At 35.9% G+C, this 57671-nt stretch carries 64 protein-coding genes and 2 riboswitches (1 of these 66 cut by a window edge); of the genes, 19 read left to right on the forward strand and 45 right to left on the reverse strand.

Annotated features, from left to right (window positions below; translation table 11 throughout):
* Positions 1 to 14: 14 nt before the first annotated feature.
* Complete coding sequence (locus tag RCJ96_RS10670; protein WP_000388673.1) at positions 15 to 749, reverse strand: YwaF family protein; 735 nt, start codon at positions 747 to 749, stop codon at positions 15 to 17.
* A 211-nt stretch (positions 750 to 960) separates the two neighbouring features.
* Between RCJ96_RS10670 and RCJ96_RS10675 the strand changes: the two genes are divergently transcribed.
* The 4 genes from RCJ96_RS10675 (at position 961) to entC (ending at position 5734) form a co-directional block, all read left to right on the forward strand.
* Positions 961 to 2064: an efflux RND transporter periplasmic adaptor subunit gene (locus tag RCJ96_RS10675; protein ID WP_074608980.1), complete on the forward strand. Its 1104-nt coding sequence runs from the start codon at positions 961 to 963 to the stop codon at positions 2062 to 2064.
* Positions 2061 to 2735, forward strand: coding sequence for an ABC transporter ATP-binding protein (locus tag RCJ96_RS10680; RefSeq protein ID WP_000609099.1), 675 nt, complete (start codon positions 2061 to 2063; stop codon positions 2733 to 2735). Before RCJ96_RS10675 ends, RCJ96_RS10680 begins: the two co-directional genes overlap by 4 nt.
* A gap of 26 nt (positions 2736 to 2761) precedes the next feature.
* The gene (locus tag RCJ96_RS10685) at positions 2762 to 3913 is read left to right on the forward strand and encodes an ABC transporter permease (protein WP_416504303.1); all 1152 of its coding nucleotides are present in this window, start codon (positions 2762 to 2764) and stop codon (positions 3911 to 3913) included.
* A 447-nt stretch (positions 3914 to 4360) separates the two neighbouring features.
* Positions 4361 to 5734, forward strand: a complete 1374-nt coding sequence (entC, locus tag RCJ96_RS10690) for a cell wall-binding protein EntC (RefSeq protein ID WP_416504304.1) — start codon at positions 4361 to 4363, stop codon at positions 5732 to 5734.
* Positions 5735 to 5784: 50 nt separating this feature from the next.
* Here entC and RCJ96_RS10695 read toward each other — a convergent pair whose 3' ends face one another.
* The 8 genes from RCJ96_RS10695 to RCJ96_RS10730 form a co-directional block, all read right to left on the reverse strand.
* Positions 5785 to 6708 (reverse strand): HEAT repeat domain-containing protein, encoded by a 924-nt coding sequence (locus tag RCJ96_RS10695; protein WP_000393380.1) that lies wholly within the window; start codon positions 6706 to 6708, stop codon positions 5785 to 5787.
* 107 nt (positions 6709 to 6815) lie between these two features.
* Entirely contained in the window at positions 6816 to 7901 is a 1086-nt protein-coding gene (locus RCJ96_RS10700; RefSeq protein ID WP_074608977.1) for a DUF871 domain-containing protein, read from the reverse strand.
* A complete protein-coding gene (locus RCJ96_RS10705) occupies positions 7891 to 8169 on the reverse strand; it encodes a hypothetical protein (protein ID WP_000900037.1) in 279 nt (92 codons plus the stop codon). The genes RCJ96_RS10700 and RCJ96_RS10705 overlap by 11 nt, the downstream gene beginning before the upstream one ends.
* Positions 8145 to 9455, reverse strand: a complete 1311-nt coding sequence (locus tag RCJ96_RS10710) for a PTS sugar transporter subunit IIC (protein ID WP_074608976.1) — start codon at positions 9453 to 9455, stop codon at positions 8145 to 8147. The genes RCJ96_RS10705 and RCJ96_RS10710 overlap by 25 nt, the downstream gene beginning before the upstream one ends.
* 82 nt (positions 9456 to 9537) lie before the next feature.
* Positions 9538 to 9843: a PTS sugar transporter subunit IIB gene (locus tag RCJ96_RS10715; protein WP_000275647.1), complete on the reverse strand. Its 306-nt coding sequence runs from the start codon at positions 9841 to 9843 to the stop codon at positions 9538 to 9540.
* 1 nt (position 9844) lies between these two features.
* Entirely contained in the window at positions 9845 to 10165 is a 321-nt protein-coding gene (locus RCJ96_RS10720; protein WP_074608973.1) for a PTS lactose/cellobiose transporter subunit IIA, read from the reverse strand.
* Positions 10166 to 10276: 111 nt separating this feature from the next.
* Entirely contained in the window at positions 10277 to 12217 is a 1941-nt protein-coding gene (locus tag RCJ96_RS10725; protein ID WP_074608972.1) for a BglG family transcription antiterminator, read from the reverse strand.
* Between the two features lie 77 nt (positions 12218 to 12294).
* On the reverse strand, positions 12295 to 13383 hold the full coding sequence (locus RCJ96_RS10730) for a DUF871 domain-containing protein (RefSeq protein ID WP_001253343.1): 1089 nt from the start codon (positions 13381 to 13383) through the stop codon (positions 12295 to 12297).
* Positions 13384 to 13702: 319 nt separating this feature from the next.
* Here RCJ96_RS10730 and RCJ96_RS10735 point away from each other — a divergent pair, with 319 nt between their 5' ends.
* The gene (locus RCJ96_RS10735) at positions 13703 to 14905 is read left to right on the forward strand and encodes an MFS transporter (RefSeq protein WP_000503265.1); all 1203 of its coding nucleotides are present in this window, start codon (positions 13703 to 13705) and stop codon (positions 14903 to 14905) included.
* Positions 14906 to 15235: 330 nt separating this feature from the next.
* Positions 15236 to 16891, forward strand: a complete 1656-nt coding sequence (locus RCJ96_RS10740) for a Na/Pi cotransporter family protein (protein ID WP_000456258.1) — start codon at positions 15236 to 15238, stop codon at positions 16889 to 16891.
* A 34-nt stretch (positions 16892 to 16925) separates the two neighbouring features.
* Here the strand turns inward: RCJ96_RS10740 and RCJ96_RS10745 are convergent, their stop codons facing one another.
* Complete coding sequence (locus RCJ96_RS10745) at positions 16926 to 17924, reverse strand: YhdH/YhfP family quinone oxidoreductase (protein WP_416504286.1); 999 nt, start codon at positions 17922 to 17924, stop codon at positions 16926 to 16928.
* A gap of 314 nt (positions 17925 to 18238) precedes the next feature.
* On the opposite strand from RCJ96_RS10745, the gene RCJ96_RS10750 reads away from it, so the two are divergent.
* Both RCJ96_RS10750 and RCJ96_RS10755 read left to right on the forward strand, forming a co-directional pair.
* Positions 18239 to 19441: an LCP family protein gene (locus RCJ96_RS10750; protein ID WP_000437431.1), complete on the forward strand. Its 1203-nt coding sequence runs from the start codon at positions 18239 to 18241 to the stop codon at positions 19439 to 19441.
* 148 nt (positions 19442 to 19589) lie between these two features.
* Positions 19590 to 20030, forward strand: a complete 441-nt coding sequence (locus RCJ96_RS10755) for a hypothetical protein (RefSeq protein ID WP_000642359.1) — start codon at positions 19590 to 19592, stop codon at positions 20028 to 20030.
* A 33-nt stretch (positions 20031 to 20063) separates the two neighbouring features.
* Here RCJ96_RS10755 and RCJ96_RS10760 read toward each other — a convergent pair whose 3' ends face one another.
* The 12 genes from RCJ96_RS10760 to RCJ96_RS10815 all read right to left on the reverse strand — a co-directional run bounded on the left by RCJ96_RS10760 (position 20064) and on the right by RCJ96_RS10815 (position 29920).
* On the reverse strand, positions 20064 to 20828 hold the full coding sequence (locus tag RCJ96_RS10760) for a sulfite exporter TauE/SafE family protein (protein WP_446699785.1): 765 nt from the start codon (positions 20826 to 20828) through the stop codon (positions 20064 to 20066).
* Positions 20829 to 20861: 33 nt separating this feature from the next.
* Positions 20862 to 21341, reverse strand: coding sequence for a DsrE/DsrF/DrsH-like family protein (locus tag RCJ96_RS10765; RefSeq protein WP_000437722.1), 480 nt, complete (start codon positions 21339 to 21341; stop codon positions 20862 to 20864).
* 60 nt (positions 21342 to 21401) lie between these two features.
* On the reverse strand, positions 21402 to 21698 hold the full coding sequence (locus RCJ96_RS10770; RefSeq protein WP_074608969.1) for a rhodanese-like domain-containing protein: 297 nt from the start codon (positions 21696 to 21698) through the stop codon (positions 21402 to 21404).
* A gap of 14 nt (positions 21699 to 21712) precedes the next feature.
* On the reverse strand, positions 21713 to 22072 hold the full coding sequence (locus tag RCJ96_RS10775; RefSeq protein ID WP_001092321.1) for a rhodanese-like domain-containing protein: 360 nt from the start codon (positions 22070 to 22072) through the stop codon (positions 21713 to 21715).
* A 30-nt stretch (positions 22073 to 22102) separates the two neighbouring features.
* The gene (locus RCJ96_RS10780) at positions 22103 to 22333 is read right to left on the reverse strand and encodes a sulfurtransferase TusA family protein (RefSeq protein WP_002035794.1); all 231 of its coding nucleotides are present in this window, start codon (positions 22331 to 22333) and stop codon (positions 22103 to 22105) included.
* A gap of 31 nt (positions 22334 to 22364) precedes the next feature.
* Complete coding sequence (locus tag RCJ96_RS10785; RefSeq protein ID WP_416504287.1) at positions 22365 to 23495, reverse strand: MBL fold metallo-hydrolase; 1131 nt, start codon at positions 23493 to 23495, stop codon at positions 22365 to 22367.
* 38 nt (positions 23496 to 23533) lie between these two features.
* Positions 23534 to 24094 carry a sulfurtransferase TusA family protein gene (locus tag RCJ96_RS10790; RefSeq protein ID WP_416504288.1) on the reverse strand — a complete coding sequence of 187 codons (561 nt, stop codon included), beginning with the start codon at positions 24092 to 24094 and terminating at the stop codon, positions 23534 to 23536.
* Positions 24095 to 24182: 88 nt separating this feature from the next.
* Complete coding sequence (locus tag RCJ96_RS10795) at positions 24183 to 24446, reverse strand: metal-sensitive transcriptional regulator (protein WP_000456206.1); 264 nt, start codon at positions 24444 to 24446, stop codon at positions 24183 to 24185.
* 185 nt (positions 24447 to 24631) lie between these two features.
* Positions 24632 to 26296 carry a CoA-disulfide reductase gene (gene cdr / locus RCJ96_RS10800; protein WP_416504289.1) on the reverse strand — a complete coding sequence of 555 codons (1665 nt, stop codon included), beginning with the start codon at positions 26294 to 26296 and terminating at the stop codon, positions 24632 to 24634.
* A gap of 146 nt (positions 26297 to 26442) precedes the next feature.
* Positions 26443 to 27720: a neutral/alkaline non-lysosomal ceramidase N-terminal domain-containing protein gene (locus RCJ96_RS10805; protein ID WP_074608963.1), complete on the reverse strand. Its 1278-nt coding sequence runs from the start codon at positions 27718 to 27720 to the stop codon at positions 26443 to 26445.
* 106 nt (positions 27721 to 27826) lie between these two features.
* Positions 27827 to 29245, reverse strand: a complete 1419-nt coding sequence (spoVR, locus tag RCJ96_RS10810) for a stage V sporulation protein SpoVR (RefSeq protein WP_001202710.1) — start codon at positions 29243 to 29245, stop codon at positions 27827 to 27829.
* 114 nt (positions 29246 to 29359) lie between these two features.
* A complete protein-coding gene (locus RCJ96_RS10815; RefSeq protein WP_000214803.1) occupies positions 29360 to 29920 on the reverse strand; it encodes a nitroreductase family protein in 561 nt (186 codons plus the stop codon).
* A gap of 232 nt (positions 29921 to 30152) precedes the next feature.
* On the opposite strand from RCJ96_RS10815, the gene RCJ96_RS10820 reads away from it, so the two are divergent.
* The 9 genes from RCJ96_RS10820 to RCJ96_RS10860 all read left to right on the forward strand — a co-directional run bounded on the left by RCJ96_RS10820 (position 30153) and on the right by RCJ96_RS10860 (position 36823).
* Positions 30153 to 30749: a hypothetical protein gene (locus RCJ96_RS10820; protein WP_242304860.1), complete on the forward strand. Its 597-nt coding sequence runs from the start codon at positions 30153 to 30155 to the stop codon at positions 30747 to 30749.
* Between the two features lie 125 nt (positions 30750 to 30874).
* On the forward strand, positions 30875 to 32392 hold the full coding sequence (locus RCJ96_RS10825; RefSeq protein WP_416504291.1) for a spore germination protein: 1518 nt from the start codon (positions 30875 to 30877) through the stop codon (positions 32390 to 32392).
* Positions 32389 to 33471 carry a Ger(x)C family spore germination protein gene (locus RCJ96_RS10830; protein WP_000732620.1) on the forward strand — a complete coding sequence of 361 codons (1083 nt, stop codon included), beginning with the start codon at positions 32389 to 32391 and terminating at the stop codon, positions 33469 to 33471. The genes RCJ96_RS10825 and RCJ96_RS10830 overlap by 4 nt, the downstream gene beginning before the upstream one ends.
* Before the next feature lie 16 nt (positions 33472 to 33487).
* Positions 33488 to 34597 carry a GerAB/ArcD/ProY family transporter gene (locus RCJ96_RS10835; protein ID WP_074608957.1) on the forward strand — a complete coding sequence of 370 codons (1110 nt, stop codon included), beginning with the start codon at positions 33488 to 33490 and terminating at the stop codon, positions 34595 to 34597.
* 45 nt (positions 34598 to 34642) lie between these two features.
* Positions 34643 to 35152 (forward strand): PCYCGC domain-containing protein, encoded by a 510-nt coding sequence (locus tag RCJ96_RS10840; protein WP_000761019.1) that lies wholly within the window; start codon positions 34643 to 34645, stop codon positions 35150 to 35152.
* Positions 35153 to 35269: 117 nt separating this feature from the next.
* Complete coding sequence (locus RCJ96_RS10845; protein ID WP_001195458.1) at positions 35270 to 35518, forward strand: YhdB family protein; 249 nt, start codon at positions 35270 to 35272, stop codon at positions 35516 to 35518.
* Positions 35519 to 35683: 165 nt separating this feature from the next.
* On the forward strand, positions 35684 to 36103 hold the full coding sequence (locus tag RCJ96_RS10850) for a disulfide formation protein C (RefSeq protein ID WP_000532256.1): 420 nt from the start codon (positions 35684 to 35686) through the stop codon (positions 36101 to 36103).
* Positions 36104 to 36115: 12 nt separating this feature from the next.
* Positions 36116 to 36535 carry a thioredoxin family protein gene (locus RCJ96_RS10855; RefSeq protein ID WP_074608956.1) on the forward strand — a complete coding sequence of 140 codons (420 nt, stop codon included), beginning with the start codon at positions 36116 to 36118 and terminating at the stop codon, positions 36533 to 36535.
* A gap of 72 nt (positions 36536 to 36607) precedes the next feature.
* Positions 36608 to 36823: a DUF1540 domain-containing protein gene (locus tag RCJ96_RS10860; RefSeq protein ID WP_001115486.1), complete on the forward strand. Its 216-nt coding sequence runs from the start codon at positions 36608 to 36610 to the stop codon at positions 36821 to 36823.
* A gap of 33 nt (positions 36824 to 36856) precedes the next feature.
* On the opposite strand, the gene RCJ96_RS10865 is transcribed toward RCJ96_RS10860, so the two are convergent.
* The 3 genes from RCJ96_RS10865 to RCJ96_RS10875 all read right to left on the reverse strand — a co-directional run bounded on the left by RCJ96_RS10865 (position 36857) and on the right by RCJ96_RS10875 (position 38906).
* The gene (locus RCJ96_RS10865) at positions 36857 to 37108 is read right to left on the reverse strand and encodes a hypothetical protein (protein WP_000834195.1); all 252 of its coding nucleotides are present in this window, start codon (positions 37106 to 37108) and stop codon (positions 36857 to 36859) included.
* A gap of 104 nt (positions 37109 to 37212) precedes the next feature.
* Positions 37213 to 37974 (reverse strand): L,D-transpeptidase, encoded by a 762-nt coding sequence (locus RCJ96_RS10870; RefSeq protein ID WP_242304859.1) that lies wholly within the window; start codon positions 37972 to 37974, stop codon positions 37213 to 37215.
* Positions 37975 to 38039: 65 nt separating this feature from the next.
* Positions 38040 to 38906 (reverse strand): SDR family oxidoreductase, encoded by an 867-nt coding sequence (locus RCJ96_RS10875; protein WP_074608953.1) that lies wholly within the window; start codon positions 38904 to 38906, stop codon positions 38040 to 38042.
* A gap of 201 nt (positions 38907 to 39107) precedes the next feature.
* Between RCJ96_RS10875 and RCJ96_RS10880 the strand changes: the two genes are divergently transcribed.
* The gene (locus tag RCJ96_RS10880; protein ID WP_000482728.1) at positions 39108 to 40409 is read left to right on the forward strand and encodes an NCS2 family permease; all 1302 of its coding nucleotides are present in this window, start codon (positions 39108 to 39110) and stop codon (positions 40407 to 40409) included.
* A gap of 97 nt (positions 40410 to 40506) precedes the next feature.
* On the opposite strand, the gene RCJ96_RS10885 is transcribed toward RCJ96_RS10880, so the two are convergent.
* The 3 genes from RCJ96_RS10885 to RCJ96_RS10895 form a co-directional block, all read right to left on the reverse strand.
* On the reverse strand, positions 40507 to 40710 hold the full coding sequence (locus tag RCJ96_RS10885; RefSeq protein WP_071729194.1) for a hypothetical protein: 204 nt from the start codon (positions 40708 to 40710) through the stop codon (positions 40507 to 40509).
* A 128-nt stretch (positions 40711 to 40838) separates the two neighbouring features.
* The gene (locus RCJ96_RS10890; RefSeq protein ID WP_074608951.1) at positions 40839 to 41693 is read right to left on the reverse strand and encodes a patatin-like phospholipase family protein; all 855 of its coding nucleotides are present in this window, start codon (positions 41691 to 41693) and stop codon (positions 40839 to 40841) included.
* Positions 41694 to 41821: 128 nt separating this feature from the next.
* The gene (locus tag RCJ96_RS10895; RefSeq protein ID WP_074608950.1) at positions 41822 to 42283 is read right to left on the reverse strand and encodes a MarR family transcriptional regulator; all 462 of its coding nucleotides are present in this window, start codon (positions 42281 to 42283) and stop codon (positions 41822 to 41824) included.
* Positions 42284 to 42424: 141 nt separating this feature from the next.
* Between RCJ96_RS10895 and RCJ96_RS10900 the strand changes: the two genes are divergently transcribed.
* Entirely contained in the window at positions 42425 to 43606 is a 1182-nt protein-coding gene (locus RCJ96_RS10900; RefSeq protein ID WP_416504293.1) for an MFS transporter, read from the forward strand.
* Positions 43607 to 43630: 24 nt separating this feature from the next.
* Here RCJ96_RS10900 and kdpDN read toward each other — a convergent pair whose 3' ends face one another.
* From kdpDN to RCJ96_RS10985, 17 genes are all read right to left on the reverse strand, one after another.
* Complete coding sequence (kdpDN, locus tag RCJ96_RS10905; protein ID WP_074608946.1) at positions 43631 to 44785, reverse strand: KdpD-like non-kinase potassium sensor; 1155 nt, start codon at positions 44783 to 44785, stop codon at positions 43631 to 43633.
* Positions 44786 to 44841: 56 nt separating this feature from the next.
* Entirely contained in the window at positions 44842 to 45423 is a 582-nt protein-coding gene (kdpC, locus tag RCJ96_RS10910) for a K(+)-transporting ATPase subunit C (RefSeq protein ID WP_446699786.1), read from the reverse strand.
* 16 nt (positions 45424 to 45439) lie between these two features.
* Complete coding sequence (gene kdpB, locus RCJ96_RS10915) at positions 45440 to 47530, reverse strand: potassium-transporting ATPase subunit KdpB (RefSeq protein ID WP_416504295.1); 2091 nt, start codon at positions 47528 to 47530, stop codon at positions 45440 to 45442.
* Between the two features lie 13 nt (positions 47531 to 47543).
* A complete protein-coding gene (kdpA, locus tag RCJ96_RS10920; RefSeq protein WP_416504296.1) occupies positions 47544 to 49211 on the reverse strand; it encodes a potassium-transporting ATPase subunit KdpA in 1668 nt (555 codons plus the stop codon).
* A 19-nt stretch (positions 49212 to 49230) separates the two neighbouring features.
* Positions 49231 to 49311 (reverse strand): K(+)-transporting ATPase subunit F, encoded by an 81-nt coding sequence (kdpF, locus tag RCJ96_RS10925; RefSeq protein ID WP_000973728.1) that lies wholly within the window; start codon positions 49309 to 49311, stop codon positions 49231 to 49233.
* Positions 49308 to 49412: a hypothetical protein gene (locus tag RCJ96_RS10930; protein WP_000887891.1), complete on the reverse strand. Its 105-nt coding sequence runs from the start codon at positions 49410 to 49412 to the stop codon at positions 49308 to 49310. The genes kdpF and RCJ96_RS10930 overlap by 4 nt, the downstream gene beginning before the upstream one ends.
* A 99-nt stretch (positions 49413 to 49511) precedes the next feature.
* A riboswitch (cyclic di-AMP (ydaO/yuaA leader) is annotated at positions 49512 to 49657 on the reverse strand.
* A gap of 258 nt (positions 49658 to 49915) precedes the next feature.
* Entirely contained in the window at positions 49916 to 50146 is a 231-nt protein-coding gene (locus RCJ96_RS10935) for a hypothetical protein (RefSeq protein ID WP_000866303.1), read from the reverse strand.
* A 16-nt stretch (positions 50147 to 50162) separates the two neighbouring features.
* Positions 50163 to 50549 (reverse strand): hypothetical protein, encoded by a 387-nt coding sequence (locus RCJ96_RS10940; RefSeq protein ID WP_000424076.1) that lies wholly within the window; start codon positions 50547 to 50549, stop codon positions 50163 to 50165.
* Positions 50550 to 50642: 93 nt separating this feature from the next.
* Positions 50643 to 50790: riboswitch (cyclic di-AMP (ydaO/yuaA leader) on the reverse strand.
* A gap of 84 nt (positions 50791 to 50874) precedes the next feature.
* Positions 50875 to 51696, reverse strand: a complete 822-nt coding sequence (gene thiD, locus RCJ96_RS10945; RefSeq protein ID WP_139302831.1) for a bifunctional hydroxymethylpyrimidine kinase/phosphomethylpyrimidine kinase — start codon at positions 51694 to 51696, stop codon at positions 50875 to 50877.
* 6 nt (positions 51697 to 51702) lie between these two features.
* Complete coding sequence (thiF, locus tag RCJ96_RS10950; RefSeq protein ID WP_416504297.1) at positions 51703 to 52722, reverse strand: thiazole biosynthesis adenylyltransferase ThiF; 1020 nt, start codon at positions 52720 to 52722, stop codon at positions 51703 to 51705.
* Positions 52715 to 53485 carry a thiazole synthase gene (gene thiG, locus RCJ96_RS10955; protein WP_000931981.1) on the reverse strand — a complete coding sequence of 257 codons (771 nt, stop codon included), beginning with the start codon at positions 53483 to 53485 and terminating at the stop codon, positions 52715 to 52717. Before thiG ends, thiF begins: the two co-directional genes overlap by 8 nt.
* 2 nt (positions 53486 to 53487) lie before the next feature.
* The gene (gene thiS, locus RCJ96_RS10960; protein WP_001049505.1) at positions 53488 to 53691 is read right to left on the reverse strand and encodes a sulfur carrier protein ThiS; all 204 of its coding nucleotides are present in this window, start codon (positions 53689 to 53691) and stop codon (positions 53488 to 53490) included.
* Positions 53692 to 53706: 15 nt separating this feature from the next.
* Complete coding sequence (gene thiO / locus RCJ96_RS10965; protein WP_416504298.1) at positions 53707 to 54816, reverse strand: glycine oxidase ThiO; 1110 nt, start codon at positions 54814 to 54816, stop codon at positions 53707 to 53709.
* Complete coding sequence (gene tenI / locus RCJ96_RS10970) at positions 54809 to 55429, reverse strand: thiazole tautomerase TenI (protein WP_000787179.1); 621 nt, start codon at positions 55427 to 55429, stop codon at positions 54809 to 54811. Before tenI ends, thiO begins: the two co-directional genes overlap by 8 nt.
* 10 nt (positions 55430 to 55439) lie before the next feature.
* Entirely contained in the window at positions 55440 to 56441 is a 1002-nt protein-coding gene (locus tag RCJ96_RS10975; protein WP_416504299.1) for an ABC transporter substrate-binding protein, read from the reverse strand.
* Positions 56438 to 57190 carry an ABC transporter permease gene (locus RCJ96_RS10980; protein WP_416504305.1) on the reverse strand — a complete coding sequence of 251 codons (753 nt, stop codon included), beginning with the start codon at positions 57188 to 57190 and terminating at the stop codon, positions 56438 to 56440. Before RCJ96_RS10980 ends, RCJ96_RS10975 begins: the two co-directional genes overlap by 4 nt.
* On the reverse strand, positions 57190 to 57671 hold the 3' portion of the coding sequence (locus tag RCJ96_RS10985) for an ABC transporter ATP-binding protein (protein WP_242304850.1). Its footprint extends 268 nt past the window's final position; only the last 482 of its 750 coding nucleotides appear in the window; its start codon lies beyond the right edge, outside the window; it ends in the stop codon at positions 57190 to 57192. Before RCJ96_RS10985 ends, RCJ96_RS10980 begins: the two co-directional genes overlap by 1 nt.

Here is a 57671-nt window from a genome sequence, read left to right on the forward strand (position 1 = left end):
AAAAAATCGCTAGGTTATGACCCTAACGATTCTTTATGTAACTGTTTTTCTCTTTTCGCAAATGGCATATACAAAATAAAACATCCAATAAGCGCAGCTATTTCTAATGAAATAATATAGTAAGGATGCGGCCCTAACATATCGAGTAATGAAGCAGTTTCTGGCTTATGAGCTAAAAACATATAATTACCGCCTGTTTTGTAATTTACAAACGAAACAATTGGAATCAATATGTTTAAAAATATCATTGTGCGTTTAATAGATTGTACTGTCGGACGATATCCTTCCACCCAAGTCATAAAGAGTGGCGCCCAAATGAGCAATATATGCGCGATAAAATATTCAATGAACCGAAAATGCGGAAAAGCATACTGCAAGTTTGGCGTTAAAATGGCTTGTGATGCACCAATAATTCCTGTAAAAAATACAATCTCATATATACGGTAACTTTTCGTTATGATCATAATTGACGCTAACAACAAACTAATCGTACACAACTCGAATGGTAATGAAGTAGCTAGCTCAAAAATCCCTGCTTTCCACTCCCACATATGAAGTCCAATTTCACTCCCTATAAATAGAAATGCAATCGCATATCGAACCGTTATATTCCACTCATTTTGACGTAATACATCTTGGTATTGATATAAAAAAACGATTCCCACCAACAGAATAAATAATATAATGGCATGTTGCCTTGAGTAGGGAATAAACGGTTTTAATGGATGCGCACTAAAATAAGCTTCCATCTTCCTTCCTCCTCTCCTTCATACAATATTATTGTAAGAAAAAAAACAAGCGTCAATTCATTTGCTTAAACTAAGACAACCTCTACCTTACATTTACATATTCATACCTTACAAAACTGTAAGGTTATTGTAAGCTAAAACGATTTGTCAGATTCTTCACCTCTTCTATACTGAATGTAGATACTAAAACGAACGAAAAGGTGATAAATAGATGAAGAAGAAAAATAAAGTGTTAATTACTAGTGTAGTAGCAATCGGAATTGCAGCTGGATCATACTTTGCATTTGCTGGCGGCGGTTCAGAAGTAGCAATGGCATATAGCGGATATAAAGTAACAGAAAAACAGATTGAAAACGCGCAAAAATTTGGCGGTGAAGTTATTCCAAACGGCATCGAAACAATTTCATTTGATCCAACAAAAGGAACGTATGAATTAGCTGTAAAAAAAGGCGATGAAGTAAAAAAAGGGCAACTCCTTTTTAAATACAATGACCCTGCTGCTAAACAAGGTGTAACAGAAGCAGAAATGCAAAAGAAAATCGCACAAAAAGAAGTAACATTGTTCCAAAAACAAATTGATGCAGCGAAACAAAAATTACAAAAAGATAAAAATGCAGGTCTTCCTGCTGAAGCATTAAAAGCATCAGAAGTCGAAGTTGGACAATTAGAATCACAACTTGAAATGAAAAAGTTTGAAATAGAAAAAGCTGATGAAATGATTAAAACGGCAAAAGAGAGAGTAAGCAATCTTTCTGTAACAAGTCCTGCTGATGGCGTAATTGATGATATCGTAAAAACTGCTGATGAAAAAACAGGTATGAGCGGTATTACACTTCGTCACGCTGGCCCATTTAAAGTAAAAGGTCAACTTTCTGAATATGAACTTGCTAGTATGAAAGTTGGGCAAGAAGTAACTGTTTCTTCAAAAACGGTCGCTGGTAAGACTTGGACAGGAAAAGTAACAGAAATCGGTTCTACACCATTAAAGAGTATGGACGAAAACAAAACAGTTTCTAACTATCAATTCACTGTCACATTAGATAATAGTGAAGAATTACAAAACGGCTTCCACGTTTACGTAACGAGTAAATCTGGCGAAGCAACTGGCACAATTGTTCCGAAAAGCAGCATCGTGAAAAAAGGTGACAAAAATGTTGTCTTCGTCATAAAAGACGGTAAAGCGAAAGAACAAGCAGTTACTGTTGAATTCGAGACAGATAGCGAAGCAAAAGTTTCTGGAGTGAAAAAAGGAGAACAAATTATCTCTAAACCGGAAAAAGACTTAAAAGATGGTATGGAGGTTGTCGTTGAATGATTAACTTAAAAGGCATCACGAAATCCTTCCAAAATGGTGCAGAGTCCGTTCAAATATTACACGGAATTGACGTAACACTGAACCAAGGAGAATTCACTTCTATTATGGGACCATCTGGTTCTGGTAAATCAACATTAATGAACATTATCGGTTGTTTAGATAAACCAACGACAGGTACGTACGAACTAGCTGGGCAAAACATTTCAAACATGTCTGAAACAGAACTTGCACATGTTCGTAATAAAGAAATCGGATTCGTATTCCAAAACTTTATGTTATTACCGAGACTTTCAGCACTTCAAAATGTAGAGCTCCCTCTTATTTACGCTGGAGTCGATAAAAAAGAAAGGCGCGAGCGCTCATTAGCTGCTTTAACAAAAGTAGGTTTAGCTGATCGTGCTACTCACCTGCCGAACGAACTATCAGGTGGACAAAAACAGCGTGTCGCTGTTGCACGCGCAATCGTAAATAACCCGAAATTTATCTTAGCCGATGAACCGACGGGGGCACTTGATACGAAAACAAGTACACAAATTATGGACCTCTTTTACGAATTAAATAAACAAGGCTCAACAATTATTATGATTACCCATGACCGTGAAATCGGGGAAGCTGCAGCACGTCAAATTGTAATTCGTGACGGAAATATCGTCCAAGATTGGAGAGGTTAATTTTGAACACGAGTGAAAATATACGCATGGCCCTTTCCTCTATCTTTGCTCATAAAATGCGTTCTATTTTAACGATGTTAGGTATTATTATCGGTATTAGTGCCATCATTACTATCATTTCAATGGGTGATGGTACAAACGCAAAGTTTAAAAAAGAGTTAGGCCAAGGAAAAGATAACGAAGTAACGATTTACTACAACAATCCTGACTATGGAACAGATAATGCCAAAATTACAGCTGATATGCTAAACCGACTGCAAACTGTACCAGGCGTTAAAGATGTGTATCCAGATGTAAGTATGAAAGTAAAAGCATCTGCTGGTTCAAAAGATGTAAATCTTGATTTAAAAGGCGGAACAGGCGCCTTTATAACAGATTCGAAGATAAAATTAGTTCACGGTCGTGAATTAAACGACAGTGAGCTAAACCAAGCAATCCCTGCTGTTATATTAAATGAAGAAGCTTTCAATAAATTATTTAGTGGTTGGGAATCAAATCAATACACAGATATAAAAGGAAAGCCGTATAAAATAGTCGGTGTATACGAAACGAAAAACGACTTCGGAATGCCTATGCCTGAAGGTTATACATCACTTGAAAACGCGCCTGTCATTTCAGGAGTAACTGAGTATGACTCTGTCAGATTAACAATGACCTCTCCGGCCGAACGTAAAAGTGTAGAAAAACAAGCCGTTTCTGTTTTAAACGAAATGAAAGCTCCTAAATTTGAGCACAAATTCGAAGCACAAGATTTAGGTGAATTTACGAAGCAATTAGATGAATCAATCGGTATGATGAAAATGGTATTCGGTGGTATTGCCGCTATCTCCTTACTTGTTGGTGGTATCGGTGTAATGAACATTATGCTTGTATCTGTAACAGAGCGTACACGTGAGATCGGTATTCGTAAAGCTCTTGGTGCAACGCGTGGTAAAGTATTAACACAATTCTTAATTGAATCTTGTATTTTAACAGGACTCGGTGGTTTCATTGGTTTCATGCTCGGTATCTTCTTCGCTTGGATCGTCTCCATCTTTGCCGGATGGCCACTCGTTGTCTCAAAAGAACTTGGACTTCTTGCAGTAGGTATCTCCATGTTAATCGGTATTATATTCGGTCTACTACCAGCTAACAAAGCTGCAAAACTGGATCCAATTGAATGTTTACGATATGAATAAACAAAAACGTAGGAGTTTACACTCCTACGTTTTTTATTTATCTATTAAATCATGTTTCTTCTATTATATATGTTTCACGTTATAAACATCTTTCATTATTTTAATCTACTAAATCTATTATAGAATCCTATTATTGCAAAAATACTATGTGAAAGTCGAAAATCAAGGCGTAATTTTTTCCATACCTCGACTTATTTTGTAACAATTATAGCGATATTTTATTAAATTTCACCTCATTTTTATTTCTCCACAACTAAAATAGTTATTTTTACATAACTACTTTTCTGTTCCGACAGCAAAATACGTCATTTTTGTAATGATTACGAAATAATTACGTAATACTATAGAAATAATATTAACCTGTCAGAAATTGAAATACTACCTTTTTTATGCATCACATGCTCAAACCTCCCCTAAAAACTATAAGAAAGCGCTTTTAGGATATTACTGGAATTATTACAAAATATTAATGACCCGTTACGAAAGCTTTGTAATTTTATGTTTTTCGCAAATAAGAAAATAATGGTTGCTATAATGAGGTCAACGAAAACAAATGCAATGGAGGCTATTATGAAAAAATTTATGGGTATAGCAACAGCAGCGGTTTTTGGTCTTGGGATTTTCACAACATCTGCTAAAGCAGAAACGTTTGTAACGACTGATGTACTAAATGTACGAGAAAACCCAACTACTGAATCAAAAGTTGTAGGAAAATTATTAGATGGATATAAAGTTAACGTTTTACATACAGAAAACGGATGGTCAAAAGTAAAATTGAATAGCGGTAAAGAAGCTTTCATTAGCGCTGACTACACAAAAGACACTTACTACGTAACAGCTAACGTATTAAACGTACGTGCTGGTGCAAACACAGACTCAGAAATTCTTGGTAAATTGAAACAAGATGATGTAATTGAAACAACACACCAAGTTGAAAATGATTGGATCCAATTTGAATATAACGGAAAAACAGCTTACGTTCATGTTCCTTACTTAACAGGTAAAGCTCCAGTTAAAGTTCAACCAGCAGTAAAAGTTGAAAAAACAACGAAAGTTCAAGATACAGCTAAAACTGTAGCAGCAACTAAAACTCGTGAAGTAGCTGAAATGCAAGCAAAAGCTAAAGCTCAGGAAGCAACTAAAGCTCGTGAAGCAGCTGAAGCTCAAGCAGCGGCTAAAGCTCGTGAAGCAGCTAAGGCTCAAGAGGCAGCTAAAGCTCAGGCAGAAGCTAAAGCTCAAGAAGCAGCTGAAGCTCAAGCAGAAGCTAAGGCTCAAGAAGCAGCTAAAGCTCGTGAAGCAGCTAAAGCTCAAGAAGCAGCTGAAGCTCAAGCAGCGGCTAAAGCTCAAGAGGCAGCTAAAGCTCGTGAAGCAGCTAAAGCTCAAGAAGCAGCTAAAGCTCAAGAAGCAGCTGAGGCTCAAGAAGCAGCTAAAGCTCGTGAAGCGGCTAAAGCTCAAAAACCAGCTACACAACAACCTGTTGCAAAAGAAACTGAAACAAGTGCACCATCATCTTCTCGTGAGTTACGCGTTGTAGCAACAGCTTACACAGCAGATCCACTTGAAAATGGTTATAAAGCAGGCGACCAAGTAAAATCAGCTTTAGGTCACAACTTAACAGCTAATCCAAACATGAAACTAATCGCAGTTGATCCAAGTGTCATTCCATTAGGTTCAAAAGTATGGGTTGAAGGTTACGGAGTAGCAATCGCTGGTGATACTGGTGGAGCTATTAAAGGAAATAAAATCGACGTTTTAATGCCAGACAAAGGTACATCAAGTAACTGGGGACGTAAAACAGTTACAGTTAAAGTATTAAACTAGTTTGTAAAAAAAGAGTCAGTCTCATTGAGGCTGACTCTTTTTTATAATTCTTACATTCTCTCTTTCTCTTGAAAGTAAGTAATATTATCTCGAAGCCATTTCCTCTCCGACACAAACAAGTTTCCACGTTTTTTGTACACTTTATCAAATGTCTTTAGAACTTCTTCATGATTAGCAAACTTATGTAAGAAACGAAGAGCAATGAGGATTTCTGATTCATCAATAGACTCTACTTGATTTTTACGTCTTCTAGAAACAACTTTCGTTACACGTTCGCAAATTGGCTTAATCGCCATTTCATCTCCATATGCATAAATAGCTCGAATGGCCTCATATTTCACCATGACACTTCTATCAGATAAAGCATCAATATAAACTATTTGTAAGTCTGTTCTTCCGATTTCTGCCAAAGTCTCAATGGCTGCCGAACGAATATAAGCACTATCGCTGTGTAAAAGTTTCGTTAAAGATAAAATTGATCGCTTTGTTCCAATCTCATGTAAAGTAGCACATATATTTACAATATCATCTCGATTCTCTTCCACTGTAAGTAACTTCAATAAGGCATCTTCTGCTTCTAACGATTTACACAACTTTAAAGCAATGACAGCGGAATAACGAACTCCACTATTTTTATGATATATGTAAGGAATAATTTTATGTGCATTGCTCGCTTCAGATAATTTACTTAAATCTATAAGCATACTATCCAACACTACCCTGCTTTCTTCACTTTCTAACCGATTTATCAAATAATCTGCAATATACATCTCTCTAGTATTTATTGCAAGTTGTGTAATTAAAAAATAAAGGCTCGTTTTTATATATACTTTTCGTGCTTCCGTTACTTTCTCTTGGAAACAAGAAAAAAGCGATAAATCATTTAACTCCCTCGCTTCTTCATACGCACATTGCCGAATACCTGCTTCTTCATCATCCATCCGCCTTAATAAATCATCTATATACTCTTCCATCTCCTTCTCTCCCGTCCAAATTAAGTCTATCTCTTTGCATTCTATATACGATAGACTACCATTTCAACAGAAAAAAAGGATGCCACAGCATCCTCTCCTTCTCTCCCCTATTCCACACAAGTAAACTGCGTCCAAGCTCCTACATAATCTAGTAAGAATAACTCTTCTTCTGCAATTGTACCGACAATATTTTTCCGTTCATCTATCGGCATTTCTTTTAGAATGATTTGTAGTTCACCTTTATACTTACCAAATGAATTGTTTCCAATTACAACTTGCCCTCTTTCCTGTCGTACACTTTCGCGCACCGGGAAGTCATAGTCTTTGTATTTCTTACGTACTTCTGTAGAACGTACCATATATTCTGTTATGTCGCCGCGTCTTACGTGTAACTCTTGCAGTGTCGCCCTCTTCTCTACTTCAGTTACTTCGTCTACAAAGTTTACTTTCAGCTGTAACATGTAACGATTTAAGTTTCCTAGTTTCTCTAACTCTTCTTCACTCGCATAAGCATTTCCGATAATAACGTCATCAATAAGCCCTGTCGCCCATAAATGTTTCGCTTGTACCTCAATCGGTAAGTTACGATGCTCTTCTAATGTACATAATCCGTCGTTAATATCCCATGGGCCGATGTTAGCTGCATGCGACGTAATAAATGCTGCTGTGCGAATACCATACTTTTTAAAGCGTTCACTACAGCGAATGAAATAGTCATACGGAAGTCCAGTAAATTTTTGCGGATAGAAGTTATGACAACCGATTAAAGCTGACTTATTCGCTTGATGCGAAAGAATATTTTCTAAGTACGCAATATCGTTACTTACGTTTAGCTCAATTTTTAAGCCGTACGGATTATTCGTCATTTTCGCTTCAGTTAATCCGTCAAACCCTAAATCTAATCGAATACCGTCTGCACCTAACTCTGCGAAGAATGATAGATCACTATAACTAATACCGAGCTGATCAAAGACAGCTGGAGCTACATCTAAAATAACTTCCATATTGTTATCTTTCGCATGATGAATAATTTCTTTAAATTCAGCTACAATTTCTTCTTTCGGTCGATTCACAGACAATAGGCATGTGAATATTCTTGAAAAACCGTGGCGTGCCGCTGCCGAAATGTATGCCATATCTTTTTCTTTCGTTGAATGCTCTGGATAAAGTGAAATTCCTAATTTACGCTCCATGCTTTTGCATCTCCTTCACACGTTGTATTAATGCCATGCTCGTAAATCTATATTTTGCAGATAAACATGTTGCACATAAAATCGTTGGTACAATAATTACGTACGGTGATTGTAAGCTTAGCATTACATAGGCACCCATTGAACTACCGATAAATACAATTGATACTAGTAGTAAAACTAATAAAGATTTACTTTGTACCCATTTTGAATAATGTGCAATACACTGCCCCGCTACAAATGTAATTAAGATGATAATTGCTCCGAGCATTTTTCTTTCTCCTCTCCTGCTAATTGTTGTTTCTCATACATTTTGAAGAACGGATAGTAAATAACGAATGAGATAACAAAGTTAACAAGTACAAGTACACCAGCCATAATTGTCCAGTCCGTACTAATAATCGCTGCAATTGGTGCTAACATCGTAAATGGCAGTTTCGCCATCATCATCGGAATCATACCTGAAACAACTGCGAAATATGATACTGTCGTTGTCACTAACGGTGTAATAACGAACGGAATAATTAAGATTGGGTTCATTACAATTGGTGCCCCGAAAATAATTGGTTCGTTAATATTGAATAAGCCTGGCACGAATGATAATCTACCTAACTCTTTTAAGAACTTAGATTTAGAGAACATAAACATAATTACTAAAGCTAACGTTGAACCTGATCCACCAATCCATACGAACCATTGAATAAATTGCTCTGTAAATAAGTTTGGTAATTGATGTGCATTTCCTGTAGCTGTGAATACTTCCATATTTTCAAGAATTGCAGAATCCCACATTGGACGAATAATCGGTCCTAAAATCGCAGGGCCATGTATACCGAATGACCAGAAGAATACGATTAAGAATACTGTTAATAAACCGCCGAATAAATTATTTCCTACTAATACTGATTTTAGTGGTGCGATTAAATATGTGATTGTTGTATTTACATCAAATTTCAAACCGTAGCGAATACCCCAGAATAAAAGAATAACTGCTAACGTTGGAATTAATGCTGCAAACGAATTTGAAACTGCTGGTGGTACACTATCTGGTAATTTAATTGAGATATTATGCTTAATCATAAAGTGATAAATTTCTACTGCAATTAAAGCTGTAACAATTGCGCCGAATAAAGATGTTGCACTTAATGTTCCTACTGAAATATATCTACCTGCATCAATAACACCTGGTACGGCTTTCGTAATTTGAATTGGTTCAACTGATGCTAGTAAAAAGGCGAGTACAGATAATAACCCTGCACTTAACTGATTGAGCTGATAAAAGTTCGCGAGCGAAGCCCCTACCCCAAATGCTGCATATAATGCCATTAGTCCTACCGTAAATCGGAATGGAATATCTAAAATATGGCGAAACGGTGCAATCCACTCCATATATGCATCAATTGGTAAGTTTAAAAAGATAACGAAAAATGATCCGACAATCGTTAACGGTAATGTAGAAATAACCCCGTTTCGAATTGCTAATAAATGTCGCTGTCCGGCAATCTTTTGTGTTGTTGGCATAATCTTTTGTTCCATAAAACTCATAAAACCATTCATCAAAACCCCTCCTCTTTCTCTTTTCTATGAAAGAATGAAATAAAGTTATAACATTATAATGTTTATATTTAAAAAAATATAATTATGCTAAAACTAATTGTTCTGCTTGTTTCAATACTTTCAAACCATCACACATGCCATAATCTCGTTGGTCTATAATCGCAACTGGTATATTGTATGAATTTGCAAGAAACTCTACGGCTGGAAATAAATATTTCACTTGCGGACCAATTAAAACAACATCAGCATTTTTTATTTCCAGTTTCACAAGTTCTGAATCAACTGCTTTAATTTTATAATCCTTCCCTTGTTTCATTGCCTCTTCTTGCATTTTTCTTACAACCATACTCGTTGACATGCCTGCTGCACAACATAATAAAATGTACATCTTATACTGTCACTTTCTCTTCTATTCGTTTATGAAGAGTGATAAATTCTTCAGCAAGTTCTTTCACTGTAATTGCATTCATTAAATGATCTTGTGCATGCACTAACAGTAAACTGATTTCTGCATGATTTCCTCTTGCTTCTTCTTGAATTAAGTCTGTTTGAATACGATGAGCTGCTGAAATTTCTTCCCTAGCAAGTGTCATCTTTTCACTCGCACTCTCAAAATCTCCTTGTCTTGCAAAAGCAATTGCTTCAAGTGACGCGCTTCTCGCGTTGCCACCATGTAAAATTAACGCAAATGGAGTTTGCATATTAGTCATTTTAAATTCCCCCAAGCCATCTTTTTTCTATATTGTTATCTTATTATGAAAACGCATACAATTAAACATAAAAAACTTCCGTTGTGTAACGGAAGTTTTTATATACTTCTCTTATAACGATAATAATATCTCTTGAAAATCTTCAACCACTTCAGCCTGAGCTAATTTCTCTATCGTATTTTGATTAGACATAATATCATATAAAAAATCATAAAGCTTTTGTAAATCTTCATTATTATTGCGCTTTACACTAAATAAAATAATAACTTGTACTTTCTTATCTCCCCAGTCAACCGCTTTATTAAGTGTACAAAACATCAAAAATGTTTTCTCACTTAATAACTGCATCGGATGTGGAATCGCAACTAAATTCCCAACTGCTGTAGGGGATGTATTCTCTCTTTCCATAACAGAGTCATAAAAGTGTTCTGGTACATAGTTTTTCTCAGCGGCTTTCTCACATAAAAATTGGATAACCTCTTCCTTCGTAGAAGCAATATGATTTAAAAAGATTAAATCTTCCTTCATATATTGCTGTACACTATTATTCACATGCGTAAACAACTGCTGACCAATTGACTTAATCTCTTTATCATCAAATATTGAGTTTACTTTTATAACAGGCACAGGTAAACCACTTGGTATATGAATCGTACTAATAATACAATCTATCTTTTCTTTGTAGAGATCTTCTACTTTCAATTGATAATAGCCTGTAATCCCTACAATCTCTAATTTATCTCGGAACTGTGATAAAACTTTATATTTCAATAGCTGGGCGCTTCCTTGACCAGTCGCACAAACTAATAAACATCTCTTCTTTTGATTTTGTTCCTGTAAACGGCTCATCGCTCCGCCGAAGTGAATGGCAATATAACCAATTTCACTTTCCGGAATCGGCTCACCTGTATATTCACCAATTATATCCCCAACGAGAACCGCAATTTCAAAAGCATACGGATAATTCTTTTTCACTTCTGCCAAAAGAGGGTTTCTCGTATTTAACTTATACTTCAAACGGTTTAATAACGTTTTTAAATGAACACCAAACCCGAATAATAATTCTTCATCATAATAAAAAATAAGATTCCGTTCTTCCGCTACTTTAAAAAGAATATGTTGCATGAATGCATATAGATCTTTTCCTAATAGTTCTTCCACATTTTCATAACGATCTTTCGTTGTAACAGCAGTGCTTAATAAATGCATCGTCACATATAAAACTTCTTCTTCTGGGAATGAAAAATGCAACTCTTTCTCTAACTCTCCTAAAATCTCTTTCGCAATTGTATATTCTTTCTTTATTATAAATTCAGCTTGCTCTACATGTAGTCCTTTCATATAATGTTGATCTTCACAACGCTTTAATGCAATTGCAATATGAATGACTAAATTATCAATTTCTATATCTGATAAATATATCGCTCCTCCTTCGATATACTTTAATATAATCGAACGGATAAGCGGTATATGAGGTAACGATAAGTATGTATCACTCTGCTCAAATTGCTCATGAAACGGAGTATGGTCATAACGCGGTAAACCATATTGTGATAAACAAGAACGAATATGAAACTCCTCTCCAACAATACGTATACCATAATAAGGTCTCTTTTCAATTTGTAATTGATAGCGACCACATATATCTGTAACATCTTTCATAATTAAATTTACAGTCGATTTACTTACATAAATCTCCTCTGCTAACTGTGAAAGCTTCACATATCCCTCGGTGGTTAAAATACGTTGCAGAATGTACGCTATCCTTTCTTCATAAGAAGTTGGGATTTTTTCTGTCTGTTTTTGAAATAGACTCACGCAAAACTCTTCAAACTTCTTCGCTTGTATAATTTCTAGTTCATATCCAGTCCCTCTTTGCGATTCAATTTTCGCTCCATTTTCTTCCAATATATCATTTAATAATTTTATATCTTTTTGAATCGTCTTCGTTGATACATGTAAACGGTTCGCTAAAAAAGCTCGATTTAACATCGATTTCTCTTCTAAAAACTCCTCTAAAATAGAAACTAATCGCTGATGCACCTTTGTCATAGCTCTTCCTCTCGCAATTTATATATAAAAAGGAAAAAGCTGCTGAGATCAGTAGTTTTTTCCTTTTTTTAACTTATCTATTTCTTTAATGTAAATCCGAATTTATCCCATGCTTGCAAATAATCTAATAAGAAAATCTCTTCTTCTACAATTCGACCAACTACATTTGTTTTTCCTGTATTCACCATATCTTTTAATGCAATTTGCAATTCACCTTTATATTGGCCATATTGCTCATTATCAATTAGAAGATCGCCGCGCTTAATTTCACGTGTATGATGAGGTTTAAACTCTTCTTTTTTATATTTCACACGGCTTTGTGTAGAGCGAATCATATATTCAGATACATCCCCGCGATAAAAATGAGGTTCGTCTAATACGATAATTTTTTCTAGTTCTGTCGTTGTATCATATAACTCTATATCAAATGTTTGTTTCTCTTTATTTAATGCACCTAGTGCTTGTAATTCTACTTCTGATGCATAAGCATTCGCAATAATAACATCATCAATTAATTCTGTTGCAAATAAATGCTTCGCTTGTGTTGTCATTGGTAATTCACGATGCTGCTCTAACGTACATAATCCTTCTGTTACTGGCCAAGGTCCATATGTTGCATCAAATGATGAAATAAAAGCAGCCGTTCTCATACCGTAATCTTTAAATTGTTTCGAGCATTTCATAAAATGATCATATGATAATCCAGAATAACGATGCGGATAAAAATTATGGCAACCAATTAAATTTTCGCGATTTGGTCTATGACTCATAATGTTATCTACATACTTCGTACCGTTACTCATATTGATCTCAATTTTTAAGCCATACGGATTGTACGTCATAATTGATTCTTCTAATCCTGAGAAACCAACATCTAAACGAATACCGTACGCACCTAGTTCATGGAAAAACGATAAATCGTTATATGAAATACCTAATTGCTCAAAAACAGCTGGACTAATATCAACTAACACTTGGAATCCTAATGCATTTGCATGAGAAATCGTTTCTTTAAACTCTTCTATAATTTTCTCTTTTTCACCATCTACAGATAATAAACATGTAAATACACGAGTAAATCCGTATTTACTTGCTAATGTTAAATACTCTTTATCTTTCTCTACTGTTGAATGTTCTGGATAAATAGAAATACCTAATCGTCTCATATGTACACGCCTCTTTCTTCATCATATTGTAAACCTTTTCAAATATATGTAGCGAAAAAGTATATATCCCCTTCTCATTCACTACTTTTTGAATCCGCTTTCTTTAAAGAAAAAACAATTTCTATCATTCATAACAACTACCAGTCTATACATCTATACTTTACATCTTTTTTTCATAGTTGTGTAGTCTTTCCACAAATTTGTCAGTTTTTTACCTCGAAAATTGTTGTACGTTTTCAAGGCACCTTCCTTGACTGTTACATTGGCCAATACATATACTCGAAAGAAAAGAGAAATTTTTTATATAGGGGATGAATACATGGGAGAAGCAATACTCGTAAAACGAGAACCGTTATGGACGAAAGAATTTGTCGCGCTAATTCTAGCAAACTTATGTATGTTTTTAGGATTTCAAATGTTAATTCCGACTTTACCTGTTTATGTGAAAGAAATTGGAGGTACAAGTTCCAATATTGGATTTGTTGTCGGTATGTTTACTGTTGCGGCACTTTTTGTTAGACCGCTAACTGGAAATGCCTTGCAAAAATTCAGCAAAAAAATCATTTTAATGATCGGTACTGCTATTTGTTTACTCGCTATGGGTAGTTATCTTTTCGCTTCAACTGTTTTCCTATTGCTTGCCGTTCGAATTTTACACGGAGCTGGTTTTGGTATTACAACGACTACATATGGAACTGTCGTTTCCGATTTAATTCCGCAAGCTCGCCGCGGTGAAGGCATGGGATATTTCGGTCTTTCTGGAACGATTGCAATGGCGCTCGGTCCACTTATCGGACTTTGGCTTATGCAAACATATAACTTCACGATTCTTTTTTTATGTGCACTTTCCTGTACAATTGTTTCATTAATATTAACGAAACTACTTCAAATCAAAAAATCGCCGCAATCACCACAGCAAACATCTGGTACCTTCCTTGATGGATTTATTGAACGTAAAGCTTTACTTCCTTCATTATTAATATTATGTATTACATTAATGTACGGGGGAATCGGAAGCTTTATTACGTTATTTGCTACGGAAGTCGGCATTGCTGATATAAGCCTCTTCTTCTTATTTAATGCACTTGCAATCGCTGTTACTCGTCCATTTTCCGGAAAGTTATATGATGCGAAAGGTCATTCCTTCGTAATTATCCCAGGAGTTATTATTACGTTTACAGGGATTATTTTATTGTCGTATACAACTACCATTCCAAGCTTAATTATTGCAGCAGCATGCTACGGAAGTGGTTTCGGAGCGATTCAACCTGCACTACAAGCGTGGATGATTGACCGAGTAGCACCGCACCGACGAGGAGTCGCAACAGCTACATTCTTCTCAGCATTTGACCTTGGAATTGGTGCTGGCGCGATTATTTTTGGATTCATTGCACATTTTACAAACTACGCAACTGTATATCGTTATTCCTCTCTACTACTTATTGCTTTCCTGTTCATTTACATTACAAGTGTAAAAAAACAAAAGCATGGTGATAAAAATACGGAAAAAGCTGCTGGATAATTCCAGTGGCTTTTTTACGTATTTTTGATTTTATAAAACTACATGCATTTTCCTACATATTTTTTTACCTTTCATCAAAAAATATACGATGAACTCACAGACGATTTCCTTCATATACAAATGAAAAACACTATTCTAAAGAGTGTGATTTCTTTACAAAAATACGATTTACAAAAGATAAAAACCAATAAAATACAGCTGTTTCTTTAAAGAATTGTAAACTTTTTATCCCTTTGTAAATTTAGTGTAAATTTTACTGATAAATCGTTTACAGTGGCTCACGGTTTAGTTAATAATTACATCGTACATGAAATTTAAGGAGTGGAATGCGTGGAATACAATGTTCAAGATATGATCTTCCAGTTCATTGGTGGATTAGGTATTTTCTTATTCGGAATTAAATACATGGGCGATGGACTGCAACAAGCTGCCGGAGATCGTCTTCGTGATATTCTAGATCGCTTTACAACAAACCCACTGATGGGTGTACTAGCAGGTATGTTAGTTACCGTATTAATCCAATCAAGTTCAGGAACAACTGCTTTAACAGTCGGACTTGTAAGTGCTGGGTTTATGACATTAAGACAAGCAATCGGTGTTATTATGGGTGCGAACATCGGTACGACAGTTACTGCATTTATTATTGGAATTAAAATCGGAGAATATGCTCTTCCAATTATGGCAGTTGGAGCTATCTTACTATTCTTCTTTAAAAATAAAAAAGTACATTCTTTAGGTCAAGTTATATTCGGTTTTGGTATGTTATTCTTCGGTTTAGAACTAATGAGCACAGGTATGAAGCCTCTTCGCTCTTTAGAATCATTCCAAGAATTAACGGTTAGCATGAGTGATAATCCAATTTTAGGTATTGTTGTTGGTACAGTCTTCACTTTAATTGTACAAAGCTCAAGTGCAACAATCGGTATTTTACAAGAACTATTCGGTCAAGGTGCAATCGATTTACAAGCTGCCCTTCCTGTATTGTTTGGTGATAACATCGGTACAACAATTACAGCTGTATTAGCAGCAATCGGTACTTCAATTGCTGCAAGACGCGCAGCATTAGTTCACGTTATCTTTAATATTGTCGGTACAATCATCTTTACAATTTTATTAATACCTTTTACAAATTTAATTCAATACTTCCAAACGTCATTAAACTTAAATCCAGAGATGACAATTGCATTTGCACACGGAACATTTAACGTAACGAATACAATTATTCAGTTCCCATTCATCGCTGTATTAGCATGGATTGTAACGAAAATTATTCGCGGGGAAGATGCTGCTATTGATTTCAAACCGCAACATTTAAATCCAATCTTTATTGAACAATCTCCAGCTATTGCTTTAACTGAAGCACAAAAAGAGATTATTCGTATGGCTGAGTTTTCATTACATGGGTTAAAAGAAGCAAACCAATTTTTAAACACACAAGATAAAAAACACGCTGACATGGCTACTCAATTAGAAGGAGCTATTAACAACTTAGATAAAAAAATTACCGAGTATTTAGTTTTACTATCAGAAAAACCACTTTCACCGACAGACTCTGAGAAGCATTCAGTCCTAGCAGGTGTCGTTGGCGATATTGAACGTGTCGGTGATCATGTAGAAAACCTTGTAGAACTTGTTGATTTCCAAATTTCAAACCGTGTTTCCCTATCAAACGAAGCACTAGCTGAATTAAATGAAATGCTTGAGTTAACGATTTCAACATTACAAGACGCAGTTGAAGCTTTAACAAACTTCGATACTGAACTAGCTCAAACAGTTATTGCAAAAGAACGTAAAATCGATCAAATGGAACGTGTTCTTCGTAAACGTCACGTATTACGTCTGAATGAACGTAGCTGTTCAGGTGATGCAAGTATCATCTTCGTTGATATGGTAAGTAACTTAGAGCGCATTGGCGATCACGCTGTAAATATCGCTGATGGTGTTTTAGGTGAACAAGGTAAAGTCAATTTAAAACAATCATTATAATAGGAAAGAGACGCTTACGTTAGCGTCTCTTTTTTCATTTCATATTTACAACCGTTCTACCTTTTAACTTTCCTTGCAATATAAGTGTAAACTTCTCATCTAGCTCTTCTAATGTACATTCTTCTGTATAAGATTGTAACTCTTTATTTCCCCATTCATTTGCTAGGAGCGTCCATACATCCCTTCTCACATCGGCTGGACATTGCACAGAATCTACCCCTAACAGGCTTATGCCTCGCAAAATAAACGGATATACCGTTGTTTGTAATTCCTGTCCTGCCACATTACCGCATGTCGTTACGCACCCGCCATACTTTACCGTTTTTAAAGCCGTTTCTAACATATGTCCACCTACAGTATCGATAACCCCGGCGTATATTCCTTTAAGCATTGGTCTTCCTGATTCATCATTCAATTCTGCGCGATGAATCACCTTTTTCGCTCCTAGACGTAGTAGCATCTGTTCCTCTTCCATTTTTCCTGTCGCTCCTACTACGCTAAACCCTAACTTACTTAAAATACTAACAGCTACACTTCCTACGCCGCCTGTAGCACCCGTTACTAGTACATCTCCCATACTTGGCGTTATACCTGCTCTAATAAGCTTATATACTGATAAAGCAGCTGTAAAACCTGCTGTGCCGTACATCATACTTTCCTTTAATGACATTCCCTCTGGTAAAGGGACAATCCAAGATGCTGGCACGCGAATATATTCTCCGAAACCACCAGAAGTATTCATCCCTAAATCATATCCCGTTACAATGACTTGATCTCCTGCCTTAATGGTAGCATCTTTACTACTCACAACCACTCCTGCTGCATCAATTCCTGGCGTATGAGGATATGTTCTCGTAACACCTTTATTACCAGTGGCTGAAAGAGCGTCTTTATAATTTAGTGAAGAATAATGAACCTGTATGAATACGTCCCCTTCAGGTAAACTACTTACTTCTCTCTCGACAACGTTTCTTACAAACTGCTTATTTTCTGTTTCGTTCACAACGATTGCTCGGAATGATGTATGATTCATTATGTTCTCTCCTTTATCCGTCAAATTCTTCTTTATTATATAGAAGAAACAAGTAGACCTATTCATTTCTTCTTGGCTATATTTCAACAAATCTTACTTCTCTATTACTTTCTCACAATACATATTTTCATTTCTACTAAAAAACCTTATACTTATTCTACATCTGAAAAATAAAATATAGAATATCTGACTTTTTATAAATAAATTGAATTTTTACGAAATGTAAATGATTTGTAATGTTTTTTTTCGCTAAATTTCATTATAATAAGTGGATATGAGTGTCGTATTTCAATCCAAATGAAGGAGTACAGGAAATGGAGCAAAACCCATCTTTGCAAGAAAATACACGCAGTAACCCGAAAAAAAATAAGAAAAAAATAAAAGTTATTATAAGCGCTATACTATTCGTTTTATTAATAGGCGGCGGTTATACTTGGTTTTTAGTAAATAAAGCATCTTCTGCTGTTCGAAATGCCGCACATGATTTAGCGCGCGGTGATAAATCTGATTTACGTGATAGAGCTGTAAAACCTATTACAAACAATGTCTCTGTCTTAGTAATGGGTGTTGATGAAAGCGATGTCCGAGGAAAAGAATATGGTGAAGCTATTAGAACAGATGCGCTGTTGCTTGCAACGTTTAATAAAGATAGCAAAACTGTAAAACTATTAAGTATCCCACGTGACACATATACTTATATTCCAATAGAAAAGAAAAAAGATAAAATTACACACGCTCATGCATTCGGTTCTGCTAAAAATGGAAAAAATGGTGGACCACAAGCAAGCATTGATGCAGTTGAAAAATTAATGAATGTTCCTGTCGATTATTTTGTGAAATTTAACTTTAAATCATTTATAAAAATCGTCGATGACTTGGGCGGTATTGAAGTTGATGTACCAGTTGAATTTACTGAGCAAGATAGCAATGATAATGCAGAGGCAATTCACCTAGAAAAAGGTGTTCAAAAGTTAAATGGCGAAGAAGCTCTTGCTCTTGCTAGGACAAGACACATCGATAGTGATGCAATGCGTGGACAACGTCAACAACTCGTTATCGAGGCTATTTTAAAGAAACTAACAAGTGTTGGTTCTGTAACAAAAGTTGGCAACATCATTGATGATATTAACGGACAATTCGTTACAAACTTAACATTTGATGATATGCTTTCATTCTATAAGTACGGATCGGATTCAGAAATCGAGAAATTACAAATTCAAGGTGACGACTGCTATATGGAAAAAGGTGACGATACATGTAGCAAATCCGCTGGTGGCGGCCGAACGTATTACTACAATCCAGATAAAAAAGAATTAGCAAAAGTTACAAACGATCTTCGTACTCATCTTGGATTACCTGCATATACAAAAACAGACTCTGATTCGAAAAAAACAAGTACAGAGAAAACAAAAGAATCTAAGTCTGAAAATACAAGTGAACGCGAATCAAGTAACAATGAAATGAAAAATAAAAATAGCAATGAAGATACAGAAACATCGTCTAACGACAATGAATAATAAAGAAGCAGTTCTCTATGGAGGTAGAGTACTGCTTCTTTTTATTCCGTCACAATTAAAAATCAGAACTTTCTAACTATCTTTTTTAATATTTTTAAATTATAATAAATAGTAGCAATCTATTCCAATTATCAGGGGGCTCATACATATGAAAGCTGCAGTAAAACATAACATCTCAGATTTTAAAGACTACTTAAAATCCAACGATATATACATGGAAGAAAATATAGATGAAAATGATGGTTCTGTTCATTTTTCAGTAGGATTAGAGACAGAAGCTGGCGCAAAAATTCAACTTATCGCTGCTTTCCAAAACGAACATCCTACTGTAGATATATACTGCTTCAATGTTGCTCACGTACCTGATGCAACAGCAACAAATGATATTTTGCACGTTATTAATGAATTAAACACATCTTATCGATTTGCAAAATTCACATTAAACAAGCAAAATGCAATTGATATTTCAACATCTCTTGCATTCTCAGAACCAAACTTTAATCCAGCACTTGTCTTTGAACATACGAGAATGCTATATAAATTAGCAAATGACGAATACAAAAACTTAATGAAAGTGATTTGGGCATAAATAAAAGGATGGGCTGCAAGCAGCGCCATCCTTTTATTTCGATATCATATCAATCCACATTTTAACAGCAGTTCCTACAATCAAAATCGATAACATATATTGTAGTGCTTTTTGATTGATCCTTTTCCCAACTCGCGCTCCAATCGGCGCAGCAAAGATACTTGCAATCGCAATAATAAGAGCTGGCATTACAACTACTTGCCCAGTTATTACTTTTCCAGTTGTAATCCCTACTGAGGAAATAAACGTAATAGCTATAGATGTTGCTATTGTTGTACGTATTGGCAATTTTAAAATGACTAGCATAATCGGAACTAAAAGGAACGAACCTCCAGCACCTATAATACCTGATGCTCCGCCTACACTAAACGCTAACAAGCTTGCTAACCATTTATTATATTTCAGTTCATCACCATTATTTCGTTTCGGTACGAACATCATAATAGCAGCAATTGTTGCTAACGCTGCATAAACAACATTGACCGTATGTTCCTCTAATGCATTAGCACCAAAACTACCTATAAAACTTCCTATTAATATACTAGCTCCCATATACACAACGAGCGTTTTATCCATATCATTACTTTTCCGATAAGCCCATGCCCCTGCAAAAGTTGCAAAGAATACTTGCACCGCTGTAATACCACTCACTTCATGTGCAGTATAGCCAGTAAATCCTAGCAATACCGGAATGTATAAGATCATCGGATAATTAATAATCGCACCGCCAATTCCAACCATTCCTGATATAAACGATCCTATAAACGCAATTATAAAAAGTAATACGACTAAGCTCATCTTACATCCCCTCCCTTCTAGAAAGAAGATGAATTAAATGAATAAGTTCACATTCCCATCCGAAGCGTCTGCTAAATAAGCTCCTACTCCTGCAAACTCTACCCCTTCCATAATCTCTTCCTCTTTTAACCCTAATAAATCTACTGTCATTTGACAAGCTACAAGTTTAATCCCCTGTTCTTTCGCCAAATCAATTAAATCTGGTAACGGCATCGCATTATGTTTTTTCATAATACCTTTAATCATCTTTGGTCCCATACCTGCAAAATTCATTTTAGATAATCCCATCTTATCAGCGCCGCGTGGCATCATCTTTCCAAACACTTTTTCTATGAAAGTTTTCTTTACCTCTACATGTTCATCTTTCCTTAAAGCATTTAATCCCCAGAAAGTATGAAAAATAGTTACCTCTTGATCATACGCCGCTGCACCATTTGCAATAATATAAGCAGCCATCGCTTTATCATAATCTCCGCTAAATAAAACGATTGTTGTTTTCTTCTGTTGTTCCATGTTGTTCTCCCTCCAATTACCTATAGGGGTATTTTTATTTTTATAAAAAATTGCTTCGCCCTATTCTACTTGCCCTTCCCACGCTAACATACCACCTACCATATTGATTGCTTGAAAACCGTAGCTCTCTAAAAATTGAACAGCTCGTGCACTTCTTCCGCCAGAACGACAAACGATAATATACTCTTTCTTTTTATCCAACTCATGCATACGAAACTCCAATAGTCCTAGTGGAATGTTACACGCTTCTGGAATTTTCCCTTCAGCTACTTCTTCTACTTCACGTACGTCTACGATATTTACTGCTTCTTTACGTAACAATTTTTCTTCTAATTCTTTTGCTGTCATTTCTTTCATTTTACATTTCCTCCTCACAAACCATTCATACCGCCTGAAACATTGATAACGTGCTGAAATCCTAATTTTTTTAACATTTTCGCTGCTTGTTTACTTCTCATTCCACTCTGACAAATAACGATTACTTCCCTATTCTTATCTAATTGATTTGTCTTACTCGCTAAGTCATTTAGCGGGATATTTTGAAATCCTTTCATATGATTTCCTCTATATTCACCTACTGTACGAACATCGATAAAGTACTTTCCCTGTTTTCCTACTATACTTTTTAATTCTTTTCCGTTTATATTTTGAACACCTTTCACAGGTAAAAAACGTGAAATAACAAACCATGCAGCAAGTACAATGAAAAGCGTACTTAATATTGTGTTCATATAATCAACCTCTCTACATTTATAAAAATACTATGCCTTCTTAATCCAAAACTTCAGCACATCGCCTTCCTCTTCATGCTTTACGATATCATGGCCACTTTTATTTGCCCACGCTGGAATATCCTTAACTGACCCTTTATCAGTTACCTGTACTTCTAACACTTCTCCAGTTTGCAAAGTATCCATCGCTCTCTTCGTTCTTACAATCGGCATTGGACATGCTAAATCTTTCGCATCTAATACTTGTTTTACATTCATCATCTATTCCTCCATTTTTCATTCATTCGTTTATTTATTTGTGAACTGCACAACGATTTGGACCAATCTCCATTTCACGCTCTTCATCCATACTCGGGTGAATTTTACCCATATTCGTTTGACGGATTTCTTCATATGCATTTGGCTGAGGTGGTAAGTTTTCTGTTACAACTTTACGGAACTCTCCCTCATCCTCAATATTTAATCCTGCATTATGCTCAAATAAATCTTTTAATTTTGCACTAACAATACCACTTTCGTCCATTTCACTTATTTTTGAATAATGAGCCGGTAACACAATTAAATTTTGAGATAGTTCCTTATATCGGCTATATAAAGTATTACGTAAATCACTTACCCAATCTTCAGCCTTCCCAGCAAGATCTGGACGCCCGATGGAATCTACAAATAAAATATCGCCTGATAATAAATAGGAATCATCTACAATAAATGACGTACTTCCAATCGTATGCCCTGGTGAGTATAATGCGTCAATTTCAATTTTAGTACCCCCCACCGTAATAACAGATCCTTCAACAAGCGGTTCGTATGAGAAAACAACTTCCTCCGCATCTTTTGGCGGTAACCAATACGTACCACCTACTTTTTCCGCTAACTTACGTCCTCCAGAAATATGGTCTGCATGTAAATGTGTATCCATTACATTCGTAATCGTAACAGCATGCTCTTTCGCAAATTCTTCATACGCTTCAACTGTTCTTACTGCATCAATAACTGCTGCTTCACCGTTTGAAACGACCATATAAGATAAACAGCCTTTTCCAAGGCGGTTAAACTGGTACATACTTCCGCCATTTTTTAAATCTCCAACTTTTATAGGCTTTACATATTCACTCCAAGCCTTCATACCACCAGCTAAATAATAAATATTTTCTAATCCAGCCTCTGTTAACTGCTCTGCCACAAATATAGAAGACCCTTCTTTTGCACATACTACTAAAATATCTTTATCTTTAGGTAATTCACTTACAATTTGATCTACACCATCTAACAAATCAAAATACGGTTTATTTATAGATGAGATTTGTTTCCCTTCAATTTTCCAATCTTCATAATCCGTCTCATTACGAACATCTAAAATAAACAACTCTCCGAATAAAACTTTCTCTGCAACATCTTTTGCTTGTAATGATTTAACTTCCATCTTCTTACCCCCTGAGGTATATTTTTATTTAAAAAAATTTAATTCTCTATATTCCCTTGCCACTCTATCATACCGGGAATAACATTTTTCACATTTGTATAACCTTTCTCTTTCAACATTTGGCAAGCTACATCACTGCGGTTACCAGTTCGGCAAACAACATAAATTTGCTTCGTCTTATCTAAGACTAGACTTTCTAGTTCACCTAACGGCATCGAAGTAGCAGCTGGAATATGACCAAAAGCGAATTCCGCTGCTTCACGAACATCTAATACAGTACACTCTTCACCACTTACTAATATCTCTTCCAACTCTGTATTCGTAATTGTATGAGGAAATTTCACAACCTCATTCACTTCATGCTCATGTGCTTTTCTAACGTAATGCATCAAAATATCGCCCTCGTGTTTTGTACCGATATATTGATGCCCTACTTTATTCGCCCAACTTTTTATATCTACAGTAGACCCTTTATCTGTTGCCTTAACTTCAATCACTTGCCCTGATGCTAATCCTTCTATCGCCTTCTTCGTTTTCACAATCGGCATCGGACAAGCCAAACCTTTGCAATCTAAACTCATATCCACTTTTATACTCATAGTCGATTCCTCCACAACTTATATACATATACCTGTAGGGGTATAATAAAATGTTTTTGAAAATCTGTCAACACTTACGTTTGACAGATTATCGGCTTTTTACAAGTAATTGAACAGCTTCTTTAATTAATTCTTCATTTGAACCATTACCACTTTCAAACTGTTCACGTAAACATTGCTCTAAATTTGTTCCAACAACGAGGCCAATTGTACGATCAAGTGCAGAACGAGATGCCGTTAACTGTGTAATAACCTCTCGGCAATCTTTTCCTTCTTCCATCATACGAAGCACGCCACGAACTTGACCTTCAATACGTTTCAATCTATTTTTCATATCTTGATTATATTCCATTGTATAATCACCTCATTACCATTATGTCACTATTTATAACTTATGACAATATCTTATACCCTATAGGGTATTTTGTAAACCCCTATTTTAAAATTTTATTTTATACATTCACAAAACACAAAGCGAAACCTTCATCTATAGGCTTTCATCTTCCACCAAATTTTGAAGTGGAAGATGAAAAAATATCAATATACAATACGTTCTGGTAATACTGTCCCATACAATTTAAAACCACCATCTACATTCTTTACCTTATATCCTTTTTCCATTAACATGCGTGCTGCAACATACCCTCTCATACCGAGTTGACACGTAATATATATATCTTTATCTACTGGCACTTCCTCCAAACGATCACGTAATTCATCTAACGGAATGTTAATAGAGCCTTTAATCATTCCTTGCTTTAGTTCATTAGGCTCTCGAACATCAATAAGATATCCACCATTTTCAACAATACGATCTATCTCATGCCATTGTACTGTTTCCACAAAACCATCTACTATATTACTTGCTACATACCCTACCATGTTTACAGGGTCTTTTGCAGAAGAATATGGCGGGGCATATGATAATTCTAAATCTGGCAAATCAAGTACAGTTAAATTTGCTTTTATTGCCGTTGCGATAACATCGATACGCTTATCTACACCGTCACGTCCTAGAGCCTGTGCTCCGTAAATTTTCCCACTATCTTTATTAAAAATTAATTTTATTAGCACTGGCGTAGCATTCGGGTAGTATCCCGCATGCGAATTTGCCTGCACATGTACTACCTCATAGGGTATATTTAATCGTTTTAATATTTTCTCATTTACTCCAGTCAAAGCAACTGTTAGATCAAAAACTTTAGCTACAGAAGTTCCGAGCGTACCTTTATATAAAGAATCCGTATGACCATGAATAATATCTGCTAACATACGACCTTGACGATTAGCCGGCCACGCTAAAGGAATCATCGTTTCTGTTTCAGTAACAAAATCTTTTACTTCAATCGCATCACCAATTGCATATATATGTGGGTCAGACGTTTGAAATTTCTCATTTACCTTTATCGTTCCTCTAACTCCTAGTGCTAACCCTGCATCCTTCGCTAAACTACTCTCTGGTTGTACACCAATTGCTAAAATAAGCATATCTGTTTGTATAACTGAGCCACTTTTTAAACGTACAACAGCCCCGTTCTCTTCTAACGCATCTACACCATCTTCAAAAACGAGCTCAACATCGTGATTTTTCATATGCTCATGCACATATGCTGCCATTTCATAATCGATTGGTGGCATTACTTGATTCGCCATCTCTACAAGAGTAACCTCAATCCCGCGTTCTCTTAAGTTTTCAACCATTTCCACTCCAATAAATCCGCCACCAATAACCGTCGCATGACGTGGCTTCTTCTCATCAATATACGCTTTAATACGATCAGTATCCGGTACATTCCGTAACGTAAACAACGCCTTCGCTTCTTCAATACCTGGAATAGGTGGAACGATTGGTTTTGCCCCTGGTGAAAGAATTAAAATATCATATTGCTCGTTATATGTTTCATTTGTCGTTACATTCTTTATCGTAATTGTTTTCTCTTCTTTATTAATCTGTACTACTTCACTCAATACACGTATATCTAGATTAAAACGCTTCGACATTCTTTCAACAGTTTGTACTAATAATTTTTGTCTTTCTGTAATTACGCCGCCAATATAGTATGGTAACCCGCAATTTGCGAATGAAATATATTCACCGCGCTCCACCATAATAATTTCATCTTCTTCACTTAATCGACGAAGCCTTGCAGCTACTGATGCGCCGCCGGCAACTCCGCCTACTACAACTATTTTTCTGGACATATTTTAAACCTCCATATTATTTATTATTTAATTTTCTCATGTATCACATACGAAAAACCTATACCTGTATGGGTATATAATAAATTATAAAAAATTTAATTTCAATCCATATGTCTTTCTTTCACAAATTTGAAACAAAAAAGAACTTAGATCTCTCTAAGTTCTTTTACGTATAGTTCTATAGCTTTCTGTACGATTACATCTGCTGTATTTTCCTCCGGTGGCATCAATAAATTCGTAACCGGTCCATACACTACAGGGCTTAATTCCACTTCATATCCACCATATGCGAATTCTTCCTTCGTTGGTAAGTAACCAATATATCCGTTCGTATATCCACCAAAGAAAGCTAGTTCATTTTGAAGACTCTCTTTCATTACTAACGCAGTCTCTGAAAAAGGTTCCATCGGTATACCTGAGAATATACCCTCATTAATTTGAAACAGTTGCACTTCTAAATCAATACGTAACTGCCGAATACCTTGCTTATATTTCTCTAAAACGATAGTAAGCCATTCATCCGTATTCACACCCCACTGTTTCTCTGCTAATTGAGCCATGCTTCGTATCTCATTCATTTCAGGAATATCTTTCAACTTCATTTGCATCGTACTCGAAACTGTTCTTACATTTACAATTGGGCTGTATGTAACTGTTGGCAACATCGTTAATACATGTCCACTAAGTGTGTAAGCCATTTTCTTTAATGCTTCCCTTGAACCGCGATATTTCGCATTTACATTACCAGCAGCACCTTGCACAATCATAACAGGACAGTTTACAATTTTCTCGAGAATCTCTCTCGTCATTCCCGGATAATCTGCTGATAATACATCACTATCACCTTTTAAAACATTCGGATGTGCAGTACAAAATACTATAATTCCAGATAAACCCCTCGTTTCAGCATCCCTTATCGCTAACATCCCAATTCGTTTATCTACAACACCCCCTATATTTGTTCCCATCTTTGCTCTTCCATCAGATGTTCTCTCTCTTCGGTTTACTCCAATATCACCTGCCGTAACACCCCAGCCCACTTCACATTGCTTCAAGTTGTTATTCGCAGTAACCGCACCGTGCACTACATTATTTAGTAAAATCGTTTTATACGACTTTACTAAAGGTTGCTTACCAACCGTTTCCGGACCAGAGTGTGTATGTGTATAAACAACAGTTATTCGCTCAAATGGCACATGAAGCCTACTTGCTACTCGCTCACGAATCATATTCGTATCTTCTACTAACATTCCAATATTATCAATACTTATAAACACAGTTTTCATTTCATCTTTTTCAAATACAAAAACTGTCCCATAAATACGCTCTTCAATATTATTTATTCCTGTTTCTCGATGGTATCCGACAAAATCAATACCTATAGGCGGCGTAATATCCACCTTACATACCCCTACTTTGCTCATTTGAATCTCTCCATTTCTCTATGTAACTCCCTTTTTCAAGAATAGCATATTTAACCTTGTTCCAAATAAAAAGAACGAACATAGCATTCTATGTCCGTTCTTTCCTTCACACATACTTCCGATGCACCATCTTCCCATCATAAGAAAACACAACACCCTTACTCTCCACAATCGACTCCATATGCACTGTTCTTCCCCACAGCTGATGAAGATATGGTAATACCTTTTCTAAGTATTTTAAATCGAGCTCAATTCCTTCGTAACTATGTTTAATGTACAATTCTCCATTCTTTAAGTAGTCTCCATCTTCTACTACTAAGTACGGGAAACCGCCATTTGTACGCATATTTACGAGCTGATCACGTACATGTTCCCACTCTTTATCTATTACTTTATATTCTTTTCCTTGGCGCTGGAATAAGTACATATCTTCTCTCATTACGAGATCTTTATTTAAGTAGTTTCTTAAAAACGATACATCCCATTCGATTTCGCGTACTTCAAAGATTTTGTCTCGACCAGATCCTGGTTTGACACCTCGTCGCTTCATTTCTTCTGTCGGGTTGTTGTAACGTTCTTCAATATCTTCAAACATTTTAATACCGAGGTAGTATGGATTAATGCTCGTTTTTGATGGCTGTACAACGCCTGCATTTAATTTCGCAAATTCAATTGCTTCATCAGATGTTAAGTCCATTTCGCGAAGTATGCGTTGATGCCAGAAGGATGCCCAGCCTTCGTTCATGATCTTCGTTTCAAGCTGCGGCCAGAAATATAGCATTTCTTCACGCATCATCGTTAATATGTCTCGCTGCCAATCTTCTAGCTCACGACTATATTCTTCAATAAAGAGAAGTAAATCTTTTTCTGGTTGCGGTGGGATTTTCTTCTTTTTACGTACATTGGAGCGTTCCTGCTTTTTATTTCGATTATCTAAATTCCATAAATCATCGTATTGTGATGCCTTTTTCTTCTCTACTTCTTCCTCTTCTAAATCATCAATACTCCACGCCAGTTTCGGACGCATAAGCGACGGGTCAATATGCTCTTGAATAGCAAGTACGGCATCTAAAAATGTTTCTACCTCTTCTTTTCCGTATTTATGCTCATATGCTTTCACCCGTTCAGCTGTTGCTGACATACTTTCTACCATATCTCGCTTCGTATTTGAAAAACGAATATTATTTTTAAAGAAATCACAGTGCGCTAACACGTGTGCTACGATTAATTTATTTTGAATTAACGAGTTCGTATCTAATAAAAAGGCATAACATGGATCAGAGTTAATAACGAGTTCGTATATTTTGCTAAGACCTAAATCATATTGTAATTTCATTCTGAAAAACTGTTTTCCAAAACTCCAATGTGAAAACCGCGTCGGCATCCCATATGCACCAAATGTATAAATAATTTCCGCTGGACATATTTCATAACGCATCGGATAAAAATCAAGCCCAAATCCAGTCGCAATTTCCGTAATTTCCGCAATCGCATATTGCAGTGCTTTATCGTCACTTGCTCTCATTATTTTCCCTCCTTACACTTTCCCTTAAGAAAGTGTATGATTGAGAACAAGCTTTCATGAGGATTGATTGCATAATAAAAAGACACCCTCATAAAAACGAGAATGTCTCATCTATTAACCTTCAATAATCTCCATCTTCTCCGTAATCGGCGTACGAGCTTTTCCTTCTGGCGCTTTATCAAAATAGCCAAGGTGAAGAATTCCAACGATGCGTTGACCTCTAGTTAAACCGAGTCCTTCTATAAATAGTGGATTGTAGTTTAATCCGCCTGATTTCCAAACACAACCTAATCCACGTTCCCAAGCAAGAAGTTGGAAGTTTTGCATAAATGCACATGTTGCAGCGTAATCTTCATCACGTTGAATTTGACGTGGATCTTCATTTATATATACAACAATTTGTGCAGGTGTGCTTAAGAAACGATCCGATAAAATTTTACCGCGTTTTGCTCTTTCTTCTTCTGTGAAAGAATTTAATACTGCGTCTACTAATTTCTGACGGCCTTCTCCAATGTATAATTTACAATTCCATGGTTCACGGTGTTTATGATTCGGTGCCCATGTTGCGTCATTTAATAGTTCAATTAATAACTCTTTGTCTACTGCTTTATCTATAAATGTACGAACAGAACGTCTTTCTTTAATTACATTTGCGATGGAAGTATATGTAGTCATATTTTTCTCTCCCTTATTTTTATCTATATGTATACGTTTATTGTTGATATTGATTTTCAATTTCGATTATACCTTAGTTTTTTACTATTAATCAATGTTTTATGTTGGAAAACTCCCAAAAACTTCAGTTCATACTGTGAATAAAAAAACTTGATTTGTTCACAAGTATTTCACATTTTATGGAAATGATATGTGTACAGTTTTCCACATTATCTATCTAGGAGGAGTTTATATGTACAAAAAAATCGCAGTAAGTATGACTATGGCAGCATTATTATTCGGTGCAACCGTCTTCCCCACTTTCGCTGCTACGCCAAAAGAAGTAACATTGCATCATCATAAACCAATTTCAGAAGAAGAAATGCAATCGCTCGAAAAACTCGGCTATAACAAACATGAAATTTGGAAAGCTGCCCACATTGCAAAAATGAGTAATAAAGAAATAAAAGACGTTTTAGCTTACTATAAGCAAAATAATTCTTGGGAGAAAACAGCAGAGTATTTCGGGGTAGATCCAAGTAAGTTGAAAAAGCATCATATGAATAAAGAAACAAAAAAAGCACTACTGCAACAATTAGCAAATATGCAAAAATCTACACCAGACGGGCTAAAACAAAAAATGAAAGAATATAATATCGGATTACGTCAGCTCACGGTATTAACAATCATCTCTCAAAAAAGTAATATTCCCCTTGATGATGTGCTAAAAATGAAAAAAGACGGAATGGATATGAAACAAATTGCCGAAAAATTAAATGTAAAAAAAGAAGATATACGAGCTGAAATGATTAAATTAGTAAAGTCGATTAAAGAAAAGAAAACAAATTAATACAACAAAAGGAAGAGTTTTTTTATACTCTTCCTTTTGTTTATGAACTTTCAATTTTTAAGTATAAATTCCCGTCTTTCCCAAAAACTAACACAAGCAAATGATATATGTTAGGGGGTGGGAAAATGTTTCATTTATCATCTAAGAAATCAAAAAAGACTAATCAAAAAACACTTTGTTCTATTCCAGAATTTATACAAAGCATGACAGAATCTAGCGACTTTGTCTCTTATAACGTACTTGAAAATGAAACATTATGCTTGTTTTATTATAAATCTGTAGTGGAAGCACTTATTATTAAACAATTTATTTTAACTCCTCTAAAAAAGGAATCGGATCGAATCCAAAACATCTCTGATTTATGTAATATCGTCTCTATTGAAGATATTATTACCTCCCCTTCTATTGATGATATTCGTGAGAAATTATTAGGGGGATATATTTTATTACGCTTAAAAAACAATTCGAATCCCGATCAATATGCTTTAATTCGTGCCGAAAGTACTGTTTTAGGAATACGATTAAATAACGATACAGAAAATGAATATAGCGTAATCGGGCCTAAAATCGGTTTCGTTGAAAACCTTGATACAAACATACACTTATTACGCCGAAATATTGTCACAGAGCAACTCATATTTAAAGAAGTGACCGTCGGAACTATGTCAAAGACGAAAGTAGCAGTTGCTTATATAGAAGGAGTTACAAATGAACAATTTATCAACACCGCAATACAACGGCTAGAAGACATTGACTTTGATGTCCCATTTGACGCAACTATGATTGAGCAATTTATTAGTGATAATAGCAATTCACCTTTTCCTGTTCTATTACCTACAGAACGATTAGATCGGGCTGTATTTGCGTTAATTAACGGTGAAGTTTTAATTTTAACAGATGGCTCTCCGTATGCTTTATCAGGACCAACAACGTTACTAGATTTTTTCATTTCACCAGAAGATTATTATTTACCGTGGATGATTGGATCGTTCTTTCGCATTATTCGTTTTTTCGGAGCTATATTTTCTCTTTTTTCCTCCGCTATTTATACAGCGGCTTTAACATATCATTATCAAATGATTCCTGCCGATTTACTAGGCCCTATTATTTTCTCGAGAGCTAACGTACCTTTCCCTCCTATTCTAGAAGCGCTCTTTTTAGAAATTACAATTGAATTGCTTCGTGAAGCGGGAGCACGTTTACCGACAAAAGTTGGACAAACGATTGGAATTGTTGGTGGGATTGTAATTGGACAAGCATCGGTTGAAGCAGCTTTAACGAGTACAATTTTATTAATTGCAGTTGCTTTATCCGCCCTTGCATCTTTCACAACACCGACTGTAAAGATGTCTTCTACTATCCGGTTGTTACGCTTTCCACTTATTCTTTTAGCTGGCGCATTCGGAGGATTAGGCCTTATTGTCGGATTCGTATTTATTTTAGCTCATTTAATTAAATTAAAATCACTTGGATCACCTTATTTATTACCTTTATATCCATTTCGTGGTTTAGGTACAGCAGAAGGTTTTCTTCGATTACCATTTAGTCAAACGGCACAACGGCCTTCTTTCCTTAGACCGAAATCAAAATGGCGCTATAACCCAAACAAAGTGAAGCAAAAACGTGATGGTGATAATGAATGAAAAAACTTTTCTTGTTCCTTATTATACTCTTTTTTGTTCTACAGACTGGCTGTACACAAACGTATATAGTGGATACACAGCGTATTATTCATATTGCTGGATTTGATATTACAAAAAACAAACAATTCCAAGGAACTATCTTATTCCCAGAATACACGCATGGTGTAAAGTCTAAGCCTGAGACGCAATCAACATCTGCTCGTTCACTTGAAACAATCGCTTCACGATTGAATGCTAAATCTCCTCACAATGTTGTTGTAGGTCAAATGCGTGTCGTCTTATTTGGAAAGGCTCTAGGAGAACGTGGAATGGGAGAAATTATTACTAACTTACAACGTGATCCAAATATAGGACGTGATGTACAACTAGCAATTGTAGATGGATCAGCTGAAGAGCTTTTAAATTACGGAAAAAAAAATGGTTCTTTATATATTGCTGATTTACTCGAGCAAAATATAAGAAATGAGAACATTCCACAAACTGAATTAAACATTTTTTTATATAATTATTACTCTTCTGTATGTGATGCCTATGTTCCTTATATTAAAATGGACGATAATCATTCTGTCGCTGTCAAAGGACTTGCCTTTTTAAAAGGCGATAAAGTCGTCATGTATACGAATAAAAGACATTCTGTTTTAGCAAAATTACTTATTAATCCTACGAAAAATGGACGTTACGAAGCAGCAATAACAAAGGATAAACATAAAGGTATGGTCGTTATACAAAACTTAGCTGGGAAAAATAAATATGATATAGATCAAACTGGCGACATACCAAAAGTAAAAATCCATTTAAAATTAAACGGTTTAATTAAAAACTCTCCTAATTGGATTGATTTAAGAAAAGAAACAAATATCAACTATATAAAGAAACAAATTGAACGAAATGTTGAAAAAGACTGTGAAGATTTAATAAAACAATTTCAAAAAAAGGAAATTGATCCTTTAGGCATACGCGATGAAATTAGAAGTCATACGAGAAAATGGAATATAAAACAAATTCGAAATATGTATAAAAACGTCGCCGTAGATATAAATTTGGATCTTAATATTGTACAATCTGGAATCGGGGAATAGTGAGGTGAAATAAGCAATGAATACAATGAATAAATCAAAGACAGTCTCTCCATACTTTGCCTTTATTTTATTACATTCGCTTCAAATTGGAATAGGAGTTCTTGGGTATCAACGTGTAATTTTAAAAAACGCTGGTTATGATGCCTGGATTTCTCTTATTATTGCGGGGATTGCAACCCATATTGTGTTGTTTTGTATGTTAAAAATGTTAGAAAAAGATGGAGATTTAATTAGCATTCATACAACAAGTTTTGGAAAATGGTTTGGCTCTATATTTTCTGTCATTTTCACTCTTTATTGCTTATTATTTTGCCTTACTGTTCTTCGTACATATATGGAAGTGATACAAGTTTGGATCTTCCCTACCATTAAGTTATGGAAACTTACCCTTATGTTTTTATTAGTCACTTACTACATTATAAAAGGTGGCTTCCGTTCTGTGACAGGGATATGTTTTTGGGGTATTGTACTTCCTCTTTTCGTTGTATTCTTTTTAGTCTATCCAATGAAATACGCCCATTTCCGTAATATTTTACCTATTTTTACACATTCACCTTTTGATATACTTATATCTGCAAAACAATCTGCATTAGAGTTTCTCGGTTTTGAAACAATTCTTATCTTCTATCCATTTATTGAAAAAGGTAAATCTTTAAAAAGATGGGCTCATGCAGGAATTTTTTTTAGCATTTTGATTTATGTAGTTTTAGCTATTGTATCTTTTATGTATTATAGTGAAGGACAATTAAATCATACTATTTGGCCTACTTTAACGATGTTAAAAATAATTAAAGTTCCTTTTATTCAACGGTTTGAATATATTATTATTTTTGTTTGGTTTTTAATTATCTTGCCGAACCTTTGTTTAACCATTTGGTCATCATGCCAAACGATGAAGCGTTCATTTCATATTTCATTTAAATTTACATTACCGTTTTTTATTTTCATCGTTTTTACAGCTTCTTTATTTTTTAAAAACCGCGAAAGTATCAATACATTAAATACAGTCCTATCTCAAGCTGGCTTATATATTGTATACGCTTATATCCCGGTTTTATTTCTATTCCATTCACTACGATGGCATTTCAAAAATCGGTCAAAAAAATCTTCACCCGACACACCATAATCTCTGATACAATTTGATTAATACATTTGTAAAGGGGACAAGCGTATGAAGAAATATGTATTTTCTTTACTTGCAGTACTGAGTTTAATTCTTGCTGGATGCGGAGCTACTAGTACAAATGAAAAAAAATCATCTGAATCAAAAGAAGAGCACGACCATGCATCGCACACTCAGCAAGCTGACATTCAAGAGAAAACAAAAGGAGTCGACACACTTCCTACCTTCCTAGACAAGCTTGATCCACAAATGAAAGACATTTACACTGTCGCTGGACAAAATGCAGAGCTATTAGATTGGATTCCATGTTACTGTGGTTGCGGTGAAAGTGTAGGACATAAAAATAATAAAAATTGCTTTATTCGTGAAATTAAAAAAAATGGTGAAGTTGTTTGGGATTCCCATGCAACAACTTGCGTCAATTGCCTAGAAATTGCAGTTGAATCTGCTTCGATGAAACAAAAAGGAAAATCAACGCTTGAAATTCGTAACTATATCGACAATAAATACAAAGAAGGATACGGAAAACCAACACCTACGCCAATGCCAAAAGCTTAAAAAACGAGGAAACACCTCGTTTTTTTTCATTCACTTTTTTTCTTAACAAATTCTTTCAAGTGTATTTCTCCTTACTTATCACACACTATATATAACTCTCGGTAAGGAGGGTACACAGTGCAAACATATAACGACTATGATAAAGCTCTCTATTACACGTATTGCTGTAATTGGGATAAATTACTCGTTCTCATGGTTCAAACGAACGATCAATTATTTTCTAAGCGTATTGAGCATTTTTTACACGCTTATCAATACAGTAAAGAACTGCCAGAAGTTGATAAACAATTGCAGCTTCTATTTCAATATATTGACCACGCATCCCAAAAGTCACATATAGAAGAAGTAGAGCAAATTCAAATGTAAACTATAGCGCTATTCTCTTCTGGAGAATGGCGCTTTTTTAAAATGTTCATATCAATAAAAGTTTCTCCTTATAAAACTTTTATTGATAAACATATTTTTTCTTTCTTTTCTGTGCCACTTCATACTATAATTTAGTATGTAACTATTATAAGTGAGGTATAAAATATGGGACGAGAAAAAAAGCAAGAATATGCTTTATTTACCGCATGGGGAGCTTCTTTTATTGCAACACTAGGAAGTTTATACTTTTCCGAAATCATGAAATTTGAGCCTTGTGTCCTTTGTTGGTATCAACGCATTTTCATGTATCCATTCGTTTTATGGCTCGGTATCGCTGTAGTAAAAAAAGATTATCGCATCGCAAGTTATTCTTTACCGATCGCAAGTATTGGTGCTTGTATTTCTTTATATCACTATGCAATTCAAAAAATCGCAGCATTTTCAGCTGCAGGGGCAGCTTGCGGCCGCGTACCATGTACGGGAGAATACATAAACTGGTTCGGCTTTGTGACAATCCCGTTTTTAGCACTTATCGGCTTTATTACAATCGCTGTTTGTAGCTTTATTGTCATCAAAAACAAATAAGGAGATGAAAGAATGAAAAAAATGCTTATATTTGGCGGTATTATTATCGTCTTATTTGCGGCAATCTTTGCTGTAACACAAATGGAAAAGAAAAGCGCATCGACAGATGAAAAAGGTTACTACTCAAATAAAATTTCTCTTGAAGATCTCAATAAAAATATAGAAGATAAAAAAGAACAAACGATTTACTTTTATCAAACCTCTTGCGTTCATTGTCAAAAGGTCTCTCCTATTGTTGTACCTTTAGCGAAAGATTTAAATGTTGATATGAAAGTAATTGATATTGAAAATTTAAACGAGCCTTGGGATAAGTACGATATTAAAGGAACGCCAACGATTATTCATTTTAAAGATGGTAAAGAAGTAAGCCGTATTAGCGGAGAACAATCAAAAGAAAAGTTTAAAGAATGGTTTGAACAAACGAAAAAATAACGAGAAAAGGAAACTCCTTCTACACATGAAATGGACGTAAAATTCCAAACTAATGTATAAGGAGGGGGTTTTATGCCAGAAGTAAGATGCTCTGTTTCCAATTGTTCATTTTGGGGACAAGGTAACTTTTGTCAAGCAAGTGCGATTATCGTTCAGCCAGATGCGGATGAAACTGGTCAAACTGAAAATGAATCGTATACAAGTGCAGTTTTAACGAACGAGACGCTAGAAAGTTCTGTAGCAACAAGTGTAGAGACTTGTTGTCATACATTTAAGCCAAAATATTAAACATAAAAAGCATACGACTAATCGTATGCTTTTTTACATTCCCCTCCAAAAATCATGCATAATAAAAAAGTACAAAATAACGAGAACGGCTGTCCCGCATAACGTAATACGCCGATATATACTTTTCTCCCCTTCCCTTGCCTTAACAAACGCCCAAATAAATCCGAAGAACAATATTAAATCAACGTATGGAACATAAAACGAAAAGACGAGAAACGCATACAAATACACGATAAATAAACAGGTCGTTACTAAGAAAACTTTAAACGCAAATTCACTTTTCATAATGTAACCGCCCCCTATCTGTACTGTATTATATTCAGCAAAGTACAATAGTTGCAGTTAAACTCAAAGTAGAAATAAGCTACCGTCTATAATACGGTAGCCTATTACGGAACATTATATTTTCGTTTATATATATTACTTAAAGCTGAAGAAGGAATTTGCTCATAACGAATTTTTTCTCCTGTTTCATCCACTATATACAAATTGTTTCCTATATAATATATTCCATCTTTTCGTTTTGAGTACACTGCATACCTTTCGTTTGGCAATACCATTTTCACTTTCGTTAGCTGTCCATTCGGTTCTTGCCAATATATATCGGCGCGATCTACTAACGTAAGCATACCAATTTGCTCTTCTTCTACTTTACGACCATTCCAGCTCACAACACGATAACCAAGCTTATTCGCTTCATATTCGGGGCTCGTATGAAAACGAGAAATGATTACTTTTGTTTGTAAATGGACTCGATCATATAACCACTGTATATCCCTGTCATGCATGCGAATACACCCATTTGATTCCCTACTTCCAATCGTCCATTCCCGATTTGTCCCATGAATCGCATATTCATTCTTATCTAGCCCAAGCCATCTCGTACCAAGGGGGTTATTTGGTGCACCCCCAGCTATTTTTTTTCGATGGTATTCTTTATTTTTATATTTAGTTATAATACAAAAATTACCTTCAGGCGTAGGTGTACGATCTCTTCCAGTTGTTACAGGGAATGTTTTTGTATAATTTCCATTTTCAAAAAAAGACAACTGGTTTGTCGTAAGATTCACTAATATTAAATGATCTGTATTAGCAAAAGCACTAACCGGTAGGATGAAAAATAATAGTATGATGAAACATAACTTTTTCATTTATATCCCCCTAGCGCTCACTATAATAAGTGGAATTAACTTTACTTTGCTCTTATAAATGAAAACTATCCATTTACAATAACGCCCCCATTTACATGTATCATTTGCCCGGTAACATAGGATGAATCACTAGACGCTAAATATACATATGCTGGCGCTAATTCATATGGTTGACCAGGTCTTTGCATCGGAACATTGCTCCCAAACTGTGATACTTTTTTCTCATCAAAACTTGATGGAATAAGTGGTGTCCAAATTGGTCCTGGCGCAACACCATTTACACGAATCCCTTTTTGCACTAACGATTGAGAAAGCGATCGTGTGAAAGCAACGATAGCTCCTTTCGTTGCGGAATAATCAATTAACATTTCATTTCCTTCATATGCAACGATAGATGCCGTATTTATAATGACATCCCCTTGCTTTAAATGAGAAAGTGCTGCTTTCGTAACATGAAAATAAGAAAAAATATTAATACGAAAAGTCTTTTCTAACTGTTCTGCTGTAATATACTCTAATCCTTGCTGCGGATATTGCTGCGCGACATTATTTACTAAAACATTTAAACTACCTAGCTGCCGGACAGTCTCTTGTACAATATCTTTACAATGCTGTTCATCACTTAAATCACCTGGCAACAATACACACTTTACGCCTTCTTTCTCAATATATCGTTTCGTCTCATTTGCATCCCCCTCCTCATCTAAATACGCAATCGCAATATTTGCTCCCTCTTTCGCAAAAGCGATAGAAACAGCTCGTCCAATTCCGCTATCTCCACCTGTAATTAATACACTCTTTCCTTTTAACTTTTCGCTTCCTTTATAATTTGGATCTTCAAACTGCGGTAGAGGATTCATTAATGATTCAATGCCAGGCTGTTTATTTTGATGTTGCGCCGGCATTGTTACAAAGTTTTTCTGCTGCGGCATAGTTTCTTTCAACTCCTTTTTCTTATAATGTGCATAATAAAAACTGAAATTCGCACATCATATTACGATTAATATTCGAATTTAAGACACAAAATATGAATTGTTGTAAACTTTTTATGCAAAACTATTGCAAAATAGTTAAAAAACGAATATTATATATAACTGTTGTGAAAATTATTCGTAAACAGAAAGGATGTTTATATGTTTAACCTTTCAAAACATAAAACTTCTATTAAAACTGAAATTATGGCAGGTATTATTACCTTCTTAACAATGGCATATATCATTGTCGTAAACCCTGTCATCCTTGGGGATGCAGGAGTTCCATTCGAACAAGCATTTACAGCAACCATTATCGCTGCTGTTGTCGGAACATTATTTATGGCGATCTTTACAAACTTACCAATCGCAATTGCACCAGGTATGGGATTAAATGCTTACTTCTCTTACTCTGTTGTAAAAGCTCATGAAGGCATGACTTTCGCAATTGCATTCTCTGCTGTATTCGTAGCAGGTATGATTTTAATTTTGTTATCATTCACATCTTTCCGTACAAAATTAATGGAAGCAATTCCTGAAAACTTAAAACATGCAATTACTGCTGGTATCGGGCTTTTCATCGCCTTTATCGGTTTACGTTTAACAGGTATCGTTACAAAAAATGAAGCAAACTTAGTTGGACTTGGTGATCTTCACTCTGCTCCAGTACTACTAGCATTAGCTGGACTTGGAATTACGATTGTTCTTATGTCTTTAAATGTAAATGGCGCACTATTTATCGGTATGCTATTAACTGGTATTATTGCTTTCTTCACAGGACAATTAACATTCTCAAACGGCGTTACATCAATGCCTGGATTACCAGAAGGAATTATCGTTTCAAATCCAATTACTGCTGTATCTGACGTAATTAACTATGGATTATACGGCGTTGTATTCTCATTCTTCCTTGTTACATTATTCGATACAACAGGTACATTACTTGGCGTTGCTCAACAAGGTGGATTTATGAAAGATGGAAAGCTTCCAAAAGCTGGACGAGCTCTTCTATCTGACTCATTCTCAGCAACAATCGGTTCTATGTTCGGAACAACACCATCAACAGCTTACATTGAATCTTCTGCTGGCGTTGCAGCTGGTGGTCGTACTGGTTTAACAACTGTTACAGTAGCTGTTCTATTCGCTCTAGCAGCATTCTTCGGACCTTTAGTAAGTGCCGTTTCTGGTGTATCAGCTATTACTGCACCATCATTAATTATCGTTGGTAGCCTTATGATGGGTTCAGTTCGCCACATCGATTGGGACGCATTTGATGAAGCATTCCCAGCATTCTTAGTAATCTTAAGCATGCCACTTACATCAAGTATCGCAACAGGTATTGCACTTGGATTTATTTCATATCCACTTATGAAAGTGGCAAAAGGTAAATTCCGTGCTGTTCACCCACTTGTATATGTATTTGGAATTTTGTTTGCTTATCAATTGATTTTCTTACCACATTAAAAAAGTAGAGCATCGGATTTCGATGCTCTACTTTTCTTTTATAACAATCATTCAAACTATAACGGTCCCTCCAAAATATGAAGGAGCTTATAATCTTTTAATATTTCTCTTCTACCTGTAATTCTTTACTATACTTCTGAATGAAAACTGAAGAAATAACCATTACCATCCCTACGCTACACCCAATAAGCTGATCCAGTAGCATTTCATCATGAATGAACCAGCGCAGTAAAAATACACCACCAAAAATAAGCATCATGGTAAATCCAGTATGTCTAAGACCTTTATATACATTTTCCATATGTATCACCTCTCCACATACCTTTTATCCATATTATACCACAACCTAAAAACGTGTATAACCAACATTCAGTATTGAAACCAATAATAAAAAAGACTGCAGAGAACTCCATCTCCACAGCCTAATACTTATTTTTGCAAGAACGCTTTTAAATCTGCAAACTGTCTCTTTGCATCTTCATAGCCTTGCTCATATAGATTTTGTAGTTTTGCTGTATCTTTTTCCATACGATCTACTTGAAGCGGTACTTCTGGACGAATAACAAATAAATTACCCGCTTGTTCTTCTTTTTCAATGTAGTGAAGTGTTTCATTATACACTTCATAGCGATTTAGCATCGTGTTAACAAGATTCGGATATTTTTTATAAGCTTTCGCAGCAATCCACCCAAATCTTGATTTTTTCTTTGCGTAACCGTGATTTCTTGTTAAAATTACGACTGATTTTTCAAATCCATCTTCCTGTGCTTTACGAACTGGAATTGGATCTGAAATCCCGCCATCTAATAATTGCTTACCACGATAATTTACTACTGGTGCAATGAAAGGTAATGAACTAGAAGCTTGTAATAAATTTAGTGCATCGTCATTCGTTCCCTCTTTTTCAAAATAAACAGACTGTCCTGTTTCACAATCCGTCGTTCCTACAAGGAAACGCTCTGGGCTATTAAAGTATGTTTCAAAATCAAACGGCACATGCTTTTCTGGAATTTCATGAAAAATAAAATCCATATCAAATAGCTGACGTTTTCTCCATAAGTTTTTATACGATAAATATTTCGGATGTGATGCATAATCAATATTTACTGTTTTATTTCTATTTCTTTGTCTGGAAAGATACGACGCTGCATGACAAGCACCAGCTGATACACCGATTACATATGGAAAATATAAATCTTGTTCCATAAAATATTCTAATATCCCGCCCGTATATACACCACGCATACCGCCGCCTTCTAATACTAACCCTGTATTTTCAAGCATGTTACTCTCTCCTCTATATATATTGACTCTTTAATTATTCACCATGTTAAGTATCTGTTTCTATTATATATGAGTTCTTTCAGAAATTATATTTAAAAGACTTGAGAAAACGGAATTTTTTCTTCCAATTATATTTCCAAATGATCAGAGACATCCTTTATAAACCTCTGAATAAAATCTTGTTCTTCTTTCGTATATCTATCTAAGAGTAACAGCCACTTTTCTTCAGCTTGTTTATGCAATTTATCATGAGCTTTATATATTTCATTTCCGCTTTCCGTTAAGCGAAAGAAAATTTCTTTTTGATTGTCTAACATTTGCATCTTCTCAACGAATTTCTTTTGGAACAACTTTGTACAAACTTTAGAGATTGCACCCTTCGTCATTCCCATTTCTATCGTAATTGCCGTTACATTCATCAGACCATTTTTCCCGATACACTCGATTACATGTAACTCAGATAAAGACATACTACTTACACCTGTCTCACGAAGAAACTTCTCATTTTGTCCTTTCAAATGTTCTTCTCTTTTATGCAAAAGTGTACGAATGTCCGAAAGTATTTCCATTTGTTTCGTTGCACGCTTCAATCCGTTCGCCTCCTAAGTTTCCAAAGAAACAATTTAACTATATACCATTTTAAAACCATTTTTTCATCTTTACAAGTGAGAAAATCATGTTAAAATAAATTTAGTTTCTAAGGAAACAAAAAACACAAGGAGGTTAACAAGATGAAAAAATCTAAACTAACTTTCATTTTATATGTTGTCTGTATGAATGCCTTACTTGGTTCCTTCGCTCAAAATATTTACACACCTATCTTGCCCATGATTCAAGGTTCTTTTCATACTTCTCTTTATCTTGTAAATGTAACAGTTTCACTTTTCACGTTCATTCTTGCGATTATGCAGCTCGTATATGGACCTTTCATTGATACAAAAGGGAGAAAATCTGTCCTTATCCCTAGTTTAGTCATTAGTACAATTGGTTCAATCGGATGTGCTTTTTCGGCAAACATTTATTTATTTCTCTTTTTTAGAGCTGTTCAAGCTATAGGAATAGCGGCTATACCTGTAGTTTCAGCAACGATTATCGGCGATTTATTTGAAGGAAAAGAACGCGGAGAAGCGATGAGCCTATACCAAATGTTACTTGCCCTCGCACCTGCGATTGGTCCTCTCATTGGTGGTTATCTCGGCAGTATAAATGGCCACTTATCCGTATTTCTATTTTTATCTATACTTGGCATTCTCTTATTAATGATAAACATTTCACTACTTCCAGAAACAAAACCTACTGTAATTAAGCAACCGCAAGCAAAAAAGAATTACTGGTTTATCTTAAAAAATAAAACTGGATTTTCTATTACTCTTATTGGCTTCATTCAATTTTGTATTTACTTTTGCTTTCTCGTTTTTTTACCGAGTATTTTAACAAATTCATTTCATTTAACTGTAAAGGAAATTGGTCTTATGTTTGTACCAATGTCTCTTTCTATCATGCTGGGAAGTTTTTGCTACAAGTTTTTGCAAAAACGCCTCACAACAAAGCAAACTTTATTTATTACGAGTTTCTTCAATATTATATGTGTCGTTTTATTCTCTTTCACATATAGCATTAATATCTCATTCATCATTATCGTTACATCTTTGTACGGTTTTAGTATGGGACTTTCTATGCCAACTCACACTACTTTGTTAACGGAAGAATTCGTACAAGAACGCGCAACTGCTATCGGTATGTACAACTTCATCCGCTATCTTGGTATGGGCACAGGGCCACTTATAGGTGGATTTCTTTTATTTAATCAAAATTACTTTTGGATTTTCTTCATAGGTGCAATTACATTTCTACTTATCATTTTATATGCAATGAAAATGATACATTTTCATGCTTTACTAAAAGCAAAATAGAGCCCCCGAAAGGTCGGCTCTATTTTAAACTCGTTGATCCGCAACAATATGAATATCAATATGCTTCGTCTGTCTCATAATTTCATTCACAATCGAACCTTTTCGAATTTCTTCCCACCGCGTTCTCGCTGATTGCCCAAGTAAAATTTGCGTTACTTGTAATCTTTTCGCGACTTCAATAATAACGTCTGCTGGCTTTCTCCCTTTCGACTCTTCTAACACAAACCTTGCATCAAATTGATTCGTGAGCGCCTTCCACTCTTCAATCGTTTGCTTTTTACTAGCTGAAAGAGAATCTATATTTTCTCTTTCAACATTTAATACATACAATTCAGCGTATAACCGATCAGCCATGCGCCATCCCCGTCTTATTAATTTCTCTGCCGTTGAACTGTACTGTACGCAAACGAGAATTTTTTCTTTCACTCCAATCGGTTCTATCACTGTTTGACTAATCTTTTCGTCCATATCGTCAGCGACTTCACGAAGTGATAATTCTCTTAGTGCTCCTAAATTATTAAGCGTAAAGAAATTTTGTAAGCTTTGCTGAATTTTTTCTTCTTTATATATCTTTCCGTCTATTAACCTCTTCCGAAGTACTTCCGGCGTTGCATCAACGAGCTGAATTTCATTCGCCTTTTGCAAAATAAAATCTGGAATACGTTCTCTTACTTTCACATTTGTAATTTGAGCTACAATGTCATGAACGCTTTCTAAATGTTGGATGTTAAACGCTGATAATACGGATATACCGGCATCTATCAATTCCTGTACATCCATATAGCGTTTCTTATTTTTAGATCCAGGAACATTACTATGCGCAAGTTCATCCACCACAACAACTTGCGGTGCACGTTTTATAATGCCTTCCACATCAAGCTCATAAAATACTTTTCCTTTATACTGTATTTCTTTCAAAGGAACTTTTTCTAAATCAGCAATTGCTTCTTCCGTCTCTTTTCTCCCGTGCGTTTCAATTAAACCAATTACAATATCCATACCGTCCTTTTTCATCTCTCTAGCATCATAGAGCATTTTATAACTTTTCCCTACTCCTGGAGCAGCCCCTACATATAGCTTTAACTTCCCACGATTTTGCTGACGAATATATTCTAAATATTCCTCTGGCGTTCGCCTTTGAAACGTCGGTTTATAGTCATCCGCATACAAAACACACACAACCTTTCTTTCGAAACAACACTACCTCAATCCGTTAGATTGAGGTAGCACTGTTACTATTTCAGTAGTTTCTGTAATTCTAAATTTAACTTTAAGACGTTTACGCGGGTCTCTCCAAATAAACCAAGTGCCGCACCTTCTGTTTGATCTTTAATCAATTGCTCTAGTGTTTCTTTCGGAATTTTCGTTATTTTTGAGATACGCTCTACCTGTACGGAAGCTGCCTTCGGACTAATGTCAGGATCAAGCCCTGAACCTGAATTTGTCACTAAATCAATTGGCACTTCTGTAACTGGTACGGTGGGATTTTGTTTCTTCCACTCTTCAATACTTTTCTCTACTCGTTTCTCTAAATCTGGATTAGACGATGCATAGTTATTTGAACCAGATGCCTCTGCTTTATATTCAATACTAGAAACACGCCCATGAAAATAACGTGGATTTGTGAAATTTTGACCGATTAATGTAGAACCAATCACTTCATTTTTATCATTATATATTAGACTTCCATCCGCATTATCCTTCATTACCGCTTGTGCAATACCAGTAACAATAAGCGGGTATACAAGTCCGCACAACACTAAAAATGTAAAAGTAATGCGGATAATCGGTGACAGTATATTTTGTTTCTTCGCCATCTCTTTCCCCTCTTCCTTATATGAACAAGCCGACAATCATATCAATTACTTTAATTCCAATGAACGGTACAATCACTCCGCCAAGCCCATAAATAAGTAGGTTTCGGCCAAGTAGTGCATTCGAACTCATCGGTTTATATGCGATACCTTTCATCGCCAATGGAATGAGTAATGGAATAATAACTGCATTAAATAGTAATGCTGATAAAATCGCTGACAGTGGTGATGTTAGTTTCATAATGTTCAATGCTTCCATTTGCGGAATCGCAAGTGTAAACATTGCTGGAATGATTGCAAAATATTTCGCTATATCATTTGCAATACTAAACGTCGTTAACGCACCACGTGTCATTAACAATTGCTTACCGATTCCTACAACCTCAATAATTTTTGTCGGGTTCGAATCTAAATCAATCATATTGGCTGCTTCTTTCGCAGCTGTTGTACCACTATTCATGGCTAATCCAACGTCAGCCTGCGCTAATGCCGGCGCATCATTTGTACCATCACCTGTCATCGCTACAAGTTTCCCTTTATCTTGCTCTGCTTTAATAACTGCAATTTTATCTTCTGGTTTGCACTCAGCAACAAACTCATCTACTCCTGCTTCTTTTGCAATGGTTGCTGCTGTTAATGGGTTATCCCCTGTACACATAACCGTTTTAATCCCCATTTGACGTAACTGTTCAAAACGTTCACGCATACCAGGTTTTACTGTATCTTTTAAATAGATTAAACCGTAAATAAGATTATTCACTGCAACTACAAGTGGTGTTCCGCCCTCTTTTGAAATGAAATCTGCTTTTTGATTTACATCTTTCGGAATTGTTCCACCTTGTGACTGAACCCATTCAATCACGCTACCGACAGCACCTTTTCTCACTTTCGTTCCGTCCTGTAAATCAACACCACTCATTCTCGTTTCTGCTTTAAATGGAACAAACTCACCTTGTTCTGCAAGTTCTCTATTATATGATATAGATTTCGCTTGCACATACTCGATAACAGATCGACCTTCTGGTGTTTCATCTAAGACTGAGCTAATAGCAGCCCACTTTCCAACTTGCTCAATCGTTTCATTTCCTACAGGTAATAATGTATGAGCCATTCGGTTCCCGAAAGTAATCGTACCCGTTTTATCTAAAATAATTGTATTAATATCACCCGCAGCTTCTACTGCTTTGCCCGACATCGCTAACACATTAAACTTTGTCACCCGGTCCATCCCGGCAATACCAATTGCTGATAATAATCCACCAATTGTCGTTGGAATTAAACAAACTAACAACGCGACAAGTACAGCTGTATCAATTTGAAATCCTAAATAATTTGTAAAAATCGGTAACGTCACAACAACGATTAAGAAAATAAGCGTTAAGCTCGTTAATACTGTATTTAAAGCAATTTCATTCGGTGTTTTTTGACGAGCAGCTCCTTCTACTAAAGAGATCATTTTATCAATAAAGGATTCACCAGGATTACTCGTAATGACAATCGTAATCTCATCACTTACAACCATCGTACCGCCTGTTACGGAACAAAAATCACCGCCCGCTTCTTTTATTACAGCTGCTGATTCCCCTGTAATTGCAGATTCATCAACAGACGCTAATCCTTTAATGACTTCACCATCACTTGGAATCATCTCACCTTGCTTTACAATAACAACGTCACCTTTTCTAAGATCAGTTGCTGAAACTTGAACGATGTCTCCATTTTCTTTTACAACATTTGCAAACACATCTTTCTTCGACTGCTTTAAAGAATCAGCTTGCGCTTTCCCCCGTCCCTCCGCTAATGCTTCTGCAAAATTAGCAAATAAAACTGTAAATAAGAGAATGAAAGAAACTGTTATATTAAACCATCCTGGTACACTACTAGAATGACTTGGAAGAAACGATAAAATGAACGTAATGATAAATCCAATTTCTACAACGAACATAATCGGATTCTTTATCATGACTTTTGGATTCAATTTCGCAAAGGATTGTTTCATCGCATGTGTTACGATATCACGATCCATCGTTTTCGCTTGTCTAACTTCATCTTCTACAACATGTATTTGTGACTCATTTACTCTTTTTTCTTTTACTACTACCGGTCTCATCATTTACCCTCCATTACTTCAATGTAAGAAATTCTGCAATTGGTCCGAGTACTAACATCGGGAAGAATGTTAATGCACCAACAATTACAATTGTTCCGATGAAAATGCCGCCAAATAAACTATTATCTGTACGGAACGTTCCGACTGTTGCTGGCACAACCGTCTTTTCTTTCAAAGAAGCTGCAACAGCTAGCATCGTAATTAAACTGAAATAGCGCCCTAAAAACATAACTAAACCAGTTGTAATATTCCAAAACGGTGTATTATCCGCTAATCCTTCAAATCCAGACCCATTATTCGCAGCTGACGAGGTGTATTCGTATACCACTTGCGTTAAACCGTGGAAACCGGAATGAGAAATAGCATCCGTCCCTAAACTTGTTGAAAGAGCTAATGCCGAAAATCCTAAAATGAGCAATGGATGAAATAATATCGTTACCGCAATTAATTTCATTTCCTTACCTTCAATTTTCTTACCTAAAAACTCTGGTGTCCGTCCGACCATCAATCCAGATATAAAGACTGCGATAATCGCATACATAATAATGTTCACAAAGCCTGCTCCAACGCCGCCGTATACTGTATTTAACATCATATTTACGAGCGGTACTAACCCGCCAATTGGTGTTAACGTATCATGCATCGTATTCACGGCTCCGGTTTCAGCAGCTGTCGTTACTGTTGCGTATAGTGAAGAAAATACTGTTCCGAACCTTACTTCTTTTCCTTCTGTACTTCCTTGTACATGTTCAATACCCATTGCATTTAATGCCGGATTCCCATTTAGTTCAGATGTCGTAATTGTTATAAATCCTAGTAAAAACACCATGAATAGTGATACAAAAAGGATGCGACCTTGTTTTTTATTTCCTACCATTCTTCCGTACGTAAATGGAAGTGCTGTTGGCAATAACATCATAAGCATCATTTGCAAAATATTACTCATTTGCCCTGGATTTTCAAAAGGATGTGTAGAATTAGCTCCGAAAAATCCACCGCCGTTATTTCCAAGTTCCTTAATGGAAACGAATGATGCAACTGGACCGCGTAAAATACTTTGCTTCGCGCCATCAATCGTTTGCGCCGTAACTGCCCCGTCTAGCGTTTGTGGTACACCAAATGCGACAAAGACTAGTGCCGCCATAAATGCGATAGGAAGAAACACTCTCGTTAATGCTCTCGTAAAATCAACGAAAAAGTTACCGAGTTCTTTTCCAGCAAGCGCTCTTATAAATGCCATAACGAGCGCTAACGTCGTTGCCGGTGCTGCAAACATTAAGAATGTAATTCCGATTAATTGTGATAAATAAGATAAACCATTTTCACCGCTATAATGCTGTAAGTTTGTATCAGCCATAAAACTAATTGCTGTATTAAAAGCGAGCGTAGGCTCCATTCCTTCAATGTGTGCTGGATTTAATGGCAATACTCCTTGTAGTCTGAAAATGAAATATACGACAACAATCATAAATCCGTTTAATAAAACTAATGATAATGCGTACTGTTTCCACGTTTGATTGTATTCTTTTACACCTGTAATTTTAAAAATAAGTTTTTCAAAAGGCCCGAATACTTTATCTAGCTTTTTACTACCTTGAAAGGCTTTCTCTAAATAAATTCCCGTTGGCTTTGCCACAAGAATAAACAATAGCATTGTAATAACGACTGCAACCCAGATCATAATGAATGACTCCCCCTAATTAAAACTTTTCCGGATTTAATAATGCATACACTAAGTACACCGTAATTGCTGCAACAATAACTGATAAAACAATCATCATGATTGCTTCCCTTCTTTCACAACTTTATCTGACCAACTTGCAAGACTTATCATCGATGCAACTAACACAACAAAAATCCCGATCATTACAACATCTAACATGGCTATTCCTCATTTCTAATTGTTAAAATTTACCATTAAAATATTAAAAAAGAACACTGAGCTCTACTCAGTGTTCAAAAAATGAACAACAAAAAGTAAACCTCCTCTCTAAACGCTTACGAGGTTAGCTGTCGGATTCGGGCCTAAAGAGTAGCCCTACTTTCAAAACTGAAAGATTCACCCCAAGTGACGATGCACAAAATTGGTTCCCCCGCTCCATTTCTGGAACTCAGCGATTTTAGGTTTTTTTGGAAATTTTATGAATGATTTATGAGAGTAAATATACTCCTCTATATTTCACTTGTAAAGAGCTAAATTACTGAAAATAAGAAAATATCCATCTATTTAAACGCTTACATTAAGTATTATTAATATTATCCCATCTATTTTCTCGTCTTTTCTTGCTTTTTCATAGAAATGATCTTTTAAATACGAAATAAAAAGAGCGAATGACATGAAGTGCATCGCTTGTTGCACTTAACATTCGCTCTTTTTTTCACTATTTATTCTCCTCGTAAAAAAGTACGTAAATTTCTCCCGCGAATATAAACTTGTGACAATTCTGCATGTAGTTGCTCATATTCGATAACATCTGTTTTTAAATATAAAGCGTCTTTTGATGGCAGTATGATATAGGGCTTTGGAAAAATGGGGTCGAGCATCACCAATTCTTGAACTCGCTCTATCGATACCGCCCAACGATTCGCTATATCTCCTAGTAACAACACCTTCATCTTCTTTTCACCCACCCTATTCAAAAAATAAAAAAGATATATTATCACAATTCGTAAACACGACAAATGCAGCTCCAATTGTTTCATAGAGCCTCGCTGGATATCGTTTATTCCTTGTAACAACAGTAATAGGTGCTTGAAAAGAAAAGCGAATGTGTTCTGTGAAGAAGCTAACGATTGGGAGCTCATCCCCTAGTAAAATTACCTTCTTAATACACTCACAAATACTAGTAAAATCTTGCTCCTTACTACAACTATACGTCCAATCAAATCCACAATTCCTCACTTCGGCCGCTATCTCTTCATTTGCTGTGAAAATAATTAACTCATGTTGATATGCTACTAAATCTATTAAACTATTTACCTTGCTTTCCTCCCCAACACAAATAAGTGTTAGTTCCATGTACCTCATCCTCCTTAGCATAAAAGAACTCAAACGTAGATTAATATTCCCTTATACTAATCGGACCGATGAAGTGATGTATCCATCGTGGCACCGTCCTCTCTCAAGACGCTTACGAAGTTAGCTGTCGGATTCGGGCTTTGAGAGTAGCCCTACTTTCAAATTTGAAAGATTCACCCCGAGTGACACTGCACAAATTGGTTCCTCCGCTCCATATCATTGGACTCAGCGTATTACAAAAAATATATTCTGGCTGATATATTACTCCTGTATTTTGAAAAAGTAAACAGAAAAAAAGCCAGTTATAAAACTGACTTTTTTTTCTTTACACTTGTTCTTTATTCATTTTGTATGCAAAATGATTCGTCGGTCCATGACCACTTCCAATATGCAACGGCTCTTCAATTGCTATACTAATAAATCGTTTTGCCTCTTGAACTGCCTCTTCCATCGAGTAGCCTTTCGCAAGCCCTGCTGTAACCGCTGAAGCAAATGTACAGCCGCTTCCGTGTGTTTGCTTTGAAGGAATTCGTTCACTTCTAAATTCAATAAACTCTTCTCCATCAAAGAGTAAATCAATTACTTCATTACCTTGATATTCTGCATGTCCGCCCTTCATAAGTACATATTTCGCACCTAATTCATGCAGTACTTTTGCAGCTTCTTTACTATCTTCAATGTTATGAATTTCCAGCCCCGTTAACACTTCTGCCTCAGGAACGTTCGGCGTTACAACTGTTGCTACTGGCAATAAATATTCTTTTAACGCTTGTACTGCTTCTTGTTGTAATAATGATGCACCGCCCTTAGCAATCATAACAGGGTCTAGTACAATATTATTCCAGCCAAATTTATTAATATATTCTGCTACAATTTGAATAATTTCGCTGCTAAATAACATACCTATTTTTACAGCATCTGGTGTTAAATCCGTACCAATTGAATTCAACTGTTCCGTAATACCTTCTAACGAAACTGGATATACCCCTTGAACGCCAAGCGTGTTTTGAGCAGTAATCGCCGTAATCGCCGTCATTCCGTACACACCAAGCTCTTGGAATGTTTTTAAATCTGCTTGAATGCCGGCACCGCCACCGCTATCAGATCCTGCAATTGTTAAAGCTTTATTTACTTTCATCCCACTCATCCTTTTCTATCCAAAATAACGATGATAAACTGTTTTTGCTTCACTTATATCTTTCGTTCCATGTACAAGTACACGACCATCTTTAAAAGCAACTAATCTCTTTTCTTCCACAGAAAATGATAATAAATATGGATTTACATTTAAATCATTTACACGATCATTCAGCAGCTCTTTGTATCGTTCAAAATCTATTTCCTCTTTATGGGGTGGTCTAATTTGAACTGTATTTCTCCCGCATAAAACTGCTGTTTTCGATGTATTTTCTTTGTTTAAATAAGGATATAATGCATTCTCTCCGCACGAAGGGCAATTATGTTTACGAAGCTTTTGCACATTCATACATGAATATTCATTCTTCCATACATCAAACGATACAAGTCCATCTCGAAGTGATTCGTAATCTTCCACTAACAGTTTAAGAGCTTCCGTTACTTGATGAGAAACGACGAGAGATACAGCAGGTGATATAATCCCCGCTGTATCACATGTCGCTCCGCCAAGCGGAATCGATTGTAATAAACAAGATAAACATGGCGTTTTACTAGGAAGGATTGTGTAAGAAAGGCCGTAACTCCCTACACATGCTCCGTAAATCCATGGAATAGAATATTTTTGTGCTATATCATTCACAATGAAACGCGTTTCGAAATTATCAGTTGCATCAATCATTACATCAACGTTTGTAACGAGTTCTTCTAACTCCTCAGCTGTTACATCTTGAACGAGCGCTTCTACTCTTACTTCACTATTAATCTCTTCTAGACGCTTCTTCGCTGCTACAGCCTTCGGAAGATTATTTTCCACATCACTCTCTGCATACAATTGCTGCCTTTGTAAATTACTCCAATCGACATAATCCCGGTCAACAATCGTTACTGTGCCAACACCTGCTCTTACAAACATTTCTGCATTTGCACTACCTAATGCACCTGCGCCGATAATGAGTACATGCTTTTCTCTTATTTTTTGCTGGCCTTCTTCCCCAATCGGAGAGAATAATTCTTGGCGAGAATATCGATTATTCAACTACGCTCATTCCTTCTAAAGGACTACTTGCCGTTGCACAACGTTTGCGTGCAATACGACCTGCTTCAAATCCTAAACGACCTGCCTCAATACTTAATTTCATTGCTTGTGCCATTTTAATAGGATCTTTTGCCCCTGAAACAGCTGTATTTAATAACACGCCATCTGCTCCTAATTCCATCGCAAATGCCGCATCAGCCGGGCTACCGATACCAGCATCAACGATAACTGGTACTGTCGCTTGTTCAATAATGAAGCTCAAATTCAATGGATTTACAATACCAAGTCCTGATCCAATTGGAGATGCTCCTGGCATAATCGCATGCACGCCAAGTTCTTGTAATTTACGTGCTAATACAACATCATCAGATGTGTACGGAAGTACGATAAATCCTTCTTCTAGTAACATTTCAGATGCCTTTAACGTCTCTACCGGATCAGGTAATAACGTTCTATCATCACCAATAACTTCTACCTTTATCATGTCGCAAAGCCCTGAAGCTTTTGCTAATTTTGCAATACGAACAGCTTCTTCAGCATTTTTTGCTCCGGCTGTATTCGGTAATAACGTATATTTTTTTACATCAAGTTTCTCTAATAAATTAGGCTGCTTTGCATCAAATATATCCATACGACGTACTGCGAACGTTAAAATTTCTGCCTCAGATACATCAATTGCCTTTTGCTGCACATCAAAATCAGGGAATTTGCCTGTTCCTAATAAAAGTCTAGAATGAAATGAAAATGGTCCAATGTTTAACATAATCAACCGCCTCCTACGAAAGTTACAATCTCAATTTGGTCTCCATCAAAAACAGATGTATCTGTATGATCATCTTTTTGTAAAATATCTTTATTACGCTCTACTACAACAATTCTGTTATCTAACTCTAAATGTGTAAGTAGCTCAGCTACTGTTTTCACACTCTCTGGCACTTCAATTTGATTACCATTAATTTTTAAATTCAAACTTCCATCCCCTTTCTAAACTGTTTTAGAAAGCAATAAATCTAGCAAGTGATTCTCCTGCTTTCCTTCTATTAAATCAGCCATATATTGACCAGAAACAGGACTTAATAAAATGCCGTTTCGATAATGGCCTGTGCAAGCATATAAACCTTTTATTTCTTCATGCTCTCCCATATAAGGAGCTTCATGATTCGATTGTGGTCTTAATCCTGCCCATGCACTTTCCCATTCAGCTTCTTTTAAAGCAGGCAATATTGTATACGCGCGCTCTAATATAGAAGTAATACTTTCTGGTTGCACAGTTTTATTGAACGTACGAGGCTTCATCGTTGCTCCAATTACGTAACGTCCGCCGCGCTTTGGTGCAATGTAAAATCTTTCTTGGAAAATAGGTGCCTTTAAAAGTGGTTTTCTACTTCTTACCGCTACTACTTCTCCTTTAACTGGATATGTACCCCATTCGCGGTGAAAATAACCTAGTAACTTCGTGCTCCATGAGCCACCTGCAATAACAACTTTCTCGCAAGTGATCATACCTTCGCTTGTCACAATTCCAGTCACTTTCTTATTTTCAATACGAATATCAAACACTTCTGTTTGCTCATATATATCCGCACCGGAAATTGCCGCAGAATGCGCGAATGCTTTCGTAAGCTCTGGCGCAATAACATGGCCATCTTTCGGATAATATACAGCACCTATAATTGACTCAGATAGATACGGCTCTTGCTCTCGTAAACGATCTCCCCTTAGAAAGTAAGAATCTTCACCGGTTTTCTGCTGCCAATCCATAATATGAAGAATTCTTTCCTTCTCCTCTTCATTTTGAGCAATGCGATAAATGCCTTTCTCTTCATACCCAATATCAATTCCTGTTTTTTCACGTAAAACTTCTGCAAGTTGTGGAAATATAGCACGGCTTTCTCTAGCAAGTTCAAATAGCGGGTCATACTCATCCCATTCTGCCTGCACCCCAAGTAAACCAGCGGCTGCTTTCGAGGCTTCAGATGCAATCTGTTGCTTCTCTACAATCGCTACTTTATGCTCTCTTTCTGCTAGAAAATGTGCAACTGAACTACCAATTACACCACCGCCAATTATCGCTACATCATACTTCTTACACATGTTTTTCCGCCCACTTTCTTATTGATTCCTTATAAGATTTCGCTTTGCTATACGGGTTACTACTACTTATAATCCCAGACATAACAGCAATACCACTGACGCCGTTAGTAAGAACATCTCCAGTGTTTTCCGGAGTGATTCCTCCAATTGCTGTAATCGGTATGGATAAACACTTTGCAATGTCTGAAATTTCTTCAAGCCCTCTCGCTGGCACACCTTTTTTACAATCTGTCGGAAATACATGACCATAGACGAGTGAATCCGCGCCATTCTTAAATGCATCGATCGCCTCTTCTAAAGAATGCACAGAATAACCGACATGCAAATAAGAAAACTTTTCTTTCACTGACCTTACATCTGCGCTTCGATATCCTAGCTGTACACGCGGAATGTTTAATAAAATAGCAATATCAATTCGATCATTTATCACTATTTTTGATGCTGGAAAGCCTTTCTTCAAAAGACTTTCCACACCTTCATACAATTCCTTCGTACTTTTCTCACGCTCACGAATATGCAAATAATCAATTTCACTTTCAATTTGCATCGCTACATTCACTAACTCTTCGAATGACATGTGACCATTTGAGATTACATGAAGCTCATTTTTCATATTCATTCGCCTACTTTAAAATGTTTTCGAATAACTCATTGGCCGGAACGATTTCTTTCGTCATTCCTTTATCTTTCAACCATTTATTTTGTTTCTCCCATGACTCTTTTGAATCTGATAAAAATGGTTCATCCTTTGTTTCCATTTTCTCTAATAAAATTTTCATACTTTCTTTTTCAACTTCTGGTACAAGTGGGAAGTTTTCTTTTTCCTGATGATTTAATAAAATATTTAATGCTTCATCTGGATTTTTCTTCATGAAATCATAACCTTTTTTCGTACCACGTAAGAAAGCTTGCAAAGCTTCTTTATCTTTTTTCAATGTTTTATCACCTGTTACAAATACGAGTTCATGATAATTCGGTACACCGTAATCTGCTGGATTAAAGTATGCTGGTTCATGACCTTCATGACGCATAACAGGTACTTCATGGTTAATGTATGCCCCTGTTACCGCATCCACTTTTTTCGTAATTAATGCTGGTACTAAATCAAAACCAACATCGACTACTTTCACTGTATCTGGATTACCACCAGCTTCTTTTACCATCGTTTTTAAATACATCTCACTTAAAGGTGTTCCAGAATATCCAACTGTTTTACCCTCTAAATCTTTTGGCGATTGAATGCCTGCAGACTTCAGCGATACAACATGATTTAATGGTGAACGTACGACAGCTCCAATTGATTTCACTGGAATTTGTTCATTTGCTTTTGCCATGACAACATCTGGCTGATAATATAAGCCAACCGTTACTTTTCCTGCAGCTGCTAACGTTAATGGGTCAGTCGGATTGGAAGGGAATTTAATATTCACCTTTACTCCTTCTTCTTTAAAGTAACCTTTTTCAATTGCCGCATAAATAAAGCTATGTACCGCATTTGGGTACCAATCAAGCATGACCGTTATTTCTTTTTCTTTTTTATTCTTATCTGATGCTGAATTACTCGAACATCCAGCAATCATTGCAACTAATAATGTAAGCACAAAGATGCGTTTTAAAAATTTCATGAATGCTTCCTCCAACTAATGAATTTCTTTTCTAATACCGAAATAAGTACGACGAAGAAAATAGCTAATAATGATAACAATACAATGGGTGCAAATACACCTGCCCCGTCTAATTGCGTCATCATTCTCTTACTGAAATATCCTAGCCCCGCTTGTGCACCGAGCCATTCACCAATTGCCGCCCCAATTACACTAAGCGGTACTGCAATTTTTAAAGCTGAGAAAAAATAAGGAAGAGCAGACGGCAATTTTAATTTAAGAAAAACATCTTTTTTCGTTGCCCCATACGTAACTAAAAGCTCTTCCCATTCTTTTTTCGTACTGCGCAGTCCATCATACGTATTAACCGTAATTGGGAAAAACGTAATTAAAACCGTAACAACGACCTTACTCCAAATCGTATATCCAAACCATAAAACGAAAAGCGGAGCAAGCGCTGTAATAGGAATCGTTTGTGAGGCAACTAATAATGGATAAAATGCTCTCTCCATCCAATTACTCGCATTCATTAACATCGCTAGCCCTACCCCAAGTACGATAGAAATAGCCACCCCTATTAAAACGACATATAATGTTGCTGGCAAATGAACCGTAAATAATATGTCTTTTAGTTTCCATATCTTCATTACAATTGCAGACGGTGACGGTAAAATGTACATTTCATCTACAATTCTTGCGCCTACTTCCCAAAGAGCAAGTAAAATACTAGAAAGTGTAAGAGCAGGTAATAGCTCCTTCAACCGGTTCATCATGCGAGTACCTGCCTTTGCAACATACTAAGAAGCTCATCTTTCAGTGCTAATACTTCTGGTTTATATAAATCTTTTCTTGTCCGATTACAATCAAGCGGTACAATCCTCTCGGTTAAAGTAGTTATCGGTTGATTTTCTACAACTAAAATTCGATTAGAAAGAAACAATGCTTCTTCCACATCATGAGTGATAAATAAAATTGTTTTTTCCCACTCTTTCCATTGTTCAAACAACCATTCCTGCAAAGATGCCTTCGTTAAAGCATCCAACGCGCTAAACGGTTCATCTAAAAGTAATATCTCTCCGCCTGTTAATAAAGTTCGAATGAAAGATACGCGTTGCCTCATACCACCAGATAAATCTTTCGGATATTTTGTCTCATACCCTTGTAAGCCAAATTTGTGTAACAGTTCCTTTGCCTTTATTTGTGCTTCTTTCTTCTGTACACCTTGGCACTCTAGCGGCAGGGCCGCATTCT

Source organism: Bacillus sp. BSL6, from assembly GCF_052928345.1.

Excerpts from the sequence above, each read along its gene's own strand:
- RCJ96_RS10805 (WP_074608963.1), bottom strand. The coding sequence starts at position 27,720 with ATGAGCAAAGTAGGGGTATGTAAGGTGGATATTACGCCGCCTATAGGT.
- RCJ96_RS10980 (WP_416504305.1), bottom strand. The coding sequence starts at position 57,190 with ATGAACCGGTTGAAGGAGCTATTACCTGCTCTTACACTTTCTAGTATT.
- RCJ96_RS10680 (WP_000609099.1), top strand. The coding sequence starts at position 2,061 with ATGATTAACTTAAAAGGCATCACGAAATCCTTCCAAAATGGTGCAGAG.
- RCJ96_RS10855 (WP_074608956.1), top strand. The coding sequence starts at position 36,116 with ATGAAAAAAATGCTTATATTTGGCGGTATTATTATCGTCTTATTTGCG.
- RCJ96_RS10935 (WP_000866303.1), bottom strand. The coding sequence starts at position 50,146 with ATGAAGGTGTTGTTACTAGGAGATATAGCGAATCGTTGGGCGGTATCG.
- RCJ96_RS10750 (WP_000437431.1), top strand. The coding sequence starts at position 18,239 with ATGGAGCAAAACCCATCTTTGCAAGAAAATACACGCAGTAACCCGAAA.
- RCJ96_RS10900 (WP_416504293.1), top strand. The coding sequence starts at position 42,425 with ATGAAAAAATCTAAACTAACTTTCATTTTATATGTTGTCTGTATGAAT.
- RCJ96_RS10885 (WP_071729194.1), bottom strand. The coding sequence starts at position 40,710 with ATGGAAAATGTATATAAAGGTCTTAGACATACTGGATTTACCATGATG.
- RCJ96_RS10840 (WP_000761019.1), top strand. The coding sequence starts at position 34,643 with ATGAAGAAATATGTATTTTCTTTACTTGCAGTACTGAGTTTAATTCTT.
- RCJ96_RS10875 (WP_074608953.1), bottom strand. The coding sequence starts at position 38,906 with ATGCCGCAGCAGAAAAACTTTGTAACAATGCCGGCGCAACATCAAAAT.
- thiO (WP_416504298.1), bottom strand. The coding sequence starts at position 54,816 with ATGTGTAAGAAGTATGATGTAGCGATAATTGGCGGTGGTGTAATTGGT.
- RCJ96_RS10775 (WP_001092321.1), bottom strand. The coding sequence starts at position 22,072 with ATGAACACAATATTAAGTACGCTTTTCATTGTACTTGCTGCATGGTTT.
- RCJ96_RS10890 (WP_074608951.1), bottom strand. The coding sequence starts at position 41,693 with ATGCTTGAAAATACAGGGTTAGTATTAGAAGGCGGCGGTATGCGTGGT.
- RCJ96_RS10695 (WP_000393380.1), bottom strand. The coding sequence starts at position 6,708 with ATGGAAGAGTATATAGATGATTTATTAAGGCGGATGGATGATGAAGAA.
- RCJ96_RS10870 (WP_242304859.1), bottom strand. The coding sequence starts at position 37,974 with ATGAAAAAGTTATGTTTCATCATACTATTATTTTTCATCCTACCGGTT.
- RCJ96_RS10785 (WP_416504287.1), bottom strand. The coding sequence starts at position 23,495 with ATGGAAGTTAAATCATTACAAGCAAAAGATGTTGCAGAGAAAGTTTTA.
- kdpC (WP_446699786.1), bottom strand. The coding sequence starts at position 45,423 with ATGGCGAAGAAACAAAATATACTGTCACCGATTATCCGCATTACTTTT.
- kdpB (WP_416504295.1), bottom strand. The coding sequence starts at position 47,530 with ATGAGACCGGTAGTAGTAAAAGAAAAAAGAGTAAATGAGTCACAAATA.
- RCJ96_RS10730 (WP_001253343.1), bottom strand. The coding sequence starts at position 13,383 with ATGAGACGATTAGGTATTTCTATTTATCCAGAACATTCAACAGTAGAG.
- RCJ96_RS10720 (WP_074608973.1), bottom strand. The coding sequence starts at position 10,165 with ATGACTAATATGCAAACTCCATTTGCGTTAATTTTACATGGTGGCAAC.
- RCJ96_RS10780 (WP_002035794.1), bottom strand. The coding sequence starts at position 22,333 with ATGATGAATGTAAAACAAGTATTAGATGCGAAAGATTTAGCATGTCCA.
- RCJ96_RS10715 (WP_000275647.1), bottom strand. The coding sequence starts at position 9,843 with ATGTACATTTTATTATGTTGTGCAGCAGGCATGTCAACGAGTATGGTT.
- RCJ96_RS10835 (WP_074608957.1), top strand. The coding sequence starts at position 33,488 with ATGAATACAATGAATAAATCAAAGACAGTCTCTCCATACTTTGCCTTT.
- RCJ96_RS10705 (WP_000900037.1), bottom strand. The coding sequence starts at position 8,169 with ATGCTCGGAGCAATTATCATCTTAATTACATTTGTAGCGGGGCAGTGT.
- RCJ96_RS10815 (WP_000214803.1), bottom strand. The coding sequence starts at position 29,920 with ATGACTACATATACTTCCATCGCAAATGTAATTAAAGAAAGACGTTCT.
- thiG (WP_000931981.1), bottom strand. The coding sequence starts at position 53,485 with ATGTTAAACATTGGACCATTTTCATTTCATTCTAGACTTTTATTAGGA.
- RCJ96_RS10975 (WP_416504299.1), bottom strand. The coding sequence starts at position 56,441 with ATGAAATTTTTAAAACGCATCTTTGTGCTTACATTATTAGTTGCAATG.
- thiD (WP_139302831.1), bottom strand. The coding sequence starts at position 51,696 with ATGAGTGGGATGAAAGTAAATAAAGCTTTAACAATTGCAGGATCTGAT.
- RCJ96_RS10725 (WP_074608972.1), bottom strand. The coding sequence starts at position 12,217 with ATGACAAAGGTGCATCAGCGATTAGTTTCTATTTTAGAGGAGTTTTTA.
- RCJ96_RS10675 (WP_074608980.1), top strand. The coding sequence starts at position 961 with ATGAAGAAGAAAAATAAAGTGTTAATTACTAGTGTAGTAGCAATCGGA.
- kdpF (WP_000973728.1), bottom strand. The coding sequence starts at position 49,311 with ATGATGATTGTTTTATCAGTTATTGTTGCAGCAATTACGGTGTACTTA.
- RCJ96_RS10710 (WP_074608976.1), bottom strand. The coding sequence starts at position 9,455 with ATGAATGGTTTTATGAGTTTTATGGAACAAAAGATTATGCCAACAACA.
- RCJ96_RS10860 (WP_001115486.1), top strand. The coding sequence starts at position 36,608 with ATGCCAGAAGTAAGATGCTCTGTTTCCAATTGTTCATTTTGGGGACAA.
- RCJ96_RS10795 (WP_000456206.1), bottom strand. The coding sequence starts at position 24,446 with ATGGAATATAATCAAGATATGAAAAATAGATTGAAACGTATTGAAGGT.
- RCJ96_RS10825 (WP_416504291.1), top strand. The coding sequence starts at position 30,875 with ATGTTTCATTTATCATCTAAGAAATCAAAAAAGACTAATCAAAAAACA.
- RCJ96_RS10755 (WP_000642359.1), top strand. The coding sequence starts at position 19,590 with ATGAAAGCTGCAGTAAAACATAACATCTCAGATTTTAAAGACTACTTA.
- cdr (WP_416504289.1), bottom strand. The coding sequence starts at position 26,296 with ATGTCCAGAAAAATAGTTGTAGTAGGCGGAGTTGCCGGCGGCGCATCA.
- RCJ96_RS10790 (WP_416504288.1), bottom strand. The coding sequence starts at position 24,094 with ATGAGTATAAAAGTGGATATGAGTTTAGATTGCAAAGGTTTGGCTTGT.
- RCJ96_RS10770 (WP_074608969.1), bottom strand. The coding sequence starts at position 21,698 with ATGAAAGAAATGACAGCAAAAGAATTAGAAGAAAAATTGTTACGTAAA.
- RCJ96_RS10930 (WP_000887891.1), bottom strand. The coding sequence starts at position 49,412 with ATGTTAGATGTTGTAATGATCGGGATTTTTGTTGTGTTAGTTGCATCG.
- RCJ96_RS10685 (WP_416504303.1), top strand. The coding sequence starts at position 2,762 with ATGGCCCTTTCCTCTATCTTTGCTCATAAAATGCGTTCTATTTTAACG.
- RCJ96_RS10880 (WP_000482728.1), top strand. The coding sequence starts at position 39,108 with ATGTTTAACCTTTCAAAACATAAAACTTCTATTAAAACTGAAATTATG.
- RCJ96_RS10850 (WP_000532256.1), top strand. The coding sequence starts at position 35,684 with ATGGGACGAGAAAAAAAGCAAGAATATGCTTTATTTACCGCATGGGGA.
- RCJ96_RS10745 (WP_416504286.1), bottom strand. The coding sequence starts at position 17,924 with ATGAATCATACATCATTCCGAGCAATCGTTGTGAACGAAACAGAAAAT.
- tenI (WP_000787179.1), bottom strand. The coding sequence starts at position 55,429 with ATGAAAAATGAGCTTCATGTAATCTCAAATGGTCACATGTCATTCGAA.
- RCJ96_RS10760 (WP_446699785.1), bottom strand. The coding sequence starts at position 20,828 with ATGAGCTTAGTCGTATTACTTTTTATAATTGCGTTTATAGGATCGTTT.
- RCJ96_RS10865 (WP_000834195.1), bottom strand. The coding sequence starts at position 37,108 with ATGAAAAGTGAATTTGCGTTTAAAGTTTTCTTAGTAACGACCTGTTTA.
- RCJ96_RS10820 (WP_242304860.1), top strand. The coding sequence starts at position 30,153 with ATGTACAAAAAAATCGCAGTAAGTATGACTATGGCAGCATTATTATTC.
- RCJ96_RS10940 (WP_000424076.1), bottom strand. The coding sequence starts at position 50,549 with ATGGAACTAACACTTATTTGTGTTGGGGAGGAAAGCAAGGTAAATAGT.
- RCJ96_RS10670 (WP_000388673.1), bottom strand. The coding sequence starts at position 749 with ATGGAAGCTTATTTTAGTGCGCATCCATTAAAACCGTTTATTCCCTAC.
- RCJ96_RS10700 (WP_074608977.1), bottom strand. The coding sequence starts at position 7,901 with ATGGAGCGTAAATTAGGAATTTCACTTTATCCAGAGCATTCAACGAAA.
- kdpA (WP_416504296.1), bottom strand. The coding sequence starts at position 49,211 with ATGATCTGGGTTGCAGTCGTTATTACAATGCTATTGTTTATTCTTGTG.
- RCJ96_RS10830 (WP_000732620.1), top strand. The coding sequence starts at position 32,389 with ATGAAAAAACTTTTCTTGTTCCTTATTATACTCTTTTTTGTTCTACAG.
- RCJ96_RS10765 (WP_000437722.1), bottom strand. The coding sequence starts at position 21,341 with ATGGAACAACAGAAGAAAACAACAATCGTTTTATTTAGCGGAGATTAT.
- RCJ96_RS10735 (WP_000503265.1), top strand. The coding sequence starts at position 13,703 with ATGGGAGAAGCAATACTCGTAAAACGAGAACCGTTATGGACGAAAGAA.
- spoVR (WP_001202710.1), bottom strand. The coding sequence starts at position 29,245 with ATGAGAGCAAGTGACGATAAAGCACTGCAATATGCGATTGCGGAAATT.